At 61.6% G+C, this 56130-nt stretch carries 53 protein-coding genes and 1 pseudogene (1 of these 54 only partly in view); 31 read left to right on the top strand and 23 right to left on the bottom strand.

What is annotated here, in order from left to right; genetic code table 11:
• Window positions 1-206: the 5' portion of a DUF2442 domain-containing protein gene (locus tag F3H58_RS10810; protein ID WP_020808630.1), read on the bottom strand. Its footprint begins 199 nt before the window's first position; the window shows 206 of its 405 coding nt (coding positions 1-206); the start codon lies at window positions 204-206; its stop codon lies off the left edge, out of view.
• Window positions 199-399 (bottom strand): DUF4160 domain-containing protein, encoded by a 201-nt coding sequence (locus F3H58_RS10805; RefSeq protein WP_286169392.1) that lies wholly within the window; start codon window positions 397-399, stop codon window positions 199-201. Before F3H58_RS10805 ends, F3H58_RS10810 begins: the two co-directional genes overlap by 8 nt.
• Before the next feature lie 137 nt (window positions 400-536).
• Here F3H58_RS10805 and F3H58_RS10800 point away from each other — a divergent pair, with 137 nt between their 5' ends.
• The 18 genes from F3H58_RS10800 to F3H58_RS10715 all read left to right on the top strand — a co-directional run bounded on the left by F3H58_RS10800 (window position 537) and on the right by F3H58_RS10715 (window position 19477).
• The gene (locus F3H58_RS10800) at window positions 537-1118 is read left to right on the top strand and encodes a phage tail tape measure protein (RefSeq protein WP_149742350.1); all 582 of its coding nucleotides are present in this window, start codon (window positions 537-539) and stop codon (window positions 1116-1118) included.
• Between the two features lie 56 nt (window positions 1119-1174).
• Window positions 1175-1813, top strand: coding sequence for a TIGR02217 family protein (locus F3H58_RS10795; RefSeq protein ID WP_149742190.1), 639 nt, complete (start codon window positions 1175-1177; stop codon window positions 1811-1813).
• Window positions 1810-2694 carry a phage/gene transfer agent baseplate hub protein gene (locus tag F3H58_RS10790; RefSeq protein ID WP_149742189.1) on the top strand — a complete coding sequence of 295 codons (885 nt, stop codon included), beginning with the start codon at window positions 1810-1812 and terminating at the stop codon, window positions 2692-2694. The genes F3H58_RS10795 and F3H58_RS10790 overlap by 4 nt, the downstream gene beginning before the upstream one ends.
• The gene (locus F3H58_RS10785; RefSeq protein WP_142778920.1) at window positions 2691-3125 is read left to right on the top strand and encodes a C40 family peptidase; all 435 of its coding nucleotides are present in this window, start codon (window positions 2691-2693) and stop codon (window positions 3123-3125) included. Before F3H58_RS10790 ends, F3H58_RS10785 begins: the two co-directional genes overlap by 4 nt.
• A gap of 15 nt (window positions 3126-3140) precedes the next feature.
• Entirely contained in the window at window positions 3141-6941 is a 3801-nt protein-coding gene (locus tag F3H58_RS10780) for a baseplate multidomain protein megatron (RefSeq protein ID WP_149742188.1), read from the top strand.
• 34 nt (window positions 6942-6975) lie between these two features.
• Window positions 6976-7182 carry a hypothetical protein gene (locus tag F3H58_RS10775; RefSeq protein ID WP_035262738.1) on the top strand — a complete coding sequence of 69 codons (207 nt, stop codon included), beginning with the start codon at window positions 6976-6978 and terminating at the stop codon, window positions 7180-7182.
• 137 nt (window positions 7183-7319) lie between these two features.
• Window positions 7320-7574: a hypothetical protein gene (locus F3H58_RS10770; RefSeq protein WP_003497070.1), complete on the top strand. Its 255-nt coding sequence runs from the start codon at window positions 7320-7322 to the stop codon at window positions 7572-7574.
• A gap of 94 nt (window positions 7575-7668) precedes the next feature.
• Complete coding sequence (locus F3H58_RS10765; protein WP_003509815.1) at window positions 7669-8340, top strand: response regulator transcription factor; 672 nt, start codon at window positions 7669-7671, stop codon at window positions 8338-8340.
• Entirely contained in the window at window positions 8330-9730 is a 1401-nt protein-coding gene (locus F3H58_RS10760) for an ATP-binding protein (protein ID WP_003521230.1), read from the top strand. The genes F3H58_RS10765 and F3H58_RS10760 overlap by 11 nt, the downstream gene beginning before the upstream one ends.
• Before the next feature lie 105 nt (window positions 9731-9835).
• Complete coding sequence (locus F3H58_RS10755; protein WP_031233367.1) at window positions 9836-10264, top strand: RT0821/Lpp0805 family surface protein; 429 nt, start codon at window positions 9836-9838, stop codon at window positions 10262-10264.
• A gap of 161 nt (window positions 10265-10425) precedes the next feature.
• Entirely contained in the window at window positions 10426-11589 is a 1164-nt protein-coding gene (gene ccmI, locus F3H58_RS10750; protein ID WP_188128869.1) for a c-type cytochrome biogenesis protein CcmI, read from the top strand.
• Window positions 11586-12098: a cytochrome c maturation protein CcmE gene (gene ccmE / locus F3H58_RS10745; RefSeq protein ID WP_149742186.1), complete on the top strand. Its 513-nt coding sequence runs from the start codon at window positions 11586-11588 to the stop codon at window positions 12096-12098. The genes ccmI and ccmE overlap by 4 nt, the downstream gene beginning before the upstream one ends.
• Window positions 12095-14086 (top strand): heme lyase CcmF/NrfE family subunit, encoded by a 1992-nt coding sequence (locus tag F3H58_RS10740; RefSeq protein WP_149742185.1) that lies wholly within the window; start codon window positions 12095-12097, stop codon window positions 14084-14086. The genes ccmE and F3H58_RS10740 overlap by 4 nt, the downstream gene beginning before the upstream one ends.
• Before the next feature lie 125 nt (window positions 14087-14211).
• Complete coding sequence (locus tag F3H58_RS10735) at window positions 14212-14679, top strand: cytochrome c-type biogenesis protein (protein ID WP_188128868.1); 468 nt, start codon at window positions 14212-14214, stop codon at window positions 14677-14679.
• A 155-nt stretch (window positions 14680-14834) separates the two neighbouring features.
• Window positions 14835-16388 (top strand): Do family serine endopeptidase, encoded by a 1554-nt coding sequence (locus F3H58_RS10730; protein WP_149742183.1) that lies wholly within the window; start codon window positions 14835-14837, stop codon window positions 16386-16388.
• 393 nt (window positions 16389-16781) lie between these two features.
• Window positions 16782-17459 carry a response regulator transcription factor gene (locus tag F3H58_RS10725; protein WP_193559586.1) on the top strand — a complete coding sequence of 226 codons (678 nt, stop codon included), beginning with the start codon at window positions 16782-16784 and terminating at the stop codon, window positions 17457-17459.
• A 9-nt stretch (window positions 17460-17468) separates the two neighbouring features.
• The gene (locus F3H58_RS10720) at window positions 17469-18878 is read left to right on the top strand and encodes a sensor histidine kinase (RefSeq protein ID WP_003521241.1); all 1410 of its coding nucleotides are present in this window, start codon (window positions 17469-17471) and stop codon (window positions 18876-18878) included.
• A gap of 173 nt (window positions 18879-19051) precedes the next feature.
• A complete protein-coding gene (locus F3H58_RS10715; protein WP_149742181.1) occupies window positions 19052-19477 on the top strand; it encodes a thiol-disulfide oxidoreductase DCC family protein in 426 nt (141 codons plus the stop codon).
• A 130-nt stretch (window positions 19478-19607) separates the two neighbouring features.
• Here F3H58_RS10715 and F3H58_RS27510 read toward each other — a convergent pair.
• A pseudogene (locus tag F3H58_RS27510) lies at window positions 19608-19838 on the bottom strand (MipA/OmpV family protein); the annotation flags it as partial.
• Window positions 19839-20217: 379 nt separating this feature from the next.
• On the opposite strand from F3H58_RS27510, the gene F3H58_RS10705 reads away from it, so the two are divergent.
• Entirely contained in the window at window positions 20218-23187 is a 2970-nt protein-coding gene (locus tag F3H58_RS10705) for a bifunctional [glutamine synthetase] adenylyltransferase/[glutamine synthetase]-adenylyl-L-tyrosine phosphorylase (protein WP_149742180.1), read from the top strand.
• Window positions 23188-23407: 220 nt separating this feature from the next.
• On the opposite strand, the gene F3H58_RS10700 is transcribed toward F3H58_RS10705, so the two are convergent.
• The 3 genes from F3H58_RS10700 to pepN all read right to left on the bottom strand — a co-directional run bounded on the left by F3H58_RS10700 (window position 23408) and on the right by pepN (window position 29078).
• Window positions 23408-25744 carry a PAS domain-containing sensor histidine kinase gene (locus F3H58_RS10700; protein WP_149742179.1) on the bottom strand — a complete coding sequence of 779 codons (2337 nt, stop codon included), beginning with the start codon at window positions 25742-25744 and terminating at the stop codon, window positions 23408-23410.
• Window positions 25745-25970: 226 nt separating this feature from the next.
• Window positions 25971-26291, bottom strand: coding sequence for a carboxymuconolactone decarboxylase family protein (locus tag F3H58_RS10695; protein WP_077982644.1), 321 nt, complete (start codon window positions 26289-26291; stop codon window positions 25971-25973).
• A 138-nt stretch (window positions 26292-26429) separates the two neighbouring features.
• Window positions 26430-29078 (bottom strand): aminopeptidase N, encoded by a 2649-nt coding sequence (gene pepN, locus F3H58_RS10690; RefSeq protein WP_149742178.1) that lies wholly within the window; start codon window positions 29076-29078, stop codon window positions 26430-26432.
• A gap of 440 nt (window positions 29079-29518) precedes the next feature.
• Between pepN and F3H58_RS10685 the strand changes: the two genes are divergently transcribed.
• Entirely contained in the window at window positions 29519-30454 is a 936-nt protein-coding gene (locus F3H58_RS10685; protein WP_149742177.1) for a DMT family transporter, read from the top strand.
• Window positions 30455-30751: 297 nt separating this feature from the next.
• Here F3H58_RS10685 and F3H58_RS10680 read toward each other — a convergent pair whose 3' ends face one another.
• From F3H58_RS10680 to F3H58_RS10665, 3 genes are all read right to left on the bottom strand, one after another.
• On the bottom strand, window positions 30752-30943 hold the full coding sequence (locus tag F3H58_RS10680) for a hypothetical protein (RefSeq protein WP_063950983.1): 192 nt from the start codon (window positions 30941-30943) through the stop codon (window positions 30752-30754).
• A 152-nt stretch (window positions 30944-31095) separates the two neighbouring features.
• A complete protein-coding gene (locus F3H58_RS10670; RefSeq protein ID WP_149742175.1) occupies window positions 31096-31995 on the bottom strand; it encodes a uracil-DNA glycosylase in 900 nt (299 codons plus the stop codon).
• A 43-nt stretch (window positions 31996-32038) separates the two neighbouring features.
• On the bottom strand, window positions 32039-33337 hold the full coding sequence (locus F3H58_RS10665) for an Hsp70 family protein (protein WP_149742174.1): 1299 nt from the start codon (window positions 33335-33337) through the stop codon (window positions 32039-32041).
• Between the two features lie 479 nt (window positions 33338-33816).
• Between F3H58_RS10665 and F3H58_RS10660 the strand changes: the two genes are divergently transcribed.
• Complete coding sequence (locus F3H58_RS10660; protein WP_149742349.1) at window positions 33817-34722, top strand: GGDEF domain-containing protein; 906 nt, start codon at window positions 33817-33819, stop codon at window positions 34720-34722.
• A gap of 23 nt (window positions 34723-34745) precedes the next feature.
• On the opposite strand, the gene F3H58_RS10655 is transcribed toward F3H58_RS10660, so the two are convergent.
• The gene (locus F3H58_RS10655; protein WP_149742173.1) at window positions 34746-35534 is read right to left on the bottom strand and encodes an SDR family oxidoreductase; all 789 of its coding nucleotides are present in this window, start codon (window positions 35532-35534) and stop codon (window positions 34746-34748) included.
• A 180-nt stretch (window positions 35535-35714) separates the two neighbouring features.
• Here F3H58_RS10655 and F3H58_RS10650 point away from each other — a divergent pair, with 180 nt between their 5' ends.
• Complete coding sequence (locus F3H58_RS10650) at window positions 35715-36635, top strand: cation diffusion facilitator family transporter (protein ID WP_149742172.1); 921 nt, start codon at window positions 35715-35717, stop codon at window positions 36633-36635.
• A gap of 77 nt (window positions 36636-36712) precedes the next feature.
• Here the strand turns inward: F3H58_RS10650 and F3H58_RS10645 are convergent, their stop codons facing one another.
• Both F3H58_RS10645 and F3H58_RS10640 read right to left on the bottom strand, forming a co-directional pair.
• The gene (locus F3H58_RS10645) at window positions 36713-37459 is read right to left on the bottom strand and encodes an SDR family NAD(P)-dependent oxidoreductase (protein ID WP_149742171.1); all 747 of its coding nucleotides are present in this window, start codon (window positions 37457-37459) and stop codon (window positions 36713-36715) included.
• 19 nt (window positions 37460-37478) lie between these two features.
• Entirely contained in the window at window positions 37479-37877 is a 399-nt protein-coding gene (locus F3H58_RS10640; RefSeq protein ID WP_149742170.1) for a DoxX family protein, read from the bottom strand.
• A 165-nt stretch (window positions 37878-38042) separates the two neighbouring features.
• Here F3H58_RS10640 and F3H58_RS10635 point away from each other — a divergent pair, with 165 nt between their 5' ends.
• The 3 genes from F3H58_RS10635 (at window position 38043) to F3H58_RS10625 (ending at window position 41632) form a co-directional block, all read left to right on the top strand.
• Window positions 38043-38420: a winged helix-turn-helix transcriptional regulator gene (locus F3H58_RS10635; RefSeq protein ID WP_149742169.1), complete on the top strand. Its 378-nt coding sequence runs from the start codon at window positions 38043-38045 to the stop codon at window positions 38418-38420.
• Between the two features lie 351 nt (window positions 38421-38771).
• A complete protein-coding gene (locus F3H58_RS10630; RefSeq protein WP_149742168.1) occupies window positions 38772-40436 on the top strand; it encodes an electron transfer flavoprotein-ubiquinone oxidoreductase in 1665 nt (554 codons plus the stop codon).
• Window positions 40437-40891: 455 nt separating this feature from the next.
• On the top strand, window positions 40892-41632 hold the full coding sequence (locus F3H58_RS10625; protein ID WP_078054240.1) for a pentapeptide repeat-containing protein: 741 nt from the start codon (window positions 40892-40894) through the stop codon (window positions 41630-41632).
• 87 nt (window positions 41633-41719) lie between these two features.
• On the opposite strand, the gene F3H58_RS10620 is transcribed toward F3H58_RS10625, so the two are convergent.
• Complete coding sequence (locus tag F3H58_RS10620; RefSeq protein ID WP_149742167.1) at window positions 41720-42736, bottom strand: zinc-binding alcohol dehydrogenase family protein; 1017 nt, start codon at window positions 42734-42736, stop codon at window positions 41720-41722.
• A 103-nt stretch (window positions 42737-42839) separates the two neighbouring features.
• On the opposite strand from F3H58_RS10620, the gene F3H58_RS10615 reads away from it, so the two are divergent.
• Together F3H58_RS10615 and F3H58_RS10610 are read left to right on the top strand one after the other, a co-directional pair.
• On the top strand, window positions 42840-43229 hold the full coding sequence (locus tag F3H58_RS10615; RefSeq protein WP_149742166.1) for a winged helix-turn-helix transcriptional regulator: 390 nt from the start codon (window positions 42840-42842) through the stop codon (window positions 43227-43229).
• Between the two features lie 120 nt (window positions 43230-43349).
• Window positions 43350-44186 carry an undecaprenyl-diphosphate phosphatase gene (locus F3H58_RS10610; RefSeq protein ID WP_137003171.1) on the top strand — a complete coding sequence of 279 codons (837 nt, stop codon included), beginning with the start codon at window positions 43350-43352 and terminating at the stop codon, window positions 44184-44186.
• Between the two features lie 226 nt (window positions 44187-44412).
• On the opposite strand, the gene mgtE is transcribed toward F3H58_RS10610, so the two are convergent.
• Entirely contained in the window at window positions 44413-45789 is a 1377-nt protein-coding gene (mgtE, locus tag F3H58_RS10605; RefSeq protein WP_149742165.1) for a magnesium transporter, read from the bottom strand.
• Between the two features lie 282 nt (window positions 45790-46071).
• Complete coding sequence (locus tag F3H58_RS10600) at window positions 46072-47316, bottom strand: MFS transporter (protein WP_149742164.1); 1245 nt, start codon at window positions 47314-47316, stop codon at window positions 46072-46074.
• A 235-nt stretch (window positions 47317-47551) separates the two neighbouring features.
• On the opposite strand from F3H58_RS10600, the gene F3H58_RS10595 reads away from it, so the two are divergent.
• The 3 genes from F3H58_RS10595 to F3H58_RS10585 all read left to right on the top strand — a co-directional run bounded on the left by F3H58_RS10595 (window position 47552) and on the right by F3H58_RS10585 (window position 50648).
• Window positions 47552-48460, top strand: a complete 909-nt coding sequence (locus F3H58_RS10595; RefSeq protein ID WP_149742163.1) for a diacylglycerol/lipid kinase family protein — start codon at window positions 47552-47554, stop codon at window positions 48458-48460.
• Window positions 48461-48741: 281 nt separating this feature from the next.
• Window positions 48742-50118 (top strand): aspartate aminotransferase family protein, encoded by a 1377-nt coding sequence (locus tag F3H58_RS10590; RefSeq protein ID WP_188128866.1) that lies wholly within the window; start codon window positions 48742-48744, stop codon window positions 50116-50118.
• Between the two features lie 59 nt (window positions 50119-50177).
• The gene (locus F3H58_RS10585; RefSeq protein WP_149742162.1) at window positions 50178-50648 is read left to right on the top strand and encodes an OsmC family protein; all 471 of its coding nucleotides are present in this window, start codon (window positions 50178-50180) and stop codon (window positions 50646-50648) included.
• Window positions 50649-50651: 3 nt separating this feature from the next.
• On the opposite strand, the gene vapC is transcribed toward F3H58_RS10585, so the two are convergent.
• The 7 genes from vapC to F3H58_RS10555 all read right to left on the bottom strand — a co-directional run bounded on the left by vapC (window position 50652) and on the right by F3H58_RS10555 (window position 54567).
• The gene (gene vapC, locus F3H58_RS10580) at window positions 50652-51041 is read right to left on the bottom strand and encodes a type II toxin-antitoxin system VapC family toxin (protein ID WP_149742161.1); all 390 of its coding nucleotides are present in this window, start codon (window positions 51039-51041) and stop codon (window positions 50652-50654) included.
• Complete coding sequence (locus F3H58_RS10575; protein WP_003524105.1) at window positions 51038-51268, bottom strand: type II toxin-antitoxin system VapB family antitoxin; 231 nt, start codon at window positions 51266-51268, stop codon at window positions 51038-51040. The genes vapC and F3H58_RS10575 overlap by 4 nt, the downstream gene beginning before the upstream one ends.
• A 66-nt stretch (window positions 51269-51334) precedes the next feature.
• The gene (amn, locus tag F3H58_RS10570) at window positions 51335-52840 is read right to left on the bottom strand and encodes an AMP nucleosidase (RefSeq protein ID WP_149742160.1); all 1506 of its coding nucleotides are present in this window, start codon (window positions 52838-52840) and stop codon (window positions 51335-51337) included.
• Between the two features lie 105 nt (window positions 52841-52945).
• Window positions 52946-53119: a hypothetical protein gene (locus F3H58_RS27210; RefSeq protein ID WP_003509979.1), complete on the bottom strand. Its 174-nt coding sequence runs from the start codon at window positions 53117-53119 to the stop codon at window positions 52946-52948.
• Window positions 53120-53129: 10 nt separating this feature from the next.
• A complete protein-coding gene (locus F3H58_RS27205) occupies window positions 53130-53312 on the bottom strand; it encodes a hypothetical protein (RefSeq protein ID WP_020809511.1) in 183 nt (60 codons plus the stop codon).
• A gap of 158 nt (window positions 53313-53470) precedes the next feature.
• Window positions 53471-54067 carry a hypothetical protein gene (locus tag F3H58_RS10560; protein ID WP_149742159.1) on the bottom strand — a complete coding sequence of 199 codons (597 nt, stop codon included), beginning with the start codon at window positions 54065-54067 and terminating at the stop codon, window positions 53471-53473.
• Between the two features lie 161 nt (window positions 54068-54228).
• Window positions 54229-54567: a DUF2147 domain-containing protein gene (locus F3H58_RS10555; protein WP_003524108.1), complete on the bottom strand. Its 339-nt coding sequence runs from the start codon at window positions 54565-54567 to the stop codon at window positions 54229-54231.
• A 599-nt stretch (window positions 54568-55166) separates the two neighbouring features.
• Here F3H58_RS10555 and F3H58_RS10550 point away from each other — a divergent pair.
• Complete coding sequence (locus F3H58_RS10550) at window positions 55167-55430, top strand: SEL1-like repeat protein (protein ID WP_003524109.1); 264 nt, start codon at window positions 55167-55169, stop codon at window positions 55428-55430.
• A gap of 421 nt (window positions 55431-55851) precedes the next feature.
• Here the strand turns inward: F3H58_RS10550 and F3H58_RS10545 are convergent.
• Window positions 55852-56130: transposase (locus tag F3H58_RS10545; RefSeq protein WP_149742158.1), on the bottom strand; the 279-nt coding region annotated here is incomplete at its 5' end.

Below are 56130 nucleotides of genomic sequence, written 5' to 3'. Positions count from 1 at the left end.
ACATCCGCAAGCTGTTCGGCGGTCGCGTCCTGCAAGCCTTCGAGCGCCCGCGCGGGAAACATGAAGCAGGCGCCGTTGGCGAAATCGACGATGACACGGGCCGAGGCCGTTTCGAAACGCACGGAAACCGGAATGGGGCGCTCGGCGCGCTCTTTTTGCCAGCGTTCCTTGGCGGCGGCGAGTTCGGCATCGCTGACCTCAACCATGATGTCGTCTCCAGGTTTCCATAAACAGCTTCCGGTTTTCCTCGATGACGGCGACGGCGCGCCGCACATCCCGGTCCGACATGCCGCCCTGTGTGAGAACGACGAGGCTGACGATGTCGATACGGGCTTCACCCTCTCCATAAACATGGGCATGCGGCGGCTCGTGATCGGCCGTGTAGATGACAAAACGCATGCCATGCTGGCGGAGAACCGTGACTATGAGAACCATAACCCAAGAAGTTGGGTTTTAAAAGAGTGTGGGTTGAAGCAGCGGTTTTGAGAGCTGTTTCAGCACCCTGCATTCCCCAGTTGAATCAGAAAGGCAGCGCGATGGCGGGCGAAGGATTGATGGCGGAGAACCGGGAAGAGGCGGAGGCGCTGTCCGAGGTGATGGGCGATCTTGAGCGCCGGTCCGAGCGGTTCGGTGCGGCCCTGACCTCGGCCCTGCAGGCGGCGACGGCGGGCGGCAGGGGGCTGGACGATGTGTTGCGCGGGTTGGGACAGCGGCTGTCCGGCATCGCACTCTCGGCCGGTCTGAAACCGCTTGAGGGCATGATCGGCAATACTGTCAGCGGGCTGTTGAACGGCGGCGGTTCGCTGTTCGCCTTTGCCGACGGCGGTGTGCCGGGACGCAGCATCACGCCCTTTGCCGGTGGCGGCGTCGTTTCCAGTCCCGCCTTTTTTCCGATGGGCGGCGGACTTGGCCTGATGGGCGAGGCGGGTGCGGAAGCGATCCTGCCGCTGAAGCGCGGTTCGGATGGCGCTCTCGGCGTTGCTGCACCGTCCGGCGGCGGCGGGGCGCAGATCGTTTTTAACGTGACGGCGACGGATGCTGCGAGCTTTCGGAAAAGCGAAGGCCAGATCGCCGCCATGCTGGCACGCAGCGTCGGGCGCGGCCAGCGCGGATTGTGACCCACGCGTCTTCTCCCACGTTTCAAGACCATCGAAAAGAATCCAGGAACAACGACATGGCGGCATTTCATGAAGTGCGGTTTCCGCTGCGGCTCGCGCTCGGGGTGAGCGGCGGGCCGGTGCGGCGGACGGACATCGTCAACCTGTCCAATGGCCGCGAAAGCCGCAACCAGCGCTGGAGGAACGCCAGACGTAGCTATGACGCCGGATCAGGTATCCGCTCCGTCGCCGATCTTTATGAGGTGCTCGCCTTTTTCGAGGCGCGGCGCGGCGAGCTTTACGGCTTTCGTTTTTGCGACCCGGTGGATTTCAAATCATGCCCGCCGGGAGAGACGCCCGCCGCGACCGATCAGAAGATAGGCACCGGCGACGGCGTGACAGCGGGTTTTCAGTTGCGGAAGACCTATGCCGATGCCGGCGGCTCCTTCGTGCGGCGGATCGAGAAACCGGTCGAAGGCTCGGTCATGGTTTCGGTCGAGGGGGTAAAGGTCGAAGCGGCTGATGTGGCGGTCGATCATGTAACCGGAATGATTGTGTTCCGTGTGGGGCGGGTGCCGCCCGCCGGCGCCGCGATCCGCGCCGGTTTCGAATTCGACGTGCCGGTCCGCTTCGGGATCGACCGTATCGACGTGAACCTGACCGCTTTCGAGGCGGGCCGCATTCCCTCCATTCCGCTGATGGAAATACTGCCATGAAAACCATTCCTGCCGCCCTTGCCGGGCATCTCCGGCAAGATGCGACGACCACATGCCATTGCTGGAAGGTGACGCTGAAGGACGGTGCGGTGATCGGTTTTACCGATCATGACGAGGCGATATCACTCGGTGGTCTGTCCTACCTCGCCGCCAGCGGTTTCGCTGCGAGCGATAACGACGGCGAAACGGGGCTGGGTGCCGGCGCCGGGGAGGTGGCGGGCGGTTTTTCGAGCGAGGCGATTGCGGAGGACGATCTGGCTGCCGGGCGTTTCGATGGGGCGAGGGTGGAGCTTTTCCTCGTCAACTGGCAGGCGCCTGACCAGCATGTGCTGCTGAACAGGCGAGAGATTGGCGAGGTGACGCGGGCCGGCGGGGCGTTTCGCGCCGAGCTGCGCAGTCTTGCCCATTGCCTCGGCCAGCCGCAGGGCAGGGTCTATGGGCGGCGCTGCGACGCCGCCCTTGGCGACAGGCGTTGCGGTGTCGATCTGGCCCGCTTTACCGGGCATGGCAGCGTGGCGGCGGTGGATGCCTCGGGCGGCGTGCTCGTCTCCGGGCTCGATGCCTTTGCCGATGGTTTTTTCAGCCGGGGGAAGCTGCGTCTTCTGACCGGCCCGCTCGCCGGCAAGGGGTTTGATCTCGACGGGCAGGAGCGGCGTGACGGCGGGGTGCTTCTGTCCTTCTGGCTGCCGCCGGAACAGCCGCCTTTGCCGGGAGATGCGTTTTCCGTCACCGCCGGCTGCGACAAGAGTTTTTCCACCTGCCGCACGAAATTCGCCAATCATCTGAATTTTCGGGGCTTTCCGCATCTGCCGGGGGCGGATTTCGCCTATTCCTATGCGGCGGGCGGCGAGAGCCATGACGGCGGGGCGCTGTTTTCATGAGCGATCCCGGCGAAAGAGTGCTGGCGCTCGCCGAAGGCTGGATCGGCACGCCCTATCGGCATCAGGCCTCGTTGAAGGGTGTCGGCTGCGATTGCCTCGGCCTCATTCGCGGCATCTGGCGCGACCTTTACGGCCACGAACCGGAATTGCCGCCGCCCTATGCGCCCGATTGGGCCGAACGCGGCGGCGAGGACCGGCTGATGGCGGCGGCAAAACGCCATTTTCCGGCGGTGGCGGGCCTGGAAGAGGCAAGGCCGGGAGACCTGCTGCTGTTCCGCTGGCGGGCCGATGCGGCGGCCAAGCATCTCGGCATTCTGGCCGGTCCGCAGCATTTCATCCACGCCTATGAACAGGCGGCGGTGGTGCGTTCGGCGCTGGTGCCGGGCTGGCGGCGGCGCATTGCCGGCGTCTTCCGTTTTCCCGATCCCTGATTTTTCGAGGCAAGCATGGCGACAATCGTTTTTCAGGCGGCGGGCGCGGCACTCGGCGGCATTTTCGGTCCTTTGGGCGCGGTAATCGGCCGGGCGGCCGGGGCGCTGGCGGGCAATGCCATCGACCGCACGCTGCTTTCGAACGGGCGGACGGTAACGGGCGCGCGGCTCTCGACCGCGCGCATTCCCGGCGCGGATGAGGGAGCGGCGATCAACCGTCTTTACGGCGCAGCACGGATCGGCGGCACGCTGATCTGGGCGACGCGTTTCGAAGAGAGCGTGGAGGTGCAGCGGCGCGGCGGCAAGGGCAATCGCGGCCCGAAAGTGGAGACCTTTCGGTATTTCGCCAGCTTTGCCATCGGCCTGTGCGAGGGCGAGGCGGCAAGGGTGCGGCGCGTCTGGGCCGATGGGCGGGAACTGGACCTGAATGCCGTGGAGATGCGCTTTTATCCCGGCAGCGAGACGCAATTGCCCGACCCGCTGATCGAGGCGAAGCAGGGGGCGGGCAATGCGCCGGCCTTTCGCGGACTGGCCTATGTGGTGTTCGAACGCCTGCCGCTCGACGGCTTCGGCAACCGCATTCCGCTCATGCAGTTCGAAGTGGTGCGGCCGGTCGGCCGGCTGGAAAAATCCATCCGCGCCATCACCGTCATTCCGGGCGCCACCGAGCACGGTTACGCCACCGCGCAGGTTTCCGAAAGGACGGGGATCGGCCAAAGCCGCATCATGAACCGCAACGGCCTGACCGCTTCGACCGACTGGGGTGCTGCGATCGACGAGTTGCTGGATCTGTGCCCCAATCTTGAAAGCGTGGCGCTGGTGGCGAGCTGGTTCGGCACGGATATGCGGGCGGGGGAATGCCGCATTCTGCCGGGCGTGGAAGTGGCCGGCCGGGATGGGGAAACCATGCCATGGTCCGTCGCCGGCCTGTCGCGCGATGAGGCGCATCCTGTCAGCCATCATGGCGGCGGCCCGGCCTATGGCGGCACGCCGAACGACGAAAGCGTGTTGCAGGCGATAGCCGATCTCAGGGCGCGCGGCCTTCGGGTGTGCCTTTACCCCTTCGTAATGATGGATGTTCCCATCGGCAATGGTCTGCCGGACCCCTATGGCAAAAGCGAGCAGGACGCCTATGCCTGGCGCGGGCGCATCACCTGCTTTCCCGCCCCCGGCAGGGCCGGCTCTGCGGATCGCAGCGCGGGCGCAAGGGCGCAGGTTTCCGCCTTCTGCAACCGTGACGAAGGCTATCGCCGTATGGTGCTGCATTATGCGGCGCTGGCGGCCCGGGCTGGCGGGGTGGATGCTTTCCTGATCGGCTCGGAGCTGCGCGGGCTGACGGCGCTGAGAGACGAGAATGATGCCTTTCCCTTTGTCGAGGAACTGGTGCGGCTGGTTGGCGATGTGCGGGCGATATTGGGGCCGGCGGTGAAGCTGACCTATGCGGCGGACTGGAGCGAATATTTCGGTCACCAGCCGGCGGACGGTTCGGGCGACGTGTTCTTCCATCTCGATCCGCTCTGGGCGAGCCCGAATATCGACGCCGTCGGTATCGACAATTACATGCCGCTGTCCGACTGGCGCGATGAGGATGCCGCAAAGGGCAATCCGGATGGCATGACCGGCCCGGACGATGTGAGCGCCTTCCGCCGCGCCATTACCGCAGGGGAAGGCTTTGACTGGTTTTATGCCAGCGATGCGGACCGCGCCGCGCGGCGGCGCACGACGATTACCGACGGGCTGAAGGGCAAGCCGTGGGTGTTCCGTTACAAGGACCTGCGCAACTGGTGGGGAAATCTCCACTACGACCGGGTGCGGGGTCTGGAGAAAACAACGCCGACGGCATGGGCGCCGCGCTCGAAGCCCATCTGGTTCACCGAACTCGGCTGCCCGGCGGTGGACAAGAGCGCGACGCGCCCCAATGTCTTTCCCGATCCGAAATCGGCGGAAAACGCTTTTCCCTATTTTTCCCGCCGCAACCGCGCCGACAGCCAGCAGCGACGGTTTCTGGAGGCGCATCTCGAACATTGGGGAAAGGGCGATGCGGCGATGGTCGATTCAAGCCGGGTCTATCTGTGGACCTGGGATGCACGGCCCTTTCCGGCCTTTCCGCAGAATAGCGCGGCCTGGAGCGATGGGGCGAACTGGCGCACCGGCCACTGGCTGAACGGGAGGCTGGGCACGGCAACGCTCGCCGATGCCATCGCCGCCATCCTCACCGATCACGGCTTTTCAGACTTCGATGTTTCCGCCGTCAGCGGCGATCTGGGAGGTTATGTGCAGGGCGACGTAACCTCGGCCCGCAACCTCTTGGAGCCGCTGATGGCGGCGTTTCAGGTGGACGTGACGGAAGATGGCGGAACCCTGCGCTTCCGCTCCCGCAATACGGCGGTCTTACCGGTGCGGGATATTGCCGTGCTGGCCGATCTGGAGGACGAGCCGCTCTGGTCGGAAAATCGCGGCCATGACAGCGATTTCGCCGCTGAAGCCGTGCTGACGTCTTTCAACCCGGCGCTGGACTACGAGCAGGCAAGTGTACGGTCCCGCCGCATCGACAATGCCGGCAGCCGGGTGATGCGGCTTGATCTTAACGCTGCCCTGCCTGCGGAAACGGCGGAAGCCGCCGTCGAGGCGTTGTTGCGCGACAACCGGCAGGCGCGGCGCAGCCTGCGCTTTGCTCTGCCGCCTTGCGATATCTCGCTTGAACCGGGTGATTGTATCCGCCTGCCGGAAGGGGCTTTTCCGCAGGTGCCGGCAGGGCGGTTTCTGGTCAGCCGGATCGAGGACGGCGCGGTGCGGCAGGTGGAGGCGCGGGCCTTTTCCGCTGCCTTTCCGGGCTTTGCCGGCGGCGCGGAGGAACGGCGCAGCAGCGGGACAAGCGGGGCCGAAGGTTTCGCTCCGGAAGTGCTGTTTCTCGATCTGCCCTACCATGATGGCACCGCGCCGGAGGATTCGGCGCGGATTGCGGCGCTTGCAAAGCCCTGGCGGCCAATCATCATTTCCGCGTCGCCGGGCAGGGAAGGTTACCGGCAGCGCGTGCTGCTGGACCGGCCGGCGATGATCGGCGCGCTGGCAATGCCGCTGACATCAGGCCCTTTCGGCCGCTTCGACCGAAAAAACACCCTTGTCGTCGATCTGCCCTTCGGCGAGGTATCGTCGGCCGGGGAGCTTTCGGTGCTGAACGGCGAGAACCGTCTCGCCGTCAGGGCGGCGAACGGCGTGTGGGAGATCGTCGCTTTCGCAAAAACCGAGGAAATCGCACCCGCGCGCTGGCGGCTCTCCTCTCTCCTGCGGGGACTGGCCGGCACGGAAGACGCGCTCGCCGCAGGCGCGCCGAAAGGTGCGCCGGTGGTGGTGCTGGATGCGGCGGTGCAGCCGCTCGGTCTTGCCGCGAGCGAGCGCGGGCGACGCCTGAACTGGATTGCGGAAGCCGCCGGAATGGCGGGCGCGCCGAGCGGTCCTTTTGCCTTCGAGGGCGGCCTGCGGGCGCTGACACCGCTCGCGCCGGTGCATCTTGCCGCCGAGCGCCGCGGCGACGGCGTTTTCATCAGGTGGAAACGACGGGGCCGGGTGGAGGCCGATGGCTGGGATGCGAGCGACATTCCGCTGGACGAGCCCTTCGAGCTTTATCGCATCGAGGTGCTGGACGGCGAGACCGTGCGGCGCATGGCGGAGGTTTCGCAACCCTTCTGGTTTTACCCCGCAGCGGACGAACTCACAGATTTCCCGGCATTGCGGGATCACATTTCCGTGCGTGTCCGAATGCTCGGCCGCGCGGTGCCCTCGGGCGTGATGGCTGAGGCCACCCTCCCGATCTGACATGTGCCTGAAAAACAACGCAAAGGATGAGACTATGGACAGTACCAAAGCATGGTATCAATCGCGCACGATCTGGGGCGCCCTGGTTGCGGTTTTCGCACCGCTTTTCAGCATCGCCGGCCTTGATCTGCCCGCCGGTCTGCAAGGAGAACTTGCGGACGGGCTGGTGACGGTTGCGGGCGGAATCGGTGGCCTGGTCGCACTTTACGGCCGTCTTTCGGCGACCAGCGCCATTCGCTGACAGCGCCCGCCACGACGCCGTTCCCGCCTGGCGCCCACGCGGCGGGGGCGGCATTCATTTGCCATTCAGACGCTTTGCGCTACATATTCGGTCACAATACGGTTCGAGACGCACCCGGTTTTTTGGAAGTTTGTAGAATGGCATCACCTCTCATCATCGCGACGCTTGCAGCCGGGCTTTCCGGTTTCACGGCGCCCGAGGCTGATCTGCAGGGCCATTACATTCTGGCGGCGAGCGATTGCGGCGCAGCCGTCGCTCGCGTCGTGCGCGAAACCGGCGGTCAGCTGCTTTCGGTCTATCCTTCCGGTGATGGTCAGTCCTGTGTCGTCACCGTTCTCGTCCAGGGCAATGGCGAACGCCCGCGCAAGGTGACGATGCGCGTGCCGATGTAGCTTGCCCGCATCGCCGAAATATCGGAAAACAATCCGACACATTTAGCATGACCGGCGGCGCGCCTGCGGGCCGGGATACAGGAAAGGGCGGACAATGCGTATTCTCGTTGTTGAGGACGATGCCAATCTCAATCGTCAGCTGACCGATGCGCTGAAAGAAGCCGGTTATGTTGTCGATCAGGCATTCGACGGCGAGGAAGGCCATTATCTCGGCGATACCGAGCCCTATGACGCCATCGTCCTCGATATCGGCCTGCCGCAGCTCGATGGCATCACCGTCGTTGAGAAATGGCGTGCGGCCGGCAAGGCCATGCCGGTGCTCATCCTCACCGCCCGCGACCGCTGGAGCGACAAGGTCGCCGGCATCGACGCCGGCGCCGATGACTATGTGACGAAGCCTTTCCATGTGGAAGAAGTGCTTGCCCGCGTGCGCGCGCTCATCCGCCGCGCCGCCGGCCATGCTTCTTCCGAACTGGTGTGCGGCCCGGTCCGGCTCGACACCAAATCTTCCAAGGCCACCGTCAACGGCACGACGCTGAAGCTCACCTCGCACGAGTTCCGGCTGCTATCGTATCTGATGCACCACATGGGTGAGGTCGTCTCGCGCACGGAGCTGGTCGAACACATGTACGATCAGGATTTCGACCGCGATTCCAATACCATCGAGGTGTTTGTCGGCCGTCTGCGCAAGAAGCTCGGGGTTGATCTGATCGAGACGATCCGCGGTCTCGGTTACCGGATGCAAGCGCCGGCAGATGCGAAGTAATTCCCTCACCGCCCGCGTTCTGCTGCTCGCCTCGCTCTGGTCGGTGCTGGCGCTGGTGGTGATCGCCGTCGTGATCTCGACGCTTTACCGGCAGGGGGTGGAGCGCAGCTTCACCGATCTTCTGAGGGCGCAGCTTTATAACGTCATCAATTCCGTGACGATTTCCAATGAGAACACGCTGGCCGGCAGCCCGCAGCTCGGCGATCTGCGCTTTTCGCAGCCCGATACCGGCTGGTACTGGGTTGTCGAGCCGCTCGGCAATTTCCAGACCGCGCCGCTGGTGTCGTCGTCGCTCGGCGTCTCCACCCTGCCGGTGCCGAGCATTCTCGATGCGCCCTTCGACAACCGCTATGAGCGCTTTTATGCCGTCACCGACGAGGCCGGCAATCAGGTGCGCGTGGCGGAAACGGAAGTGGTGCTGGATGGCGAGGGGCGCGCCGCGCGTTTCCGTGTCTCCGGCAATCTGAACGTCGTGGAAGACGATGTGCGCGATTTCTCCAACAGCCTTTATCTGGCGCTCGCCGTTTTCGGTGTCGGCAGTCTCGTCGTCAACGGCCTTGCCATTCTCTACAGTCTGCGACCGCTTGATCAGGCTCGCGTGGCGCTCGGCAAGATCAGGGGCGGGGAGGCGGAAAGCCTCGAAGGTGAATTCCCGCGTGAAATCCAGCCGCTTGCCAATGAGGTCAATGCGCTGATCGACAGCAATCGCCGCCTCGTGGAGCGCGCCCGTATGCAGGTCGGCAATCTCGCGCATTCGCTGAAGACGCCGATCGCCGTTCTTCTGAACGAGGCCCGCACGCTGGAGCCGCAGCATGGCGATCTGGTGCGGGCGCAGGCGGACGCCATGCAGGCGCAGGTGCAATCCTATCTCTCCCGCGCCCGCATCGCCGCCCAGCGCGGCTCGATCCTCGCCCGCGTGGAAGCGGAGCCGGCGCTGGAACGGCTGGTGCGCGTGATGCGCCGCCTGAACCCCGACAAGCAGTTCGTGCTGAATTTCGAGCAACCCGGTGCGGTGCTCGGCATGGAGCAGCAGGATCTGGAAGAGGTCGTCGGCAATCTTCTGGAAAATGCCGCGCGTTTTGCGCAGACGCGCGTGGTCATCACGCTTGCGACCGGCACGCACCCATCCTCCGATGCGGAAATCGCCCGTCGCTCCTGGGTGGAGCTGACGGTGGAGGACGACGGGCCGGGGCTTGAGCCGGAACAGATCAGCGAAGCGATGAAGCGCGGGCGGCGGCTGGACGAAAGCCGGCCGGGCACGGGCCTCGGATTGTCGATCGTTTCCGAGGTGGTGTCAGAGTACCATGGCCGCTTTTCACTGTCGCGCAGCGCCATAGGTGGGCTGAAAGCCGATCTGATTTTGCCGGGCCTTTCGAAAGAGCTTGCGTGAGGCAAGAAAAAAGGCAAGAAATTCAATGGCACTATATTAGGTGCGATGCGGTAAAAAAGAGGACAGGGTTTGGTTGACGTGTATGATGGCTGCCGCTCCGTGACAATGCGTTCGCTGGTATCACGCCCGGCACTTCTCTCGATCCTGTGCGTATCGATGCTGAGCGCCTGCACCACCACGGGCACCCGCCCGGCAGGTGGCGGTCTGTTCGGCCGCTCTGCGCAGCCTTCGACGCCGTTCCTTGCCAATCTGGAAGGCGGCATTGTCGGGAGAAGCGGCGTGCAGCTCGACAGGGGTGACCAGACCAAGGCGCTGGAGGCCGAATATAAGGCGCTGGAAACAGCCCCCGTCGGCACGCCTGTGTCGTGGACCGGCGATGACGCCAAGGGGCAGGTGGTCGCCAATGCGCCCTATCAGGTCGGTAATCAGAATTGCCGGCAATATTCCCACACCCTGACCGTCGACGGACGCGAAACCAGGGCGCGCGGCGCAGCCTGCCGCAATGCCGATGGAAGCTGGTCGCCGCTGACTTGAAATAGTTTGACGTAAATCAAGGTCATGGGCCTTTTGCGATGACAAGAAGAGGCATGGCGGTGCAGCCGGGAGATGGCCTGCGGTGCGGCGTGATGTCTCAAATTCACGTCATCCCCGCGCTTCATGTTTCCATGTGCCGCGCATTCGAGTAATTGAGCCTTATGTTCTGGATTGTCGTTGCGATATTGACGGCGGCTGTCGCCATCGTCCTGATGTACCCGCTGATGCGGAAGACCGAGGCGCCGCAGACGCGCCGCGACGGTGAGGTCGCCGTTTATCGCGATCAGCTGGCCGAACTGGATCGCGAACGTGCCGCCGGTCTGATCGGCGACACCGAGGCGGATTATGCCCGCGCCGAAATCGGCCGCCGGCTTCTCACCGCCGCCGAAGCGGAAGAGCAATCCGGCAAAGAAACCCGGCCGCGCCGGCACAATCTCGCCGCCAGCCTCATCACCGTTCTGCTGCCCGCGCTCGGTCTCTGTCTTTACATCTGGAACGGCAGTCCGGAGGTGCCGGACATGCCGCTCGAGGCGCGTCTTGAAAAGCCCGGCAACGACATGAACCTGCTGGTCGCTAGGGCGGAACGGCATCTGGCGCAGAACCCGGAGGACGGCGCCGGCTGGGATATCCTCGCGCCGATCTATTTCAAGACATTGCGGCTTGGCGATGCCGAGCTTGCCTATCGCAATGCGCTTCGTATTCTGGGACCGAGCCCGGAACGGCTGACGGGCCTTGGCGAAACGCTGGTGGCCGGCAATGACGGCATCGTCATCGAAGCTGCACGTGCTGCTTTTGCTGAGGCCGAAGAGCTGAAGCCCGGCAATCCGCGCGCCCGCTTTTATCTGGCGCTGTCGCTGGAACAGGCCGGCAAGGCCGAGGAAGCACGCGCCGCCTTCACCGCACTGGCGGCGGATGCGCCCGCCGGTGCGCCGTGGCTGCCGCTGGTTCAAGAGCATATCGCCCGCACCGGCGGCGCGGCGACCCCCGCCGCACCCGGCCCGACGGCGCAGGACATGGCGGCGGCAAAAGACATGACGGCGACGGACCGGCAGGCGATGATCGAGGGCATGGTGTCGAGCCTCGACGCCAAGCTCAAGGAAAACCCGGCCGATTTTGAAGGCTGGATGCGGCTTGTCCGTGCCTATTCCGTGCTGAAGAACGAAGCCAAGGCCGGAGAGGCTCTGCGGGCGGGGCTGAAGGCTTTCCCGCCGGAGGGCGAGCAGGGCCGCCAACTGCTGGCGCTGGCTAAGGAGCTGGGCGTTTCCGCCGGACCGATCCGCATGAACGGGCAGCAGGATGCCGCGCCGCAGGGAGTGACGCAATGACCCGCAAACAGAAACGCCTGGCGATCATCGGCGGCGGCGTGAGCTTCATCGTTGCAGCCGTGCTGCTGGTCATGTTCGCCTTCGGCCAGTCCATTGCCTATTTCTACATGCCCGCCGATCTGGAAAAGACGCCGGTCAACCCCGGCACCCGCATCCGTCTCGGCGGTCTGGTGGCGGAAGGCTCGATCAAGCGCGGCGAAGGCCGCACGGTCAGCTTCACGGTGACCGATGGCGAGGCGACCGTGCCGGTCAGCTATACCGGCATCCTGCCCGATCTTTTCCGCGAAGGGCAGGGCGTGGTGACCGAAGGCATGTTCGATGCCGCCACCCATGGTTTCGTGGCCGACAGCGTGCTGGCCAAACATGACGAGAACTATATGCCGAAGGAAGTGGCCGACCGGCTGAAGGATAAGGGCCTGTGGCAGCACACGGGGGAAGGCGAAGAACCAGCCGCCGCAACGCCAGCGACCAGCGCAGCTTCTTCCAACAAGACCGGAGCGACCAGATGATCAACGAGATCGGCCATTATGTTCTGGTTCTGGCGCTCGGTGTGGGGCTGATCGTCTCGACGCTGCCTGTCATCGGCGCGCGCCGCAACGACCGGGCGCTGATGGATGTCGCCTCGCTCGGCTCGGTCCTGATGTTCCTGCTGGTCGCCTTCTCCTTCGCTGCGCTGACGCGGGCTTATGCCGTCTCGGATTTTTCCGTGCGCAATGTCTGGGAAAACTCCCATTCGCTAATGCCGATGATCTACAAGCTGACCGGCGTTTGGGGCAACCACGAAGGCTCCATGCTGTTGTGGCTGCTCATTCTGGTGTTTTTCAGCGCGCTCGTCGCCGCCTTCGGCCGCAACCTGCCGGAAACCCTCAAAGCCAATGTTCTTGCGGTGCAGGCATGGATTTCGGTCGCCTTCCTGCTGTTCATCCTGCTCACCTCCAATCCGTTCCTGCGGCTGGAGCCGGTGCCGGCCGAGGGGCAGGACCTCAATCCCATTCTTCAAGATTTCGGCCTCGCCATCCATCCGCCGCTGCTTTACCTCGGTTATGTCGGCTTTTCCGTCTGCTTCTCCTTTGCCGTCGCAGCACTTCTGGAGGGCCGTATCGATGCCGCCTGGGCGCGCTGGGTGCGGCCATGGACACTCGCCGCTTGGACCTTCCTGACCGCCGGCATCTCCATGGGCTCCTACTGGGCCTATTATGAGCTCGGCTGGGGCGGCTGGTGGTTCTGGGATCCGGTGGAAAACGCTTCCTTCATGCCGTGGCTTGCCGGCACCGCGCTGCTGCATTCGGCGCTCGTCATGGAAAAGCGCGAGGCGCTGAAGATCTGGACCGTGCTTCTGGCGATCATGACCTTTTCGCTCTCGCTGCTCGGCACCTTCCTCGTCCGCTCCGGCGTGCTCACCTCGGTCCACGCTTTCGCTACCGATCCGAGCCGCGGCATCTTCATTCTCGGCATCCTGACCGTCTTCATCGGCGGCGCCTTCGCGCTCTTTGCATGGCGTGCACCTTCCCTGAAGGCCGGCGGCCTGTTTGCGCCCATCTCGCGCGAAGGGTCGCTCGTCCTCAACAACCTCATCCTGACGGTCTCGACCGCGACCGTGCTGATCGGCACGCTTTACCCGCTCATTCTGGAAACGCTGACGGGCGAAAAAATCTCGGTCGGCGCGCCTTTCTTCAACCTCACCTTCGGTCTGCTGATGATCCCGATCCTGATCGTCACGCCTTTTGGACCGATGCTCGCCTGGAAACGCGGCGATCTTCTCGGAGCCTTCCAGCGGCTTTATGTGGCGGCAGCGCTTGCGGCGCTTGGCGGGCTGACGCTCTGGTATATCGAAAATGGCGGTCCGGTGCTGGCCGCACTCGGCATCGCCGCCGGTTTCTGGCTGATCTTCGGCGCTTTCGCCGATCTCTGGTATCGCGCCAATTTCGGCAAGCTCGCCTTCGGTATTGCGTTTCGCCGCCTGAAGGGCCTGCCGCGTTCGGCCTTCGGCACGGCGCTGGCGCATATGGGGCTCGGCATCACCGTGCTCGGCATCGTCATCGTCACCACTTTCGAGACCGAGACGGTCCTGGAAATGAAAGAGGGCATGGCGGCGGAAGCGGGCGGTTACAGCCTGACCTTCGATGGCGTCCGCCACGCCGTCGGCCCGAATTTCACCGAGGATCGCGGCCATTTCACCGTGCGCAAGGCGGGGGTGGAGGTGGCCGATGTCTGGTCGTCCAAGCGGCTCTATACCGCGCGGCGCATGCCGACGACGGAAGCCGGCATCCTGACCTTCGGCCTCAGCCAGCTTTATGTCTCGCTGGGTGACCCCATGGCCGATGGCGGCATGGTGGTGCGCATCTGGTGGAAACCCTTCATCCTGTCCATCTGGGGCGGCACGCTGTTCATGATGGCGGGCGGTTTCATCTCGCTCTCGGACAGGCGTTTGCGGGTCGGAGCGCCGAATCGCAAGGCGAAGCCGGTGCGGGCTGCAATGCCGGAGGCGGCGGAATGAGTGTGGTCTTGCTCCCCTCATTCCTGTGCTTGTTACAGGAATCCAGCCGACGCGCGTCTGCGCGGCGAAGGGCTCCTCTCAGCCCAAAGACTTGGGCTGGCTGGATTCCTGTGACAAGCACAGGAATGAGGGAGAGAGTGGCAAGGCTCGCTCTTCTTCTCACCCTCATCTTCGCAGCAGCCTCTCCGGCCTTCGCCTTCAACCCGGACGAAGTCCTCAAAGACCCCGTGCTGGAGCAGCGCGCCCGTAACCTCACGTCTCAGCTCCGCTGCATGGTCTGCCAGAACCAGTCCATCGATGACAGCAATGCGGAGCTCGCGCGTGACCTGCGGGTTCTGGTGCGCGAACGGCTGGTCGAGGGCGACAGCGACAAGGCCGTCATCGATTATGTCGTGTCGCGTTACGGCGAGTTCGTGCTCCTGAAACCGCGCCTCAGCCTGCGCACCGTGCTTTTGTGGGGCGCGCCCATCGGTCTCACCCTTGCGGGAATTTTCGCCGTCTTCGTGTTTTCGCGCCGTCGAACAAGCCAGGAACAGCCGCAGAAACTGAGCGCGGACGAAGAGATGAGAATTCGCAATCTCATTGAAAAATAACCGTTTTTCATTTTTCCCCACGGTTCTTTTTCAACATTACGGATTTTTCATTCGTCAGACACTTCGCCGTAAGGTGTCGCCTCCTATATCTTCATCATCCACCGCTTCTCCCCGGTCAAACGGGCTCCAGTCTGAATGAAGAAAGAAGGTACACCATGTCTCATTCGCAAAACGGCCATTTCTCGCTGAAGACGGCTTTGAAGGCCACGACCGTTGGCGGCCTTGCGGCGCTGATGCTTTCCACCGGCATCGCCGCACCGATCCTCCATTCGTTTGCCGCCCCCGTCGAGGTGACTGCGCCGCAGGTTCCGAGTTTCGCCAATGTGGTCGATGCGGTGTCGCCCGCCGTCGTCTCTGTTCGAGTGCAGTCGAACGTACAGCCCGCTTCCGATGATAGCAGCAATTTCTCCTTCAATTTCGGCGGCCGTGGCCTCGACCAGCTGCCGGACGACCATCCGCTGAAGCGTTTCTTCAAGGAATTCGGCGGCCCCAACCAGGATCGCTCCGACCGTGGCCCGAACCGCCACCGTGACGGCAAGGGTCCGCTGCGCCCCGTCGCTCAGGGCTCCGGCTTCTTCATTTCCGAAGACGGTTACATCGTCACCAACAACCACGTCGTCGATGACGGCTCCGCCTATACGATCGTGATGAATGACGGCACCGAACTCGATGCCAAGCTCGTCGGCCGCGATCCGCGCACCGATCTGGCACTGCTGAAGGTCGATGTGAACCGCAAGTTCACCTATGTCCAGTTTGCCGATGACAGCAAGATCCGCGTTGGTGACTGGGTCGTCGCCGTCGGCAACCCCTTCGGCCTCGGCGGTACGGTGACATCCGGCATTATCTCGGCCCGTGGCCGCGATATCGGCTCCGGCCCCTATGACGACTACCTGCAGATCGACGCCGCCGTGAACCGCGGTAACTCTGGCGGTCCCGCCTTCAACCTCAACGGCGAAGTCGTCGGCATCAACACCGCCATCTTCTCGCCCTCCGGCGGCAATGTCGGCATCGCCTTCGCCATTCCGGCATCGGTCGCCAAGGACGTGATCGCCGACCTGCAGAAGGACGGCAAGGTTGAGCGCGGCTGGCTCGGCGTGCAGATTCAGCCCGTCAGCAAGGATATCGCCGAATCGCTCGGCCTTTCCGAAGCCAGCGGCGCGCTCGTCGTTTCGCCGCAGGCCGGCTCGCCGGGCGACAAGGCCGGTATCAAGCAGGGCGACATCATCACCGCCGTCAATGGCGAGCCCGTCAAGGATGCCCGCGACCTGTCGCGCCGCATCGGCGGCATGGCGCCCAACACCAAGGTTGAAATCTCGCTGTGGCGCGGCGGCAAGTCGCAGCCTGTCACGGTGACGCTCGGCGATCTTGCCAGCGACGATGCTTCCAAGGCGACACCGAGCCAGAACGACGACAAGGGTAGCCAGTCCTCCAGCGAGAAGGTGCTCTCCAGCCTCGGCCTGACGGTTTCGCCCGCCGATGACGGCAACGGCCTTGCCATCACCGATGTCGATCCCGACAGCGATGCTGCCGCCCGTGGCCTGAAGACGGGTGAGAAGATCACCTCGGTCAACAACCAGCAGGTCGCTTCCGCCGCCGATATTGAGAAGATCCTCGAACAGGCCAAGAAGGACGGACGCTCCAAGGCGCTGTTCCAGATCCAGACGGACGATGGCAGCCGCTTCATCGCGCTGGATATCGACCAGGGTTGACAGGCTGAAAGGCGATGCCGGTTCTTTCGGGAGCCGGCGTCGCTACGGAACATGTCTCGCTATAGGAACGAGACAAGGAATGTGGAGCGAGTGCGCACCGCTTGTTTCTTCTCCCCGCCGGGGAGAAGTCCGCGGCAGCGGGATGAGGGGGCGAGGGTAGAGATATTCGGCAACGTTACCCCCTCATCCGACCCTTCGGGCCACCTTCTCCCCGGCGGGGAGAAGAAACCCAGCCGCACCCGCCCAATCCATAGACGATTGCCCATCTTGACGTGTGATGGTGCCAAAGGCCAGGTCTTCGGAGGAAACCTCATGGAAAACAAGGTTCAGGAAATGTCTGTCGCATCTGTTTCCGGTTGTGTGGAAAAGGGCGAGGGCGCTATTGTCCCGCACATGAAGATTCTTGTCATTGAAGACGACCTCGAGGCTGCGGCCTATATGACCAAGGCGTTCCGCGAAGCCGGGATCGTCGCCGACCATGCGAGCGATGGTGAGAGCGGCCTGTTCATGGGCTGCGAGAACGCTTACGACGTGATGGTGATCGACCGCATGTTGCCGCGCCGCGACGGGCTTTCCGTCATCAGCGAGCTGCGCCGCCGCGGCATCGAGACGCCGGTTCTGATCCTTTCCGCGCTGGGGCAGGTGGATGACCGCGTCACCGGCCTGCGCGCCGGCGGTGATGATTATCTGCCGAAACCCTATGCCTTTTCCGAATTGCTCGCCCGCATCGAGGTGCTGGGCCGCCGCAAGGGCAAGCCCGAGCAGGACATGATCTACCGGGTCGGCGATCTCGAACTCGACCGGCTCTCCCACGATGTCCGCCGCAACGGCAAGGAAATCCTGCTGCAGCCGCGCGAATTCCGCCTGCTCGAATATCTGATGAAGAATGCCGGTCAGGTGGTCACCCGCACCATGCTTCTCGAAAACGTCTGGGACTATCATTTCGACCCGCAAACCAATGTCATCGACGTGCATGTGTCCCGCCTGCGCTCGAAGATCGAGAAGGACTTCGAGAAGCCGCTGCTGAAGACCATTCGCGGCGCGGGCTACATGATGAAGGACGAGGGCTGATTGGCGAAAATGGCCCGCCTCAGAATAGTGTTCCGGTCGACAGCGGTGCGCCTTTCGGCGCTCTATATTTTGCTGTTTGCGCTCTGCGCCGCCTTCCTGGTCTTCTATGTCACCGCCCTTTCCGAACGGCTGCTGAACCAGCAGACGCGTGACGCCGTGCTTCAGGAAGTCTCGGATGTGCAGCGCATCTATAATCGCGGCGGCATCAACCCGCTGCTGCGGATGATGGAACGCCGCGCCCGCCAGCCGGGGGCGAGCCTTTACGTCATCGCCGGGCCGAATGGCGAAATCCTTGCCGGCAACGTCGCTTCGGTGCAGCCGGGCGTTTTCGACAAGGAAGGCTGGACCGGTTTTCCTTTCCGTTACGAGCGTTACTCCGAAAGCGGCGACAGCGTGCAGCATCTGGCCACCGCCAATGTCTTCATGCTGGACAATGGCCTGCGCATCCTGATCGGCCGCGACCTTGGCGAACCCACCAAGTTCCGGGCGCTGGTGCGCAACGCGCTGATGGTGGCGCTCGCCATCATGGGCGGCGGCGCGCTGCTCATCTGGTTCGGCATCGGCCGCAACGCCCTGAAACGCATCGACCGCATGTCAGCGGCGACCAAGAAGATCATGGCCGGCGACCTTTCGCAGCGCCTGCCGCAGGGTCGCTCCGGCGATGAATTCGACCGCCTGTCCGGCTCGCTCAACGCCATGCTCGGCCGCATCGAAAAGCTGAATGAAGGCCTGCGGCAGGTCTCCGACAATATCGCCCATGATCTGAAGACGCCGCTGACGCGGCTGCGCAACAAGGCGGCCGCAGCGCTTGACGACAATGACGAGACAAAACGGCGCGCAGCGCTTGAAGGCATCATCGCCGAATCCGACCAGCTTATCCGCACCTTCAACGCGCTGTTAATGATATCCCGCGTCGAGGCCGGCTCAATTGCAGCAGAAATGACCGATGTGGACGTCTCAGCGATTGCCGCCGACAGCGCCGAACTCTACGAGCCGGTGGCCGAGGATGCCGGGCTTGTGCTGGAGGCCGAAATAGAGGCTGACCTTTCGGTAAAGGGCAACCGCGAGCTGATCGGCCAGGCACTCTCCAACCTCATCGACAACGCCATGAAATATGCCTGCGAGGGCGAAGGCGATAAAAAACTCGTTGTGCGTCTGGCAAGGGAACCGGAGGCCATCGTGCTCTCCGTCGCCGATAACGGCCCCGGCATTCCCGCCGACAAACGCGGCGAGGTGCTGAAACGCTTCGTCAGGCTGGATGAAAGCCGCTCGAAACCCGGAACCGGGCTCGGCCTGTCGCTGGTGGAGGCCGTGATGGAGCTGCATGGCGGATCGCTGATGCTGTCGGACACGGATGCCACGAATACCGCCTGTCCGGGGCTGACCGTTTCGATGGTTTTCCCGGTCTCTAAGGCTTAGGCATCCTGGCTTGTGATGCCGTTCACCGGGATTTGTGCGCAAAGTCTTCGCCATCCGGAAAATGACTGTTTTTCAAGATTGTATTGCAAGATGATCTGAAGAATAGTCCGATTGATTGACTGCAATGGCTCTGTTCGGAAATCGCGCGCGATGGACGAAAGGATGTGTGACGGGTGGCAGCTACGGTTCCCTTAACCGACGATGGGCACGGCCCGATCATTTTGTTCGATGCGGAATGTGTGCTGTGCTCCGTGAATGCGCAATTCGTACTGCGGCATGACAGGGCCGGACATTTCCGTCTGGCATCCATGCAGGGCGATATCGGCGCGGAAATCTACCGACGTTGCGGCATGGACCCGAAAGATCCGGTCAGCATGCTGGTCGTGGAGGGCGGCAGGGTGCGGCAGGACAGCGATGCCGTGTTGAGCATATATGAAGCGCTGGGCCTACCCTGGCGGCTGGTCACCGTACTACGCATCGTTCCCGCATTCCTGCGCGATCCCGTTTATCGCTTTGTCGCCCGCAATCGCTACCGCTGGTTCGGAAAACGCGAAGAATGCTGGGTAGCGCCGCCAGAGTACCGGAAGAGGATACTCTAAACATCGCGGCCCCGGTGAAACGCCCTGCGGCGCTTCACCGGGTGAGGAGGCGTGAGGGCAGGGACGCCTTTCCTCATTGGGGACGTGCCGGAGCGCGCATCCGTGGCCGCGCGGTTCTCCTTCTCGCGGTTCAGAACGTGTAAGCGACGCCCACCATCGCAAACGGCTGAATATCCTTCTTCGACAGGGGGCTGTCCTTGGCATCGCCCAGCAGGAAGCCGACGCCGCCCGTGCCGGTGATAGACCAGTTCCCGGTCATAAGGTAAATGACGGAGGCGCTGGCGTCGACGCGTTTGAAGCCCGATTTCGCGTCGAAGCGGCGCAGGCCCGAGCGGGCGGACTGGGCCGAGGTGACGCCGAGACGGCCTGCGCCATGGGCAGTGCCGTCAGGCAAAGGGCCATCGCGCGCAGGTTCTTTTGCAATTTCACCGTTAAAGTCTGTTTCATGATCATATCCGTTGCAACACCGAGCGTTGGAAAACCGGGGAGTCGGGTTTCGTTGAGGCTGACGCTACGCGGGCACAATTGCGGAGACATTACGGGGTGCGGCGCTTTGGAAAACATCGCCATCGGCGGTTTTATGATCGCAAAGCGGCCTGCATTTGTTACAACGCCACATGCATGCGCCGGGAGGAACCCGAGAGGTGCGGCGGCAGGGACGTTTCGGGTGCGGCGCATCCGGTCCTGAAAGCCGCATGTCGGGGAGCGGCGAGAGGATAGTCGGAAGAGGGAGAGACACAGTGACGAAACGGGAAACCGCTGAAAGGCGGCTGAGCGAGGTTCTGCCGGGCGTGATCCGCCCCTATACGCAGACGGAACTGAAATCCGTTCTTTCGACGCTGAAGGATATCGGCAAAAGCGAGCCGGCGATGGCCGCGCTGCTTGCCGGGGAAAGTCCGCTGAAGGATTTTATCGCTGCGGCCTTCACGCTGTCCCCCTATCTGCGTGACATGGCGTCGGCGGATGAGGGGCTTTTGTCGCTGGCGATGTCGAAACCACTCGAGCCGCTGCTGGCGGGTCTCGTCCATGAGGCGCGCGATTGCTGGAAGCCGGGCGAAGAAGGCGGGGTGCCGAGCGAAAATGAGGTGATGTCGCGGCTGAGGGTAGCCAAGCGGCGGCTCTCTTTCATCGCAGCACTTGCCGATCTGGCGCGCATCTTTACCGCGCGCGATACGACACGCTGGCTGAGCGACATGGCGGATGCATCGCTTTCCGCCGCCATCGATCACCTGCTGCTCGCCGCCCATGAGAGCGGCAAGCTGAAGCTGAAGAATGTCGCAGCCCCCAGCGACGGGTCGGGCCTCATCGTTCTCGGCATGGGCAAGCTCGGCGCCCGCGAACTGAACTATTCTTCCGATATCGACGCCGTGGTGTTCTTCGAACCCTCAGCCGGCATCATGGACGATCCCTATGATGCGACGGAGAATTTCGGCCGGATGATGCGCCGTCTGGTCCGCATCATGCAGGAGCGCACGGCCGATGGTTACGTCTTCCGCACCGATCTTAGGCTGCGGCCCGATCCCGGCTCGACACCGCTCGCCATCCCCGTGGAAGCGGCGCTGCTTTATTATGAGGGCAGGGGCCAGAACTGGGAACGCGCCGCCTATATCAAGGCGCGGCCGGTGGCCGGCGATATCAGGGCGGGTGAGAACTTCCTGCGCGAGCTGACGCCTTTCATCTTCCGCAAATATCTCGATTATGCGGCGATTGCCGATATCCACTCCATCAAGCGGCAGATCCACGCCCATAAGGGCCATGGCGCCATTGCGGTGAAGGGCCACAATGTCAAACTCGGGCGCGGCGGCATCCGCGAGATCGAATTCTTTGCGCAGACCCAGCAGCTTATCGCCGGCGGCCGCATGCCGGCGCTCAGGGTGCGCGCAACGCAGGACGCGCTTGCTGCGCTAACCGAGGCGAAATGGATCGACGCCGAAACGCGTGACAGCCTGACAGACGCCTATTGGTTCCTGCGTGAGGTGGAGCACCGCATCCAGATGGTGCGCGACGAGCAGACCCATGTGCTGCCCGATAGCGAAGCGGAACTGAAGCGCATCGCCTTCATGCTCGGTTTCGAGGACACCAAGGCCTTTTCGGAAAAGCTGGAACAGGTGCTGCGGCTGGTGGAGCGGCGTTATTCGGCGCTGTTCGAGCAGGAGGTGAAGCTGTCAGGCGAGGCCGGCAATCTGGTCTTCACGGGCCAGAAGGACGATCCCGATACGTTAAAGACGCTCTCCGCCCTCGGCTTCGAGCGGCCGGAGGATATTTCCCGCGTCATCCGCACCTGGCACAATGGCCGTTACCGGGCGACGCAATCGGTGGAGGCGCGCGAACGGCTGACGGAGCTGACGCCTGATTTGCTGCGCGCCTTCGGTGAAAGCAAACGCGCCGATGAGGCGCTGCTGCGTTTCGACAATTTCCTCTCCGGTCTGCCGGCCGGCATCCAGCTCTTTTCGCTGCTCGGAAACAACCCGGCGCTGCTTGACCTGCTGGTGACGATCATGTCGTCCGCACCGCGGCTTGCCGAAATCATCGCCGCCCGTCCGCATGTCTTCGACGGCATGCTGGACCCGGCATTGATGAGCGACGTGCCGACGCGCGATTATCTCGCCCACCGCATGGGAAGCTTTCTCTCCAACGCCCGGCATTATGAGGATATTCTCGACCGGCTGCGCATTTTCGCCGCCGAACAGCGGTTCCTCATCGGCGTTCGGCTGCTGACCGGCGCAATCCGCGGCGAGGTTGCCGCCCGCGCCTTCACCCACCTTGCCGATCTTGTCATCGAGGCGGCGCTGAATGCGGTTCTTTCGGAAATGGAGGCGGCGCATGGGCCTTATCCCGGCGGGCGCGTGGCTGTCATGGGCATGGGCAAGCTCGGCTCCTTCGAGCTGACGGCCGGTTCGGATGTCGATCTCATTCTGCTTTACGATTATGACGATGCCGCCCATGAATCGACCGGCGCAAAGCCGCTGGACGTTGTGCGTTATTTCACCCGCGTCACCCAGCGGCTGATCGCAGCCCTCTCGGCCCCGACGGCGGAGGGCGTGCTTTACGAGGTGGACATGCGGCTTCGTCCCTCCGGCAACAAGGGCCCGGTGGCGACGCGAATTTCCGCCTTTGAGAAATACCAGCGCGAGGAAGCCTGGACCTGGGAGCACATGGCGCTCTCCCGCGCCCGCCTGATCTGCGGCGATGCCTCGCTGATGGAGGATGCGCGCCGCATCATCGCCTCCATCCTGTCGCAAAAGCGCGATGTGGCCAAGGTCTCGGCCGATGTGCTGGAGATGCGTAGCCTGATCGAGCAGGAAAAGCCGCCGGAAAACAACTGGGACTTCAAGCTCATCAATGGCGGGCTGATCGACCTCGAATTCATCGCCCAATATCTGGCGCTGGTGGGGCCGGTGAAGGGGCTTGTCGCGCATGAACCGGGGCGCAATACGGCCGAGGCGCTGCAGGCGCTCGCCGGCCCTGTCATGGAGCCGGAGGCTTTCGATGACTGCATGGCGGCGATGGCGCTCTACACTGAAATCTCGCAGATCGTGCGGCTGTGCATCGATGGCGCCTTCAATCCGAAGGAGGCGCCGGCCGGATTGATCGATCTTGTGTGCCGGGCCGGGGATTGCCCTGATATTCCGACGCTGGAGGGAGAGGTTAAGCGGTTGTCGAAGGCGGTGCGGAAGGCGTTTGTCGCGGTGGTGAAGAATGGCGGGTAGCTCGGCGGGTGCGGCTTCACCCCCCTCTGCCCTGCCGGGCATCTCCCCCTCAAGGGGGGAGATTAGCTAGAGGCTAGCGCTCACCCATTCGCAACGTAAGAGATGGCCGAGAGGCCGCCCCATGTCGATCTCCCCCCTTGAGGGGGAGATGCCCGGCAGGGCAGAGGGGGGTAAACCGCACTCGCCAACGCAAAGGTGCGCAAACCACACCCACCAAGCTTCAATGCACCGTCCCACACACACCCGCCGCATGCGGAATAATGATCGTCACCACTGTCCCACGCCCCTCACACGAGCGGATTTTCATCGTGCCGCCATGCAGCTTGACGAGTGAGCGGGAAATCGCAAGCCCGAGGCCGGAGCCGCCCTGGCTCTTGGCATACTGGCTCTGCACCTGTTCAAAGGGCTGACCGATCTTTTCCAGTGCCTGGGTGGGAATGCCGATGCCGGTATCGGCGATGGTGAGGATCATCGCTGCCTCATGCACATGGGTGCGCAGCGCGATGCGGCCGCCATCGCCGGTGAATTTCACGGCGTTTGAAAGAATGTTGAGCATGATCTGCTTCATGGCGCGGCGGTCGCCCTGCATGGTCAGCCCAGCGCAGACCTTCTGCTGCACGGTGATGTTCTTCTGCTCGGCCTGAATGGCCGTCAGCCGCAGGGTTTCCTCGATCAGCGGTGCGAGATCGATGGTCTCGCGGTTGATGCGCATATGGCCCGCCTCGATCTTCGACATGTCGAGAATGTCGTTGATGACGTTCAAGAGGTGTTTGCCGCTATCATGGATATCACGGGCATATTCGGAATATTTCGGCGAGCCGACCGGCCCGAACATCTCGTTTTGCAGGATTTCGGAAAAGCCGAGAATGGCGTTGAGCGGCGTGCGCAGCTCATGGCTCATATTGGCGAGGAATTCCGACTTCGCCCGGTTGGCGGCCTGGGCACGCTCTTTTTCGGCGAGGTAATTGGCGTTGGCGTCGGAAAGCTCGGTCTTCTGGCGCTCCAGCTTGTGCTGCGAGGCGGAAAGATCGCCGATGGTGGCCATCAGCCGGCGCTCGGAATCGCGCAGCCGCTCCTGATGGCGCTTCAGTAGCGTGATATCGGTGCCGACGGAAACGAGGCCGCCATCACGCGTGCGGCGTTCGTTGATCTGCAGCCAGCGCTCGTCGGCAAGCTGGACTTCCGTGGTGCGTGACAGGCCCGACTGGTCGGCATCTGCAACGCGGCGTTCGACGACGGGGCGGGCGGCTGCGGCATAAACCGTGCTTTTTTCCGTGCCAGCCACCAGCACGCTGTCCGGTAGGCCATAGGCCTTCTGGTAATGGGTGTTGCACATCACCAGACGGTCGTTCTTGTCCCACAGCACGAAGGCTTCCGAGGTGGATTCGATGGCGTCGGCAAGGCGCTGGTCGGCCTCGGCGTAGCGTTGCGCGAGGCGATGCTGTTCGGTGACATCCATGGCGATGCCGATGACGCGTGGACCGTTATTGGTGCGGATGACCTGGGCGCGGGCGCGCAGCCAGACATAGTGACCTTTGGAGTGGCGCATGCGGAAAATCTGGTCGATCTGGCGCAGGTTGCCGCAGCCGACGGCGCGGGCAAGCTCATAGAGATTGCCGTCTTCGGAATGCATCATGCGGGCGGCGTCGGAGAAGGAGAGCGGCGCGGCCTTCGGCGGCAGCCCGAGAATTTCGTAGAGCGAACCCGACCAGAACATGCGCCGGCTGGAAAGATCAAAATCCCACAGGCCGCAACGACCGCGTGACAGGGCCGTTTCTACCCGCAGGTTGGATTCGGCGAAGATGTCGTCGGCGTCGCGGGCGCGCTTCACCTGCATGTAATAGGCATAGAGCACGACCAGCAGGATCGAGGAGATGCCGGCGAACAGCGTCACGTTCATGGCGATTTCACTGCGCCAGAAGGAACGGATCGGCTGCAGCGAGCGGGCCGCGATCACCATCGCGCCATCGTCGCCGAAGGGGATCATCGTCGCATAGTGCTGCTGGCCGTCAATATTGGTCTCGATGGTGCCGGGCGCGCCGGGGAAACGCTGCACGATGGCGATTTCAGGAAGCAAAGCCGGAAGCGACGTGCCGATATAAAGCATCGCTTCCTTGCCGGCGCCCGCGAAGATGCGGCCATTGCTGCCGGAGAGCAGCACCATGGTGCCATCGGCAAGGCTGCCCGACGGTAAAGCGGCAACAAGGTTCGCCTCGGCGCGGGTGCGATCCTGCGCGGTGAAGATCGTATCATTGTTGAGGAGTGCCGCTTTGGCGGTGAGCGCCGTCAGCGCGGTCGAGTGGCGGGCGGCCTCTTCCATGCGGCCATATTCTGCGGCGATGCCCAGCATGCGCGAGGCCGCGACAACGACGAGAAAGGCGAGGATGAGAATGGGGATCAGGCGTTTCAGCAGGGTCTCGACCTGCGGCATCGGGCGGTCGGAGCCATTCATCAAACCCATCAGGTCGCTGGAAAGCCTTTCGCCCCAGGCCGCAAGATCAGAAAATTTGGCATACGGCCGCTCATCGCCCGCAGTCGCCCGCCGCACGTTCGTCATTGTCCCGCCTTCAAGATGTCCCCAGTGATTCGAAGCGCTGCCGCTCGAATATCCCTAATGAATCAAATGCGATTCGCCCTGTCCAGAGGCAAAAGTTAAAAGAATTTTAACCCCTTGAACCGACTCCGTATTTTTTCGGGACGGTTTGATGCCGCTCAGGAAAAAGCGGGTTTTGTCAAAAAAATCAGTGAGCCGGAACCTCAATTCCGGCGGTGCAGGGATGTGCTCAAACGCCGTCGAAAGCATCCAGTGCAGGCCCGAGCGCACCGATCACGCCATTGCCGGCGGCGGGGAGGCCGGTCAGCACCGCGCTGATGATATCGTCGCGGCTTGCACCGCGCGCCTTGGCTTCCATGACATGAAAACCGATGCCGCTTTCCAGGCGCAGTGCGGCCAGAATGCCGATATAGATCAGGCTCTGCGTCTTCACATCCAGCGTCGAGGCCGCACCCAGACCCTGCACGGCCTGAAACCATGCCGCCTTGTGGGCCGGGGCATCGGTCATGAAGCGCTGAAACGAGGCGCTCGTCTTCGACATGTCCGTCATCTGCCATTCCTTTCTGATCCCGGGCCTGCTTCGGCCCCTTGTGCAGCATGATGCCGCCCAATGCATGACGCCGCCTTGATGGAAATCAAGACGGCGTCATGACATGGATCAGGGTGGCGGTGCAGCCTCGGCGGAAGTTCAGCCCTTCAGGATGCGCCCGACAATATCGCTCACATCCGTCGAGAGGCCCTTTGCCTCGGCGATCGTCGAAAGCGCCGCCTTGGCGTGTTCGGCACGGCTTGCCTCCAGCGACCGCCAGGAGCGCATGGATGTGAGAATGCGGGCGGCAAGCTGCGGATTGCGCTTGTCGATGGCGATGATCTGCTCGGCCAGGAACCGGTAAGCGGCGCCATCGGCACGGTGGAAGCCGGTAGGGTTGGCGAAGGCCAGCGTGCCGACGAGCGAGCGTACCCGGTTCGGATTGGTGGCGATGAAATGTTTCGATTTCATCAGCGCCTTGATCCGGTCGAGCGCGCCATCGCCCGGAATGGCTGCCTGCAGCGAGAACCACTTGTCGAGCACCAGCGCATTGTCGGCAAAGCGCTTTTCGAAGGCGGCAAGCGCTTCCTTTGTCTCGGTGCTTTCCGGGAAACGCTGGGTCAGCACGCTGAGCGCATGGGCGAGATCGGTCATGTTGGTGGCGTCGGCATAGGCCTTCGCCGCCCGCTCCGGTGTTCCCTCGGCATAGGCGAGGAAACTCAGGGCGCCGTTTCGCAACGAACGGCGTCCGGCGCTGTCGGCGTCGGGGCTGTAGGCCGCGCCATCGGCAGCGCTATCGGCAAGGCGTCTCAGCGTTTCGACGCCGGCCGTGGCAATCGCCGTGATTGTGGCATTGCGCGCCTTGTGAATGGCGTCGGGATCGGTGTTGCCGCCGAGTTCACGGGCGATATCCGTTTCGCTCGGCAGGGCCAGAGCCTGCGCCCGGAACGCCGGCTCCAGCGCGTCGTTACCGATGATCTCGATAAGCGTGGCCGACAGAGCCGCATCCGTGCGGATTTCTTCGCCATTCTGCACCGCTCTGGTGGCAGCAATCAGCGCCGGCAGGGCGAGATCGGTCAGCGCCTGGAAACGGGCGAACATGTCGGTTTCATGCCGGGCGATCTGCACCAGATCATCGGCATTCTGTTCGAAATCCAGATTGATCGGTGCCGAAAAACTGCGGTTGATCGACAGCACCGGGCGCGACGAAATGCCGGAGAAGGAGAAGGTCTGGTTGCGCTCAGTCAGATGCAGCACACCATCGCGATACTCGCCGCCTTCGACGGCCTGCGGTTCGGCGATCTGGCCGTTGTCGAGGATCAGCGCCAGCGAGAGCGGAATGTGGCGCGGCTGCTTCACCGACTGGCCGGGCGTTGGTGCCACGGTCTGTTCCAGCGTCAGGCTGAAAGTGGCCTTGCCGGCATCGTAAGCGGACGACACGGAGACCAGCGGCGTGCCGGCCTCGGTGTACCATAGCGAAAACTGCGAGAGATCGCGACCGCTGGCATCGGCAAAGCTCTTGACGAAATCCTCGACGGTTGCCGCTTCGCCATCATGGCGCTCGAAATAGAGGTCCATGCCCTTCTTGAAGTCTTCAGCGCCAAGAATGGTGGCGATCATGCGGGTGACTTCGGCACCCTTCTCATAAACGGTCGTCGTGTAGAAATTGTTGATTTCGCGATAGGTATCCGGGCGCGGCGGATGCGCCAGCGGACCGGAATCCTCCGGGAACTGCTCCGACTTCAGGTGGCGCACATCGGCGATGCGCTTGACCGGACGCGAGCGCATGTCGGCGGAAAACTCCTGATCGCGATAGACCGTCAGGCCCTCCTTCAGGCACAGCTGGAACCAGTCGCGGCAGGTGATGCGGTTGCCCGTCCAGTTGTGGAAATATTCATGCGCAATGATGCGCTCGATATTGGCGTAATCCGCGTCGGAGGCGGTTTCCGGATCGGCCAGCACGAATTTGTCGTTGAAGACGTTGAGACCCTTGTTCTCCATCGCGCCCATGTTGAAATCGGACACGGCGACGATCATGAAGATATCGAGGTCGTATTCGCGCCCGAAGCGCTCTTCGTCCCATTTCATCGAACGCTTCAGCGCGTCCATGGCATAGGCCGCGCGCGGCTCCTTGCCATGCTCGACGTAAATCTTCAGCGCCACATCGCGGCCGGACATGGTGGTGAAGGTGTCTTCGACCACGCCGAGATCGCCGGCGACGAGTGCGAAAAGATAGCTGGGCTTCGGATGCGGATCGAACCAGGCCGCGAAGTGACGGCCTTCATCGTAATTGCCGCCGCCGAGGAAATTGCCGTTCGAAAGCAGCAGCGGATTGCCTTCCTTTGCCGCGATGATCGTCACCGTATAGGGCGCCAGAACATCGGGACGGTCGGGGAAATAGGTGATGCGGCGGAAACCTTCCGCCTCGCATTGGGTGCAATAGACGCCATTGGTGCGATAAAGCCCCATCAGCTGCGTATTGACCTGCGGATTGATGTAGTTGGTGACGCAGATTTCGAAGGGCGCCTCCGCCGGCAGGTCGCGGATGGTCAGGCTCTCCGGCGTCGCCTCATATTGACCGGCGGGAAGTTCCACCTGGTCGAGCAGCAGGCTGGAAAGCTTCAGCTCGTCGCCATCGAGAACCAGTGGCGCCTCACGCTCAGCACCTTCGCGCCGATGAAAGATCAGACGGGCTTCGACCTTGGTATTCTTGGGGTCGAGTTCGAAGGTGAGATCCACCCGCTCCAGAACGAAATCGGTGGGGCGGTAATCTGCCAGGTGAACGATCTGGCCCGTATCTGTTCGCATGACTATCCCTGAATAACTTGGCGTGGTCTTCCCGGCATCATGTCGTCATAAGGCCCGGATGTAAAATAGGTGGAGTATTCGTCACGTTCATGTGCGCATCGGAGGACATTCTGTCCCGCCATGGAAGGCGTCTTCGGCCCTGCAGACGATCCTCCCGCCGCCGGACTTCAGGACCATCGCAGCAAATGTTGAACGATTGCTGAAATTATATTTTATTTTCTTCAAATTTTAGCGCGTGCGACTTTTGGTCTGCGGCCATCCCGCCAGCCGGACAAACGAAGCTTCCCCAGATCAACCGAATTCATGGGTAAATAGCATTTTTTGCTGTAAAGCCCCGGAAGAATGCTCTAGCCTTGGGGCATCCACTTCTCCTGCGTCGTCCTTTCCCGCATGAAAATCTCCAGATGGCGTGTTTGCGCAGCCGATATGAGTAACTGCCAATGAACGCCGAACCGATGAATCCCTTTCGTGGGATTAGCATGAAGCTGATTTCGGTCGGCTTCTTTCTTGTCATGCAGACCTGTATCAAGGCCGCAGGCGATGTGCCGGCCGGCCAGATCACCTTCTTCCGCTCCGCCTTCGCCATTCTGCCCATCGTCGTTTATCTCGCCTGGCTGCATGCGCTGGCAAGCGCGCTGCACACCAACAATCTTCTGGGCCATTTCAAACGCGGTTTTCTCGGCATTCTTTCGATGGTCTGCGGCTTTTACGGGCTGACCATGCTGCCGCTACCGGAATTCATCGCCATCGGTTATGCCTCACCGCTGCTCGCGGTCGTTTTTGCCGCCTTCATTCTGCATGAAAAGGTGCGCATCTATCGCTGGAGCGCGGTCTTTGTCGGCATGACGGGCGTGCTGGTGATTCTCTGGCCGAAGATGACGCTTCTGAGGGAAGGCGGTTTTGCCGCGGGTGAGGGGCTGGGGGCCATTGCCGTATTGTGCGGTGCGGCGCTCGGCGGTCTGGCGATGATCCAGGTGCGGCAACTGGTGGAGACTGAAAAGACGCCGACCATCGTGCTTTATTTTTCGCTCACCGCCACGCTGCTGTCGCTCGTCAGCGTGCCATTCGGCTGGAGTGCGCTGAGCATGACGCAGGCCATGCTACTGATCACCAGCGGCATCTGCGGTGGGGTTGCGCAAATCTTCCTGACGGAGAGTTACCGGCACGCCGAAGTCTCCGTCATCGCGCCCTTCGAATACAGCTCCATCATCTTCGGCATCGCGGTCTCCTACATTCTGTTCGGAGATATTCCCACGGTGACGATGCTGATCGGCACGGCGATCGTTATCCTCGCCGGCATCTTCATCATCTTTCGCGAGCATCAGCTGGGCCTGGCAAGACGGGCGGCCCGCAAGGCCTCGACGCCGCAGGGGTGAGGGATGTTGCCACTCCCGCGGTATGCTTGCGTCGTATTCCCCGAAGTTAATGACGAAGGGCAGATATTTCCCGGCGTCGTCCTTGGGCTTGTCCCAAGGATCTAAACACGCCACCAAAATCGATCCGTTGCAGATCCTCGGGACAAGCCCGAGGATGACGTCGGAGGGTTTGGCGCGGTCCATCGTTATGCGGCCCGCTCTCGCAAACACACGCAAAAGCAAAAGGCGCCTTCCCGAAGAAAGACGCCAGCGCGCAATCATATCTGTGGACCAGCGCTAGACTGGCCTGAGTGCTTCTCAGCGCTCGCGGAAATCCGCAAAGACGGCCGAGGGACGCGTCACGCGGACCTGCTGCATGGCAGCGCGTGCGGTCATCTGTTCGTTTGCGGCAGCGCCGAAACGGTGGTAGCCCTGACTGGAGCGGGCGCCGAGGCCTGCCAGGCGGAGCGTTTCAAAGCCGGAATGTACCGGACGGAAGCGAGTGGTCATTGCCTTGGTTCCTTTAACCGAATTCCTCCCAAGACATGGTCGCTATATCGCAGCGCAGCATGGATTCGGCAAGCTGGCCAAATGCGCCGCTGTTATGCGTAATCCGCATGGCTTTCTTCATAAATCATTTACATTGAACAGTAATGAGGCAGTCAGCCTTTGGCCACTTTCGCTTGAAAGGCCAATAAATCCTGCCATGCCAATGACTTGCTGGCTGGCGCGTTCAGCAGTTCCTGCGGATGCAGGCTGGCGAGCGCCGGCAGAATCAGGTGGCCGGCTGCGACATCACGCCACTGTCCGCGCATGGTATGGATGGTGCCGGTGCCGCCGAAGAAGAAACGTGCGGTGAAGTTGCCGAGAAGCAACAGGTGTTTCGGCTCCGCAAGCGCAATCTGACGCTCGATGAAGGGGCGGCAGATATCCATTTCGGCCTGAGTCGGCGGGCGGTTGCCAGGTGGCCGCCAGGGAACGACGTTGCCGAGCATGATGGTGCTGCGCTCGAGACCGATGGCCGCGAGCATGCGATCCAGCAGCAGGCCGGCCTTGCCGGCAAAAGGCAGGCCCTCGCGGTCGTCATCGGCGTCAGGCATCGGGCCGAGCACCATGATACCGGAGGCGGGATCGCCTTGACTGAAAATCGTATTGCGCGCGCTGTTCTTGAGATTGCAGCCGCTGAAACCCTCGAGCGCGGTTTTTAGCTCCCCAAGCGATCGAGCGCTTTCCGCCGCAAAACGTGCGGCCGCCACGGCCTGCTCGTCCGGCATGGCGACATTCTGCTGAATGGCGGGGGCTGCCGGTGCGCCGCGCGCAGGAGCGCTTCGGCCTGGCGGCTGGCGGTTAGGCGCATCAGCACGGCGATCGGCCGGGCTTTCCACTTGCCGCGCCGATGCGGCCGTATCCTGCCCCGGCATCGACCGGGCAGGGCGGGCGGCGGCAAATTCGGCGAAACGGTCGACCGGGGTCTCTTCCAGCAACCAGTCGACGCCTGCATCCGCATGGAAATGCAGAAGGGCGGCAAGTTCGGCCGGGGAGAGGTCTTGGGCGGCGATCATGGGCGGAAACTACCGCATGTTCCCCGCCCGGGGAACCCGCAAATCACGCTGTCCAGCGCTGAATATCGCCGCTTTCGCCGATCATGGCGAGACCATGGGCAATCGAAAGCAACTCGCCGCCGCTTTCGATCCGGTCGGCGTCGAAACGGCGGGTGAAAAGCTCCCGAACCGCCGGCACGAAGGAGGTGCCGCCGGTCAGGAACACCTTGTCGATGGCTTCGGGCGCGACTTTCGTTTTTTCCAGAACCTCGTCGAGCGCTTCTTCTATCTTGGCGAGATCTTCGGCGATCCAGTTGTTGAAATCGCTGCGCTTCACCATCTTGCGGCCGGCCTTGCCCAATGGTGCAAAGTTGAATTCCGCTTCTTCCGCCGAGGAGAGCGCCATCTTGGTGGCGGAAATCGCCTGATAGAGCGGATAACCCTCGTCATGTTCGACCAGATCGATGAAGAGTTCGAGCTTTTCCGGCTCCAGCGCCGAGCGCACCAGCGACTTCAGGTCGGTGAATTCCTTCGAGGTCTTGAAGATCGACAGCTGGTTCCAGCGGCCGAAATTCACGTAGTAGCCGAAGGGCACGTCCAGCACCTTGTCGAAGCTCTTGAACTTGCTGCCCTTGCCGATTTCCGGCGAGACCAGATTGTCGATCATGCGGAAGTCGAAATGATCGCCCGCCACGCCGACGCCGGAATGGCCGATGGGGGTGGCGGAGAGCTTGCCGGCATGGGTTTCGAAACGGATCAGCGAATAGTCCGTCGTGCCGCCGCCGAAATCCGCCACCAGCACATTGGCATCCTTCTTCAGGCTCTGGGCGAAATAATAGGCGGCTGCCACCGGCTCGTAGACATAGTGGATTTCCGGGAAACCGGCGCGGGTGAGCGCCTCGTTGTAACGGGCGAGCGCCAGCGTTTCATCCGGATTGCTGCCGGCGAAACGCACCGGCCGGCCGGCGATGACGGTGGAGACATCCCCCGGCCATTCCTCGCCCGCATAGGTCTTCAGCTTGCGCAGGAACACGTCCATCAGATCCTCGAAGCTCTGGCGCTTGGCGAAGATCAGCGTGCCCTGAAACAGCGGCGAGGCCGCAAATGTCTTGATCGATTGCAGGAAACGGCAGTCGCCGGCATTGTCGATGAATTGCCGGATGGCGGCATGGCCGGCTTCCACATGCAGGGCGGCCGCACCAAGGCCGGCATCCTTCATGAAGGAGAGCGCCGTGCGCATGCTGTCATCCGTGCCCGCGCTGCTGGTGAAGCGCATGGAACGGCTGGCGCCGCCCGTGTCGGAAAGAGCCATGACCGTGTTGGTCGTGCCGAAATCGAGGCCGAGAGCCCGCTTTTGCGTCATCGCCATATTCCTTGTGCCGATAGAAGAACCCGCCCGGCCCTTGGGCGGCCCGGCGTGAGGATAAGGGATGCCTTTGGCACCCCGATGTCAGAGGAGGGCGGTTGATTGCACAAGGCCGACGGAATGGCAAGCGCCGCCTATTGTTTTTGAGCCATGCGCCTCGTCGCATGAGCTCTCACATACGGACAGCTACGGCGCATGGTGAACAGGATGTTTATGCCGGAATGAAAGAACGGTGTAGTTTTCGGAAATACTTTTAGGATTTTGCTGTTAGGTAGGGCTGGAGCGTAAAATGTACTTCAGTCGATACGACGTTATTTTGGAATATGAATATTTTATCAAAAAAGAAATGGTGTCGTACCATTGCCGTCCGTATGGTTCCATCTTGTCGTAGTCTTGGAAATTCGATGTCTCACCAGATCAGCCAACACGCCGTGAATGACGCGCTACCCGGGCATATCGGTCTCATTCAAGGTGATATGGACGTTTTCATCCAACAGCTCATGAGCCTCATGGAAGCATCGCAGCAGGGCTATGCGCTGTTTGACGGGCATGACGAGATGCGTTTTGCCAACAGTGCCTTCCGCACCGCGCTCGGCGTCGGCCCGAATGTGTTTCCGAGCTGGGTGGACCTGATGCGCAGCGGTTACCAAACCGCAACTGGCACGGCCATAGAGACGTCGGATTTCGAATTGTGGCTGCGCTCGGCAAAGACGCGGCGTGGCAAACTGCCTTTTCGGACCATCGAAACCAGCCTCAAGGACGGCCGGTGGATGCTGACGACCGAAACGACGTTGTCGGGCGGCTGGATGCTTTGCGTCATAACCGATGTATCCGAACTCGGCGTCGAATTGCGCGATCTGCGCCAGGAGCGGGACCGGGCGCTGAAATCCGCCTTGAGCGATGAGCTGACCGGCCTCGGCAACCGCCGTTACGCCATGGACACTCTCAACCACCTGCTCGGCCCGAACAAGGCGCAGGCGCTCGCCGTCATCATCATGGATATCGACCATTTCAAGAGCGTCAACGACCGCTTCGGCCATGCCTGTGGCGATCTCGTGCTGAAGGATTTCGCGGCGCGGCTGTCTTCAACTGCCGGCCGTGACGACCTTCTCGGGAGAATTGGTGGCGAAGAGTTTCTGCTGGTGCTCAGCGGCGCGCGCATGCACAGCGCCGAAACGCTGATGCGTCAGCTTCAGTTGTCTCTGGCCGATGCCGCGCCGCTGCCCGACAGGCCCGAATTTCGCTACAGCTGTTCGGCCGGCATTGCCTATGCCAATCCCGGTGAAAGCGCCAGCGATGTGCTGCGCCACGCCGATACAGCACTTTATGAGGCGAAGAATACCGGACGGAACCGTTACGTCGTTTATGGAACGGCTCCGTAACGCCGCTTAAGGCGGCCGGCCCCTCAGTTCGACTTCGCCGCGCCGCCATCCACCCGCAGCATTGTGCCGGTAATATAGCTTGCCGGCACCGAGCACAGGAAAGCACCGGCGGCGGCGAATTCTTCCACCGTGCCGAGACGGCCGGCGGGAATGCCCTTGACCGAAGCCTCGCGGATTTCCTCAATGCTCTTGCCAAGACGCTTGGCATTGGCGCCATCGAGTTCATCAATACGGTCGGTGTGGATGCGGCCGGGCAGCAGCAGGTTGGAGGTGATGCCGAAGGAGGCGACTTCCGAGGACAGAGTCTTGCTCCAGCCGACGAGCGCGCCGCGCAGCGTGTTGGAAAGGGCGAGATTGGGGATCGGTTCGAACACGCCTGACGAGGCGACGGTGAGGATGCGGCCGAACCCCTGTTCTTTCATCTGCGGCAACAGCGCATTGGTCAGCGTGATGACCCGCAGCACCATGGACTGGAAAAAAGTGTCGAGCTTGTCGACCGTCATGTCCTGTGCGAGGCCGGGCGTTGGACCACCGGTATTGTTGACGAGAATATCGATGCCGCCGAGCTTGTCGTTGACGGCCTGAACCATGGCTTCGACGAAATTATCCTCGGCAAGATCGCCCCACACCCAGTCGGCCTTGCCCTTGCCAAGCGCATTGATCGCCTTGCAATTTTCCGCCAGCTTTTCACCGCTTCGGCCAACCAGAAGGACGTTTGCGCCTTCTTTCGCCAGCGCGGTCGCAATGCCCAGCCCAAGGCCGCGAGAGGAGGCGAGAACGAGGGCGCGTTTGCCGGAAATGCCGAAATCCATGGAGTTTGTCCTGTCTTGTGAGTGCCGTATGTGGTGTTTATAGAGCATTTCCAGGAAAAGTGGACCCCGGTTTTCCGTCCGGAAATGCAACAAAACAAAGAGTTAGAGATTTTTCGCCACTCGCAGAAAAGCGAAAACCTCTATAAGGCGGCGTCCGCCTTTGAAGGTCGAATACACGTCATGACAGAACAATCCCTGCTGAAATTCTCCATTGCCGTCACGGTTCTGCTGGCGCTGTTCGGCATTGGCGCGGGCATGTTTTCCGGCTCTTTCGCGGTTGTTTTCGACGGCGTTTATGCGCTGACCGATGCTTTCATGACGGTGCTGGCGCTGCTTGTCGCGCGGCTGATCGCCGCTTCCGCCGCGCCCAAACCCGGCGGCCGGCTGGTGGAGCGTTTCACCATGGGCTTCTGGCATCTGGAGCCGATGGTGCTCGGGCTTAACGGCACGCTCCTGATGGGGGCGGCGATCTACGCCCTCATCAATGCCGTCGACAGCCTGATGGATGGCGGCAGATCGATCGAGTTCGATTACGCCATTGTCGTCACCTTCGTCAGCTTCGCCGTCTCGCTCGCCATGGCATGGTTGGTCAAACGGCAGAACCGCCGGCTGAAATCCGCCTTCGTGGCGCTGGACGCCAAAAGCTGGCTGATGAGCGCGCTTCTAAGCATGGCGCTCTTCGCCGCCTTCGCCGTGGGTTACGGGCTCACGGGAACGGCGCAGGCATGGCTGGCACCCTATATCGACCCGGCCGTGCTGGCGCTGGTCTGCCTCGTCATCATCCCCATGCCGCTCGGCAATGTGAAACAGGCGCTGGCGGATATTCTTCTGGTGACCCCGCTGGAATTCAAGCAGCATGTGGACCGGGTGGCCGCCGAGACGGTGGAGAAATTCGGCTTTTCCTCGCACTATTCCTATGTCGCCCGCGTCGGCCGCGGCCGTCAGATCGAACTCTTTTTCATCGTCCCGAAAAACTGGCCGCCCCGGCGTCTGGAGGAATGGGACGCGATCCGCGACGAGATCGGCGATGCGCTGGGCGGCGAGGGGAGCGATCGCTGGCTGACGATCGTGTTCACGACGAATGAGGAATGGGCGGTTTGATCCCATCCGAGGTGCCGCTGCAACGAAACACCTGAAAGCGTCGCCTCCCAAGGGGAAGCAACGCGATCTCACCGTTCTCAGCGGCCGGCATCGATGATCATGCCGCCGTCTGGCGTCAGGCTGTACCCCGTAATGAACTGCGCATCCTTGCTGGCAAGGAACAGCACCACGGGAGCGATGTCGTCTTCGGGGGAGCCATGCCGGGTAAGGGCATTCGCCGGGGCAGGAATATTGGCTGCCGCCGCACCCCAGGTATCGGCAACTGGCAGGACGTTGTTAACAGTTATATTGTCAGCGCCCCATTCGCGGGCTGCAACCCGCGTCAGGGCACGTATGGCCTCCTTTGCCATGTTGTACGGCGCATATGGCACCAGACCCGTGACACCGGCCATCGATCCGAAGTTGATGATACGTCCTTCGCCGCTGGCTTTCAGATGAGGATAGGCGGCCTGCATCGTCCGCAGGAAGGCGATGGGACCGGTATCGAAATTGCGCTGCAGTTGTTCCACCGCCAGATTGAGAACGGAGGATTGCACCACTGAACGGTCAAAAGCATTGTTCACGAGGATATCGATGCCGCCCCAGGCCGCGACAACGGTGTCGATCGCAGGCTTGATCGCATTGGCATCGCTGACGTCAATCGCAATGCCCAGAGCGGTCCCGCCTGCCGCTTTTATATCGGCCACGACGGCATCGACATTCGCGGGCGTGAGCGAGAGGACCGCGACTTTAGCCCCTTCGGTCGCGAGGAGTTTGGCGGTGGCGCGGCCAATCCCGCGGCCAGCCCCTGTGACGATCGCAACCTTGCCTTCTAATCTTTTCATGGGTTTTCCTTTTTAGGATTTACTGGTGAGCCGCTGCTTCAAAAGCATAAGGCGAGGGAACATCGCGAACATGGTTCTGCGTCGCGAAGGATGTGGCCAGCAGAATGAGGCCAAGGGCAGCGGGCATCGCACCCTTGACGCTGCGGACGCCAAGATGCGCCATTCCCGACAGGATCAAGTGATAGAAAATGCCCGCATAAGCGAGATCGCTGAGCGGCAGGGAGAGGCGTGTCAGGATCGCAAGGGGTCCGAATATCTTCACGACGATCATGAACGGCACCAGATGGGCCGCACGATAGCCGAGATCGGCCTGGGCTTTTTCGACGAAGTCCCTCTTGCTCAAGTATAGCGCCGCCGAAGACAGATACAGCGCCGACAGGAGCGCGGTGCTGATCCAGTAGGTGTAAGTTATAGTCATGGAATATCCCTCTCGCCGGGCGTCCCGGCGAAATTGAGCATTGATCTGGCGCTTTTCGGATGACGCGTTGCATCGGCTACGAAGAGCTCGTAGAGTATTTGTAGGCTATAATGAATTTTCGCAAGTAGGATGAATTTATGACACTAGGTATGGGAATACATACCAATGACTGAAGCCGGCTTTACGATGCAGGACGAGATGCGCCGTGCCTTCGCGATGCTCTCGGGAAAATGGAAGCTGGAAATCATGTGGCTGCTTCATCATCGGGTCCACCGCTTTGGTGAATTACGAAAAGCGATCCCGGGAATTACCCAGCACATGTTGTCGGCGCAGCTTCGCGAATTGGAGGCGGACGGTCTCATCTCCCGCACCGTTTTTGCTGAGGTGCCGCCGCGCGTCGAATATGAGATGACGGAAAAGGCCAGGGGTCTTGGTCCGACGATGCAGGCACTGGCCGCTTGGTGGGAAGAACATGGCAAGACCGTCCCAGCAAAACCGAACCCGCGCGGCCGCAAGCCCAACAGCAGGGCCGCAGGAGACTGAGACCCTCGCCCCTTTCAATGGGGAGTAATGAGGTCCGCTTCCGGCGCGGCGCGGAATATCGGCCGCCGTTAAACCGTTACGGCTCTTGACGCCCTAATAGGTCGTCTCTATTTTGCATCTTACGTTCACGTAAAAGTAATAAAGCAATCATCAGGTTGTCTGACAATTGACTGGCGTGCGACATGTTTTGCCGCTATAGAAGCTCGACAAAGGCGTCCTGCTTTGCGAAGACAGGCGCTGGTGGATGCGGTGTCGCGGATGGTTTTTTGACTGGCGCGGGCGATGCGCCGGGAATGCCGGAAAGCGGATATAACAACAGCCGGATGGGACCGGCGATGCGGAGAGGATGAGATGACGGAAGCGATGGAACTGCCCGAACGCGAAGCGATGGAATTCGACGTTGTGATCGTTGGCGCGGGTCCTGCGGGCCTTGCCGCCGCGATCCGGCTGAAGCAGGTGGAGCCGGAGCTTTCGGTCGTCGTTCTCGAAAAGGGTGCCGAAGTCGGCGCGCATATTCTCTCCGGCGCGGTTGTCGATCCGATCGGCGTCGACCGGCTTTTGCCCGGCTGGCGCGAAGAGGAGGGGCATCCCTTCAAGACCGAGGTGAAGGACGACCAGTTCCTGTTTCTCGGCCCGGCCGGCTCCATTCGCCTGCCGAATTTCATGATGCCGCCGCTGATGAACAATCACGGCAATTACATCGTCTCGCTCGGGCTGGTCTGTCGCTGGCTGGCGGAAAAGGCGGAAGGGCTCGGCGTCGAGATCTATCCGGGCTTTGCCGCAACCGAGGTGCTCTATAACGATGAGGGTGCGGTGATCGGTGTCGCCACGGGTGATATGGGCATCGAGAAGAACGGTGAGCCGGGCCCGAACTTCACCCGAGGCATGGAGCTGCATGGCAAATATGTGCTGATCGGCGAGGGCGTGCGCGGTTCGCTCGCCAAGCAGCTGATTTCCAAATTCGATTTGTCCCGGGATCGCGAGCCGCAGAAATTCGGCATCGGCATCAAGGAACTCTGGCAGGTCAAGCCGGAACACCACAGACAGGGCCTCGTGCAGCATTCCTTCGGCTGGCCGCTCGGTTTCAAGACCGGCGGCGGTTCCTTCCTCTATCATCTCGAGGATAACCTCGTCGCCGTCGGCTTCGTGGTGCACCTCAACTACAAGAACCCCTATCTTTACCCCTTCGAGGAATTCCAGCGCTTCAAGACGCATCCGGCCATCCGCGAGACCTTCGAGGGCGGCAAGCGCATTTCCTATGGTGCGCGCGCCATTACCGAAGGCGGCTACCAGTCGGTGCCGAAGCTGACCTTCCCCGGTGGCGCGCTGATCGGCTGTTCCGCCGGTTTCGTCAATGTGCCGCGCATCAAGGGCAGCCATAATGCGGTGCTTTCGGGCATGCTGGCGGCAGAAAAGATCGCTGCGGCCCTCTCAGCCGGCCGCGCCCATGACGAGGTGGCCGAGATCGAGGCCGAATGGCGCGACGGCGATATCGGCAAGGACCTGAAACGCGTGCGCAACGTCAAGCCGCTCTGGTCGAAATTCGGCACGCTTGTTGGCGTCGGCCTCGGCGGTTTGGACATGTGGACGAACCAGCTGTTCGGCTTCTCCTTCTTCGGCACGCTGAAGCATGGCAAGACGGATGCCGAGAGCCTCGAGCCGGCCGCAAAGCACAAGCCGATTGCCTATCCGAAACCGGATGGCGTGTTGACCTTCGACCGGCTGTCCTCGGTGTTCCTGTCCTCCACCAACCATGAGGAAGACCAGCCGGTGCATCTTCAGGTGAAGGACATGGCGCTGCAGAAATCGTCCGAGCACGACGTCTTTGCCGGCCCTTCGACGCGTTATTGTCCGGCCGGTGTTTACGAATGGGTGGAGAAGGACGGCGAAGAAGTCTACGTCATCAACGCGCAGAACTGCGTGCACTGCAAGACCTGCGACATCAAGGACCCGAACCAGAACATCAACTGGGTACCGCCACAGGGCGGCGAGGGGCCGGTTTACGCCAATATGTGATGGCGATTACGGGCTGAGCCTTCTCTTCCGTCATGCTCGGGCCTGTCCCGAGCATCTGCAACGGATTGATTTTACGATACGTGGATAGATCCTCGGGACAGGCCCGAGGATGACGTCGAGCGTGGCAAGACCGCTCGCAAGCACTCTGAGCCATTGTGTCATGCGGCCGAGAGTGACGGCATTTGCGGAACGGGGCAGACCTCTGATCGAAGGACTCATTTCCCACGATGCAGACGCCGTGACTGGATGCCGGATTTAGTCCGGCATGGCGGAAGAGCAGCGTCCACCGTCCGTCTCCCCGTCAGTATTTGTGGATTGCTCTTCGATTTCTTACATATAGGATGTTGGGGTGTTGCATGGTCGCGTGGCCCGTGGATTGTGGTTCAGCGATGCGGTAACGCCTTGAACGTGCATATGGTCCTAGGTGTCGTCGCCCGACGACAGGGAGTGAAAGAATGTCCGGCTTTCAAAGGCTGAATATCGTGCGGAAGACAGGGTTCGTTGCCGGTGTGGCGGCGCTTGCGATGATTGCCGTTTCTTTCAGCGGCGGTCCGCTGGTGGCCGCAAGCTGCCGTACCGACGCCATGGCCGGCATCGACTGGCGCGAATGCAACAAGCGTCTGCTGATGCTGGGCGGCAGCAATCTCGATTCGGCAATGCTTTACGGCACGGATTTCACCTATACCGACCTGCGCGGTTCTTCGCTGAAGGGCGCCAATCTCGAGAAGGCGAAGCTCATCCGCACGGCCCTTGGCGAGGCGAACCTGCAGGGCGCCAATTTGACCAAGGTGGAAGCCTATCGCAGCGATTTTTCCGCCGCTGACGCCACCAACGCCAAATTCGTCAATGCTGAAATGCAGCGGACCAAATTCGAAAACACCAAGCTGGACGGCACGGATTTCACCAAGGCCGAACTCGGCCGCGCCGATTTCGAGGGCGCGACGCTGAACGGCTCGAAATTCTCGCTCACCAATCTGTCACGCGCCCGTTTCGGCGGCGCCAAGCTCGGCGGTCCGGTGGATTTCACCAGCGCATTCCTGCTGCTGACGAGGATCGAAGGGGTCGATCTTTCCGCTGCCACCGGCCTTGATCAGAAGCAGATCGACATTGCCTGTGGCGACGCCAAGACCAAATTGCCGAACGGCCTCACCGCGCCGGCCTCCTGGCCGTGCCCGGAAGATCCGGACGACGACTGACAGGAATAGCCGCGCGGTCTTGCGCTCGGCCCAAACATCTCCATAAGCGGAAGAGAAGCGTCCGCGATGCGGACGCCTCACCTTCAATCAGAAGCCCGAAAGCACGATCTTGCCCTTGGCCTTGTTGCTCTCGATCAGCGCATGCGCCTTGATGAGATTTGCGGCATTGATGGTGCCGAAAACCTCGGTCAGCGTCGTCTTGATCTTGCCGGCATCGACAAGCCCGGCCACATGGTTCAGCAGCTTATGCTGTTCGATCATGTCAGGCGTCTGGAAGACGGCGCGGGCGAACATCATTTCCCAATGGATCGATACGCATTTGCGCTTGAAGGCCATGACGTCGAAACCGCCGGCCGGATCGTCGATCAGCGCGAAGCGGCCCTGCGGCGCAATGGTCGCCACGCTGTCGGCGGCATGAATGTCGCTATGGGTGGTGGAGAAGACAAAGCCCGGCGCACCGAGACCGAGCGCCTCCACCTGCGGGGCGATCGGCTTGCTGTGATCGATGACGTGATGCGCGCCGAGTTCCTTCACCCACGCAACAGTCTCGGGCCGTGAAGCGGTGGCAATGACGGTGAGGTCGGTCAGCGCCCGCAGAAGCTGGACGGCGATGGAGCCGACGCCGCCCGCGCCGCCGATGACCAGAATGGCGTTGGCCGCGCCCGGAACCGGCTCCTTCACCCGCAGCCGGTCGAACAGCGTCTCGTAAGCGGTGATGGCGGTGAGCGGCAGCGCGGCAGCCTCCTCGAAATTCAGGGACTTCGGCTTTGCGCCGACGATACGCTCGTCCACCAGATGGAACTCGCTGTTGGAGCCGGGGCGGTTGATGACACCGGCGTAAAACACCTCGTTGCCCGGCTTGAACAGCGAGACCTTGTCGCCGACGGCTTTCACCACGCCCGCCGCATCGAAGCCCAGCACGCGCGGTTCGCCGTTTTCCGGCGACTGATTGCGGCGCACCTTGGTATCGACGGGGTTCACCGAAACGGCCTTCACTTCCACCAGAATATCATGCCCCTTCGCTTCCGGCTGGGGCAGGTCGATATCGACGAGGGCGTCTTTCGCGGTGATGGGCTGGCTGGTCCTGTAACCGATGGCGCGCATGAACAGTCTCCTTTGCTTGTTTGCGTGCCTCTTACTTGATACATATGAACATCGATCGCAAGAATGCACATTTTGTGATGATACATACAAAAAGGATACTGTGATGTCGCGACCCCGCGCCAAGCTTACCGGCAACTTTCCCGGCTGCCCGGTGGAATCGGCCTTGAGTTTCCTCGATGGCAAATGGAAGGGCGGGATCCTCTATCACCTCATCAACGAGGGCACGTTGCGCTTCAACGAGTTGCGCCGCCATATTCCGAGCGTCACCCAGCGCATGCTGACGAAGCAGCTGCGCGAACTGGAAGAGGCCGGCCTGATTTCCCGCACCGTCTTTCCGGTGGTGCCGCCGCGCGTGGATTATGCGCTGACGCCGCTCGGCGAGACGATGATACCGGTGATTTCGGCGCTGAAAAGCTGGGGCGACGCCCATGTCGTGTGCAGGAACGGCGCGAAATATACCCGCCTTCCCGAGGCGAAGGAAAAGGCCGCCTGAAAAATCACGGGTAAAAGCGCACCCCTCCGCGCGCTTTTTTCATGGTGCGATGCAACATGCATTTGCCCCGATTGATGCATAATGCTGCGATCTCGATTCGCAGCAGGGACATCAGGACACATGAGCATCGGTTGGTTGGAGGCCGCATTTCTCGGCTTTTTGCAAGGGCTTACGGAATTTCTTCCGATTTCTTCAAGCGCGCATCTGAGGATCGCCGGGGAGTTCCTGCCCTCCGGCGCGGATCCGGGAGCCGCCTTCACCGCGATTACGCAGATCGGCACCGAAGCGGCCGTGCTGGTTTATTTCTGGTCGGATATCATGCGCATTGCCATCGCCTGGCTCCGGCAGAACTTTCGCCTTGGCGAGTATAACAAGGCCGATGCCCGGCTCGGCTGGCTCATCATCATCGGTTCCGTGCCGATCGTCTTTCTTGGCCTGTTCTTCAAGGATGCCATCGAGCACTCGCTGCGCAACCTTTACATCACCGCCGTGATGCTGATCGTCTTCGGCATCGTTCTCGGCGTCGCCGATAAAATCGGTGAGAAGCGTTACAAGCTGAACCAGCTTATCTGGCGCGATGGCATCCTGTTCGGTTTCGCGCAGGCCATGGCGCTCATCCCCGGCGTCTCGCGCTCGGGCGGCACCATCAGCGCCGGCCTGCTTTTAGGCTATACCCGCGAGGCGGCAGCGCGTTATTCCTTCCTGCTCGCCGTTCCCGCCGTCTTCGGTTCCGGTTTTTACCAGCTCTTCAAGAGCATCGGCGAGGACAATCCAGTAGGCTGGGGTCCGACGGGGCTCGCGACACTGATCGCCTTCGTGGTCGGTTATGCGGTGATCGTCGTCTTCCTCAAACTGGTCTCCACCAAGAGCTACATGCCCTTCGTCTGGTACCGTGTGGTCATTGGCGTCATTCTTTTGGGGCTGCTGGGAACGGGCGTCATCAGCGCCGGCGGGTGAGGGGCTTTCCAGGAACCATGCTTTTGGCAAAGTTGCATCATCCGCACGCCGTCACCCCGGACTAGATCCGGGGTCCAGCGCGATCAAGTCCTTGATCGCAAAGACTCTTCTCACGGCGCAGACGCGCCGTGGCTGGATGCCGGATCAAGTCCGGCATGACGGAGGAGAGATTATGACGTGCCGCGAAATGTAGAAGGCCCGCTCTTTCGAACGGGCCTTTCGTCTTTCAAAGCAACGTGCCGCTGAGGATCACCAGCGCCACAGAGAAATAGATGACGAGGCCACTGACATCCACCAGTGTCGCGACGAAGGGGGCAGAGGCGCTGGCGGGATCGAGCCGCAGGCGCTGCAGCACGAAGGGCAGCATGGAACCGGCGAGCGAACCGAATGTGACGATGCCGACGAGGGCCGCGAAAACGGTGGCGCCCACCAGCAGCCAGTGCTCGCCGTAGTCGTAGAAACCGGCTTGCTGCCAGAGGCTCAGGCGCAGGAAGCCGATGGCGCCCAGAATGCAGCCGAGCGTCAGGCCCGTCGGGATTTCCCGCAGCAGCACCCGCCACCAGTCGGAAAGCTTGAGTTCGCCGAGCGCCAGCGCCCGAATGATGAGCGAGGTGGCCTGCGAACCGGAGTTGCCGCCCGACGACATGATGAGCGGAATGAACAGCGTCAGCACCACGGCCTTTTCCAGCTCGCCCTCGAAATGCTGCATGGCGCTGGCCGTCAGCATTTCACCGAGGAAGAGTGCTGCGAGCCAGCCGGCGCGCTTGCGGATCATGTCCGGAAAGCCGATCGTCATATAGGGCTTGCCGAGCGCCTCCATACCACCAAACTTGTGGGCATCTTCCGTCGTGTCGGCGATCATGGTGTCGATCACGTCGTCAACGGTGACGATGCCGAGAATATGCGAGCGGTCATCGACGACGGGCAGGGCCAGCAGGTCGTGCTTGCGGATCAGCCGGGCGACATCCTCCTGCGACATCAGGGGGCTGGCGCAGACGATGCCTTCCTTCGATGCGACGGAGAGGATGGAGGCGCCGGCTTCGCCGGTCAAAAGGCGGCGCAGCGTCACGACGGTGGAAAGCGTTCCGTCCTCAGCCAGCACATAGATGGCATAGACCGTTTCACGCGACCGCTCGACGACGCGGATGTGCGAAAGGGTCTGTTCCACCGTCCAATTGTCCGGCACGCTGACGAATTCCGTGGTCATGATCGAGCCGGCGGTACGCGGCGGATAACCCATCAGGTGCTGGATGGAGAGCGCCGTCGTGCGGTCCAGCCGGGAAAACAGCTTTGCGCGCGGCTCTTCGGCCATTTCCGCCATGACGTCGGCCACGCGGTCGTCAGACATCAGGTTGACGAGGCGGGCGGCCTGTTCGACCGGAATATGGGCGATGATGGCGGCGGCGCCATGCAGTTCCGGCCGGTCGAGAATGGCGACGGCCTTTGCCTGCGGCATGGCGAGGAGGGCGGTTACGGCCTCGGCTACATCCAGCGTGTTGAGGTGCTCGACGCGTTCGGCGATGGTGGTGGAGGAACCGGCGTTTCCGCTACGAAGAAGACGTGCGGCCTTGCTGGCCCTCTGGGAGAGATTGTGGAAGTTCATGATTGCTCACCTTTCCGTCGATTCGCCGATCACGGCGAACGCGGTGGTGAGCCGACAGCGGTCGGATCAGTTCACGTTCGCCGGTCTCGGCAAAGGCAATCGACTGCTACTGTCGCTAGACATCCAATGATGCTCCGTTGAAATCCGCGCCGTGCCGGTCGGCATGCGCGTAAGGCCGTGTTGCGCCTGAAACCGAAAAGAGTCAAGCACCCGATCATGAAATTTCCGCAAGGTTGTGCGCCGCGGCGAGGGGCGGCGGTGCAGGCTGTAAAAAAGGCGGCTTCAAGCCGCCTTTTCGCGCCGTTCGACGGTGACGGAAACAAGGAAAACGCCAAGCCCGAGAAGGGAAAGAACCGCGCCGACATAACCGGTGGAGGCGTAACCGAAACCCACGGCGATGACGAGGCCGCCGAGCCAGGCGCCGAGCGCATTGGCGATGTTGAAGGCCGAATGGTTGGAGGCGGCGGCCAGCGTCTGCGCATCCTGCGCCACATCCATCAGCCGCGTCTGCACGGCCGGACAGGCGGCGAAACCGCAGCCGATCAGGAAGACGCAGAGGCAGAGCATGAAAGGATTGTCCGCCGTCATGCCGAACACGGTCATGACAAGCACGTTGAAGGCGAGCATGCCGCCAATCGTGCCGTTGAGCGAGATATCGGCCAGCCGCGAGCCGACCACATTGCCGACATTCATGCCGATGCCGAACAGCGCCAGCACCATGGAGACGGTGGAAACCGGCATCATCGCCACGTCGGTGGTGGTCTTGGCGATATAGCTGAAGACCGAGAACATGCCGCCGAAACCGACGGCGGCAATGGCGAGCGTCAGCCACACCTGCACGCGGCGGAAAGCGCCGAGTTCGCGCCACACGCTGGCACCTTCCTCCACCCGATCACGCGGCTGGAAGAACCAGAGCAGAGCCACCGTCAAAAGCGCGATGCCGCCGACCAGCATGAAGGCCGCGCGCCAGGAAAGCAGCTGGCCGAAGAAGGTGGCGAGCGGCGTGCCGAGCAGGGTGGCGATGGTGAGGCCGAGCATGACGCGGCCAACGGCGCGGGCGCGCTTGTGGATCGGCGCCATGGAGGCCGCCACCAGCGCCGCAACCCCGAAATAAGCCCCATGCGGCAGGCCGGTGATGAAGCGCAGAACGGTGAAGCTCAGGAAATCCGGCGCGACGGCGCTCAAGATATTACCGGCCGCAAAAAGCCCCATCAGGCCGAGAAGCAGGGTGCGGCGCGTCATGCGCGCGGCGAGAACCGCGATGATCGGCGCGCCGATGACGACGCCGAGCGCATAGGCCGTGATGACATAACCCGCCTGCGGAACGGTGACACCATAGGTGGTGGCAACATCGGGAAGCAGGCCCATGATGGCGAATTCGCCGGTGCCGATGCCGAAGCCGCCGGCGGCAAGCGCCAGTTCGATGAGTGCAATGGCAAGCGGGGAGACGGCCACGGCAGGAGCGGCCGTGTAAACGGTTTCATTCTCCGCGCCAGGGCGGGCTTCGGACATATTAGACTGGCTCATCGTGACCTGAAAAGCGGGAAGGGCCCACAGAAAAAAGGGCAAGACCGTATGGGAGCGGTCTGCCCTGACTGGAGATGCGCGGTCATGAAAATGACCTTAAGTGATCCCTAACATGAAATGATGCGTTGCGGTAGAGCGATTCTCGGCAAAAGAGCATCTTCACGCGATGGTGTTCGGAACCCTATATAGGGTCAGGCATTTACGCGCGGCTGCCTCAATGGATCGGGTTGGAAACATGAAGCTCATTGCAATTTTCAATCGTGACGGCGGCACTTTTCGCACCACCGATATGGAGGCCTATTGCGACCATGCCCGCGAGGTATTCACCCGCGCCGGCCACGCCATCGATTGCCGTCTGGTCTCGGGAAAGGATATCGTCGAGGAAATGGAGCGCGCCGCCGATGAGCCGGGCATTGAAGGCATCATTGCCGGCGGCGGTGACGGCACGATTTCCGCAGCAGCCGCCATCGCCTGGAAACACGGCATCGCGCTCGGCATCGTTCCGGCCGGCACCATGAACCTCTTCGCCCGCTCGCTGAAGCTGCCGCTCGATATTCGCCAGGTGCTGGAGACGCTGGCGAATGGCGAGATTGCCAGTGTCGACATCGCCAGCGCCAATGGCCGCCTCTTCGTCCACCAGTTTTCCGCGGGCCTGCATTCGCGCATGGTGCGCTATCGCAACAATCTTGCTTTTGCCTCCCGCCTCGGCAAGATCAAGGCAAGCGTCCGCGCCGCCATCAGCGTCATCCTCAATCCGCCGGTCTTCGAAGTGGAATATACCGTCAACAGCAAAACGCAGCATCGCAAGGTCTCGGCCATTTCCGTCTCCAACAATGAATTCGGCCAGAACTCGCTGCTGGTGGCGGATAATGTCTCGGGCGGCCATCTCGGCTTTTATCTCACCGATCCGTTGCGTCCTTCCGGTGTCGCGAAACTCGCTTTCGACATTCTGCGCGGCAGGCTGAAGGAAAACGCCGCCGTGACCGCCATGACGGTGACGGATGTGGAACTGCATTTTCCGAAGAAACGCCATGACCTGCGCTGCGTCATCGATGGCGAATTGCTGCCGATGGAGCGGGATGTGGCGCTCGAAGTCCATGCCGGCGAATTGAAGGTGCTGGTGGGTCGGTCGTTCTTCGCATAGCGTGACCGCCTTTGGGCGGTTGCCGCTTGTTTCTTCTCCCCGAGGGGGAGAAGTCCGCGGCAGCGGGATGAGGGGGCAAGCTCTCGGTTTATCTCTGCTGTCGCCCCCTCATCCGACCCTTCGGGCCACCTTCTCCCCGGCGGGGAGAAGAAACCCAGCCGCACCCGCTCGTCCAAGCCGCCCCCTAAAAAACGCCAGCCTTGCCAAATCGAAGCCGCCCGGCCATGTTCGGCGGGCGCGGTGGCGTGAGCGCCGTTGCCTTTATGGGAGTGCGATCTGTCATGAATGAAATCTCCAAGCCGATGTCCAATCTCGCCGCCATCGATGCCGCCCATCACCTCCACCCCTTTTCCGACATGGGCAAGCTCAACGCCGCCGGCACCCGCATCATCGAGCGTGCCGAAGGGGTGTTCATCTATGACAGCACCGGCAAGAAATACCTCGACGCCTTTGCCGGCCTCTGGTGCGTGAATATCGGTTACGGACGCCGCGAGATCGCCGATGTCGTGCAGCGCCAGATGAACGAACTGCCCTATTACAACGCGTTTTTCGGCACCACCACGCCGCCTGCGACGCTGCTGGCGCAGAAGATCGCCTCGCGCGCCGGGCCGAAGATGAACCATGTCTTCTTCACCAATTCCGGTTCGGAAGCGACCGATACCTGGTTCCGCATGGCGCGGGTCTACTGGAAGGCGCTCGGCCATCCGACGAAGACGAAGGTTATTGCCCGCCGCAACGGCTATCACGGCTCGACGGTGGCGGGCGCTTCGCTCGGCGGCATGAAATGGATGCACGAGCAGGGCAACCTGCCGATCGAGGGCGTCGCCCATATCGGCCAGCCCTATTGGTATGCCGAAGGTGGCGATCTTTCACTGGCCGAATTTGGCCTGAAGGTGGCGCGCGAACTGGAAGCGAAGATCGATGAACTCGGCGAGGAAAATGTCGCCGCTTTTGTGGCCGAACCTATTCAGGGCGCCGGCGGTGTTATCGTGCCGCCGGAAACCTACTGGCCGGAAATCGCCCGCATCTGCAAGGCGCGCAACATCCTGCTCGTATCGGATGAGGTGATCTGCGGTTTCGGCCGTCTCGGTTCCTGGTTCGGTTATCAGCATTTCGGCGTGGAGCCGGATTTTGCACCCGTCGCCAAGGGGCTGTCTTCCGGTTACCTGCCGATTGGCGGCGTCATCGTCTCGGATCGGGTGGCGGAGGTGATGTTGTCTGAGGTCGGTGACTTCAACCACGGTTTCACCTATTCCGGCCATCCCGTCTGCGCCGCCGCCGCCCTGGAAAACCTCCGCATCATCGAGGAGGAGGGACTGGTGGAACGGGTACGCGACGATATCGGCCCTTATTTTTCCGAGGGCTGGAAAAGCCTGACGGATCACGAGTTGGTCGGCGAGGCGGTGAATGTCGGCCTGATGGGCGGCCTGCAGATTACCGCCGACAAGGCGGCGCGCCGGCGTTTCGCCAAGCCGGACGACATCGGAACCGCCGTGCGCAACCATTGTCTGGCAAACGGCCTCGTCATGCGCGCCACCGGCGACCGCATGCTGGCCTCACCGGCGCTGACGATCAGCCGCTCGGAAGTGGACCAGATTATAGAAACGCTGCGCAAGGGGCTCGACCACCTGCGCGATACGCGGGAGCATTTCCAGTAAAAGGGCGTAGCGGTTTTACGTCCGGAAAATGCGACGAAAAACTCTTAGGGAGGACTAACATGGCAGGACAGGAACATCATTACGCCGTTCAGGTGAAATGGACGGGCAATCGCGGCAAGGGGACCTCGGGCTATCGCGACTATGAACGCGACTATACGATTTCCACTTCGGGAAAAGCTGATATCGCCGGCTCTTCCGACCCCGCCTTTCGCGGCGATCCCTCCCGCTGGAACCCGGAAGACCTGCTGGTTGCCTCTCTCTCGGCCTGCCACAAGCTGTGGTATCTGCATTTCTGCTCGGTCAATGGCATCATCGTCGAAGACTATGTCGACAATGCCGAAGGCACGCTGGTGATGGAAAAGGATGGCGCGGGGCAATTCAGCGAAGTGGTGCTGAAGCCGGTCATCACCATTTCAAAGGGGGATGCCGCCCGGGCGGATGAGCTGCACCATGATGCGCATGACAAATGCTTCATTGCGCGCTCGGTGAATTTTCCGGTGCGTGTGGAAGGGACGGTGAAGGTGGTTTGAGGCTCACGCCAGTCGCAGACCGAGATGATCGGCCATCGGCTGAAAGTCTCGGTCATTTTGCAATAGCTTGTGCCCGTGCTCGATACAGTAGGTACCGATAATGAGGTCGTTGCTTTTTCTGATCGTATAGCCGCGCTCCCGCAGGAAGCGGTAGTTGGCGGCGGCCTTGATGGCGAGCTGGGGCGACATCATCGCGACGCAGGGAAATTCGCCCAGCATCTGCTCAAGTCGGCGCGCATGATGACCGTCACGCGTGCCTCTAAGCATCTCAAGAAGAATGATATCGCCGATCAGAATTTCGCCCTGCGCCATTACGGCGCGAAACTTGGCGGAGAGGGTAGGCGCGTCTTTTCGAATAAGTGAAATCCAGGCAGAGCTATCTGCTACGATCATTTGGCGTTCTTCACATCCCAGTCCGTCTCAGCATCCCAATCCGTCCGCATCTCGTCCAGATCACCTTCCCAGCCCATGCCCTCCAACGCATCGAGGGCGCGCATCTGACGATGAATGCGTACCAGATCGCGCAACGCCTTTTCCACCGTTGCCTTTTTTGTCGAAAGGCCGGTGATTTCCATCGCCTCGGCGAGCAAGGCGTCATCGAGTTCAATGTTGGTGCGCATCGAAAACTCCTTGGTGTATCGATTTTCGAAACGATACACCAACGACGCTTTCCGCGATATCTGTTTTTACTGGAACGCCGTCTCGTAAAAGCTTCTGAGCTTGCGCGAATGCAGCGTTTCCGTCGGCATGGCGGCAAGCTTCTGCACGGCGCGGATGCCGATCTGCAGATGCTGGGCGACCTGGGTGCGGTAAAACTCCGTCGCCATGCCGGGCAGTTTCAATTCGCCATGCAGCGGCTTGTCGGAGACGCAGAGCAGGGTGCCGTAGGGCACGCGGAAGCGGAAGCCGTTGGCGGCGATGGTGGCCGATTCCATGTCGAGTGCTATGGCGCGCGACTGCGACAGGCGCTTGACGGGGCCTGCCTGGTCGCGAAGCTCCCAGTTGCGGTTGTCGATGGTGGCGACGGTGCCGGTGCGCATGATGCGCTTCAGCTCGAAGCCCTCGTAGCCGGTGACTTCCGCAACAGCACCTTCCAGCGCCAGCTGCACTTCGGCAAGCGCCGGGATCGGCACCCAGACCGGCAGGTCGTCATCCAGAACGTGGTCCTCACGCACATAGGCATGCGCCAGAACATAATCGCCAAGCCGCTGGCTGTTGCGCAGGCCAGCGCAGTGGCCAACCATCAGCCAGGCATGCGGGCGCAGCACGGCGATGTGGTCGGTGATTGTCTTGGCGTTGGAGGGGCCGACGCCGATATTGACCAGCGTGATGCCGGCATGGCCCTTTTTCTTCAGGTGATAGGCGGGCATCTGCGGCAGGCGCGCGAGCACGGCATCCGTTTCCGGCTTGTCGCAACCGGCAGGGGTGACGATATTGCCCGGCTCCACGAAAGCCGTGTAACCCTCGCCGCCATTCTTCATCAACTGACGCGCCCATGCGGCGAATTCATCGATATAGAACTGGTAGTTGGTAAACAGCACGAAGTTCTGGAAATGGCTGGCGCTGGTTGCCGTATAGTGGCTGAGGCGGGCCAGCGAATAATCGATGCGCTGCGCGGTAAAGGGGGCGAGCGGCGCGGGTTCGCCCGGCACCTGATCGTATTCGCCATTGGCGATGAGGTCGTCGGTATTGTTGAGGTCGGGCGTATCGAACAGATCGCGCAGCGGCACGTCGGACAGCGAGGAGGCCGCCGCCGCCTCGACATAGGCGCCTTCGCCGAAGGCGAAATGCAGCGGAATGGGCGTGGCCGATTCCGACACCGTGACCGGAACGCCGTGGTTCTTCATCAGAAGCCCCAGCTGTTCCTTGAGGTAATGGCGGAAAAGCTCCGGCCGGGTAATCGTCGTCGTGTAAACGCCGGGGGCGGTGACATGGCCGTAGGAGAGACGCGAATCGACATGGCCGAAGGTGGCGGTCTCGAGGCTCACCTGCGGATAGCAGGCGCGGTAGCGCCCGGCAATCGGCGCGCCCTTGGCAAGCTCGGTAAAGGAATTGATCAGGAACGCCGTATTGCGTTCGTAAAGCGCGGTCAAAGCCGCCACAGCTTCTTTCGGGTCCGTGAAGGACTGCGGCGCGAAAGGCTCGGGGCTGATGAAGGTGAGGGGCGGAATCGTTCGTTTTGCTATTGTCATGGCCCATTATAAGAGGCCAATTTCGACAGGCAAGCGACAGAAATACGAAGAAACTGAAAAGAAACGCAAAAAGGCAGTTCGAATAACAGCGGGTCGGCGGAAATTTCAGCCGAGCGCGCCGCGCTGCAGGCTCATCAAAAGCACGAAGCCGGCGCCCTTCGAGGCGGGGCGGGGATCGGCCTTGTAAACCGCAAGTCCGGCGACCGGACCGAGAAAGATCGAGGCCATCAGCACCAGCCGCAGCGCGGAAAACAGGCCGTTGGAAAAACTTGTCGTCATCGGCCGGTCCTCAAAGTACGACGGGGCAATTGGCGGCGGGCGACGGGCTGTGCTGGCAGGCGATTGCCGCGCCTGCATTCACCCGCTGGAAACTGCGGTTCGGATTAACGACGAGCGAGGCGAAGGACATGGCGAAGATCGCCATGAGAAACGCGAAGATTGCCAGTCGGCTGATCAGCTTTGCCATGTCCATTCCCCTTATTGGAGTTGATGGACAGAGTTTTGCCACACTCGGACTGAACGGACCCTGAGACCCCGGTTCATATGGCATTCAGGGATGTTAACAGGCGGTGACATGGCAGATTGATGCCGCAATGGCGCCGGGCATCTCGCGGGCCACCCGATTTTCGATCAGGACAGCGGGGCTTCCGCACGTGCAGCAAGATCGGTCACCAGGGTTTCGAATGCCTGAGGCTGCGTCACATCGACAACCGGCACGCGGTGCTCCTGCGCGGATGCCAGCATGTCCGTGTTTTCCCGCAACGAACGCTCGATGAAGGCGTCGACGATCCGCCGCTTCTCAGCCGTTGCATCTTCATAGCGGGCGTGTGAGCGCATTCTCTCGAGAAGAAAATCATTGCCGGCATGAAGAAAGACACCGTCGACCTCGCCGCCAAGCAGGGGCGAGATGAATTCCGGCCGCAACGCCGCGCCCTCGAAGATCGTGCGAGTGCCGGTGTCTGGCCTGCTATCGATCATCGTGCGGATCAGCGGCCAGATGTTCTGATGATGTATCTTCAGGAACCAGTGGATTGTTTCCGCCGAGAGCCGTGCATAATATTCTTCCACCGGTGCCGGAATGCCCGGCCATGGCCTGCCCGGATGGCGGGCGAGACTGTCGGTCGATATTGCCTCGCAGCGCAGCCTTTCGCTCAGCAGGCCGGCAAGGGTGCTTTTGCCGACATGCGAGGTGCCCCCAATCAGGATTGTCGAAAGGGTGGGGCGCATGCGTCGCTCTCGTTGGTGTTGGGCGCAACGATACATCAACGAATATATGGCTTCCATGCGGCGTGCGCCCGCCGTCTCAGGTGAAATCCTTGGCAGCGCACCGTACCGTCAGGCGTGGGACCGCAGGCGGCAGGACAGAAGCCCGCCCGCCGCCCTGTCGATTACAGCCGCGTCCAGGTCTGCGATTTGCACAGAACCTTCAGCACGCAGCCCTTCATGCTCAGCGAGTTGCCGGAAACGGTGCCGGAGCCGCTATAGGTCTTGTCATTGGCGGGATCGGTGATTTCACCCGAATAGCTGTTTCCCTTGCCGGAAAGCTTGCCGATCTGTTTTCCGGCGTGTTTGCCGGTCTTCAGCGTCACGCAGAAGGCGCCGCCGCAGGGGCCGATCACGGCGGTTTCGCCACTGGCGGTCTTCCAGTTGCCTTCGATTGCCTCGGCGGCAAAGGCAAGGTTGCCGCTCAGCATGAGGGCGGCGGCAATCGTCATTATACGCTTCATAAAATTCCTCCCGAAATTCGCGCAGGCTTTCTCGAACCGGCGGCCCAAAGACGCGATGCGCAGATCAAACCCTTTTGGCATGCGAATGCGCCATCTCTGGCCCAAGCCGCCTGCGACGCAACGATTGCTCCTTGCACCGCGCTATCCTGTGCCCGTTTCATCCTCATGACGGGCAGGGCGGATAGTATTTGACGTTCACGTAAAAGAAAACAGAAATTTGCGGCCTTGGCGCGGCATTTGCAGCGGCGGCAGGAGCGAAAGAGGGAGAATTCGAAAATCGCTGTTTTGATCGTGGTGAAGGAAGGGTTTAAATCCAATTCTAAACTTTTCGTAAAATTCGCCGCAAAGTCCTTAATTTCCGCGGCTCGTGATATTTAACGAAAACCCAATTTTACCAATCGTTTGCAGTTTGTTTGCGGCCCATTAATCATGCCTTTTAAGCGACCGTTGAAGGCCCCGTGGCATAGTGAACTCATCAAAAGCGCAGGGAAAACCTGCCGGACGAAAGGACAAAAAAGCCGCAAAAGACGGCAGGTCCGGACGATGGCCTCGACAAGAAGGCGAATGATGAAACAGGCAGAAGGACAGGGATTAAAACAATGGCACGCTTTGAAATTCGCGATATCGAAATGGCTGCCGGTGGCGAAACCCGCGCCGACACTCTTTGCAATCTCGGCTTGGTCTATGCGACCGGCCGGGGCTGCAAGGTGGACCTGATCGCCGCCCATAAATGGCTCAACATCGCCGCGATCCGCGGATCGGAAAGAGCCGCTTCGCTGCGCGCCGATCTCGCCCGCAACATGACGAAATCGGAACTGGCCGAAGCGCTGCGCGCCGCCCGCGACTGGATGACGATGCACTGATTTACCCAAGCTCTTATTGAGATTGCCGGCCCGGTTCCCTCCAGTCCCGATGACCGGCGCAAAGGAAAGTAAACCCGAAGGGGAACGCGGCGAGGCCTTTGAAAAGGGCTTTTGCGCTGACACATCAAACCGCGACCGGCAGGAACAAGGCCGGCGCGGTTTTCTTATTTGGCGATGTCTCTTCGCCGGAAAACGATTCGCGGGCAGGGGCTTGCGGGCGGATGTTGAATCGCATTCGCATCACCCTGTCATGAGGATGAAACCGTTACGGCAGGCATGACAAATGCGGTTTTGGAATCGCTTCCTTCTTCCGTCATGCCGGACCTGATCCGGCATCCAGCCAAGCCACGTCTGCGGCGTGAAAGGGGTTTTCGCGATCAAGGACTTGATCGCGCTGGCAACTGTATTGATGCATGTTGTTTCAAGCTGCTTGGAATGTGGTTTTATCCCTGAGCATGGCGTTTGCGATGACGAGCAGTTTGCGGGCGATGGCAATGATCATGACCTTGAACGGTTTGCCTTTGGCCTGCATGGCCTGAACCATGCGGGCGAATGGCGACTTTAACCGGTAGGCCACCAGCGCCGCCATGTAGAGGGCATCGCGAACGCGCTTTCGTCCGCCGCGGATATGGCGCTGGCCGCGGTGAATGCCGCTATCGGCATTGAAGGGGGCAAGGCCTGCAAGCGCCGCCATGCCGCC

The sequence above is a fragment of the Rhizobium sp. NFACC06-2 genome, from assembly GCF_900101425.1.
GTDB classification, from domain to species: Bacteria; Pseudomonadota; Alphaproteobacteria; order Rhizobiales; family Rhizobiaceae; genus Agrobacterium; species Agrobacterium leguminum.
The sequence above is the reverse complement of the archived record's forward strand: the minus strand, read 5'-3'. Positions and strand labels throughout refer to the sequence as shown.

Coding starts and splice junctions, on each gene's coding strand:
- F3H58_RS10765 (WP_003509815.1), top strand. CDS start 7,669: ATGCGTATTCTCGTTGTTGAGGACGATGCCAATCTCAATCGTCAGCTG.
- F3H58_RS10615 (WP_149742166.1), top strand. CDS start 42,840: ATGTCGCGACCCCGCGCCAAGCTTACCGGCAACTTTCCCGGCTGCCCG.
- amn (WP_149742160.1), bottom strand. CDS start 52,840: ATGACAATAGCAAAACGAACGATTCCGCCCCTCACCTTCATCAGCCCC.
- F3H58_RS10680 (WP_063950983.1), bottom strand. CDS start 30,943: ATGACCACTCGCTTCCGTCCGGTACATTCCGGCTTTGAAACGCTCCGC.
- F3H58_RS10785 (WP_142778920.1), top strand. CDS start 2,691: ATGAGCGATCCCGGCGAAAGAGTGCTGGCGCTCGCCGAAGGCTGGATC.
- F3H58_RS27210 (WP_003509979.1), bottom strand. CDS start 53,119: ATGACGACAAGTTTTTCCAACGGCCTGTTTTCCGCGCTGCGGCTGGTG.
- F3H58_RS10740 (WP_149742185.1), top strand. CDS start 12,095: ATGATCAACGAGATCGGCCATTATGTTCTGGTTCTGGCGCTCGGTGTG.
- F3H58_RS10560 (WP_149742159.1), bottom strand. CDS start 54,067: ATGCGCCCCACCCTTTCGACAATCCTGATTGGGGGCACCTCGCATGTC.
- F3H58_RS10655 (WP_149742173.1), bottom strand. CDS start 35,534: ATGGATTTCGGCATTTCCGGCAAACGCGCCCTCGTTCTCGCCTCCTCT.
- ccmE (WP_149742186.1), top strand. CDS start 11,586: ATGACCCGCAAACAGAAACGCCTGGCGATCATCGGCGGCGGCGTGAGC.
- F3H58_RS10760 (WP_003521230.1), top strand. CDS start 8,330: ATGCGAAGTAATTCCCTCACCGCCCGCGTTCTGCTGCTCGCCTCGCTC.
- F3H58_RS10735 (WP_188128868.1), top strand. CDS start 14,212: ATGAGGGAGAGAGTGGCAAGGCTCGCTCTTCTTCTCACCCTCATCTTC.
- ccmI (WP_188128869.1), top strand. CDS start 10,426: ATGTTCTGGATTGTCGTTGCGATATTGACGGCGGCTGTCGCCATCGTC.
- F3H58_RS10575 (WP_003524105.1), bottom strand. CDS start 51,268: ATGCGCACCAACATTGAACTCGATGACGCCTTGCTCGCCGAGGCGATG.
- F3H58_RS10555 (WP_003524108.1), bottom strand. CDS start 54,567: ATGAAGCGTATAATGACGATTGCCGCCGCCCTCATGCTGAGCGGCAAC.
- F3H58_RS10730 (WP_149742183.1), top strand. CDS start 14,835: ATGTCTCATTCGCAAAACGGCCATTTCTCGCTGAAGACGGCTTTGAAG.
- F3H58_RS10595 (WP_149742163.1), top strand. CDS start 47,552: ATGAAGCTCATTGCAATTTTCAATCGTGACGGCGGCACTTTTCGCACC.
- F3H58_RS10685 (WP_149742177.1), top strand. CDS start 29,519: ATGAACGCCGAACCGATGAATCCCTTTCGTGGGATTAGCATGAAGCTG.
- F3H58_RS10630 (WP_149742168.1), top strand. CDS start 38,772: ATGACGGAAGCGATGGAACTGCCCGAACGCGAAGCGATGGAATTCGAC.
- F3H58_RS10775 (WP_035262738.1), top strand. CDS start 6,976: ATGGACAGTACCAAAGCATGGTATCAATCGCGCACGATCTGGGGCGCC.
- pepN (WP_149742178.1), bottom strand. CDS start 29,078: ATGCGAACAGATACGGGCCAGATCGTTCACCTGGCAGATTACCGCCCC.
- F3H58_RS10805 (WP_286169392.1), bottom strand. CDS start 399: ATGCGTTTTGTCATCTACACGGCCGATCACGAGCCGCCGCATGCCCAT.
- F3H58_RS10800 (WP_149742350.1), top strand. CDS start 537: ATGGCGGGCGAAGGATTGATGGCGGAGAACCGGGAAGAGGCGGAGGCG.
- F3H58_RS10780 (WP_149742188.1), top strand. CDS start 3,141: ATGGCGACAATCGTTTTTCAGGCGGCGGGCGCGGCACTCGGCGGCATT.
- F3H58_RS10660 (WP_149742349.1), top strand. CDS start 33,817: ATGGACGTTTTCATCCAACAGCTCATGAGCCTCATGGAAGCATCGCAG.
- F3H58_RS10650 (WP_149742172.1), top strand. CDS start 35,715: ATGACAGAACAATCCCTGCTGAAATTCTCCATTGCCGTCACGGTTCTG.
- F3H58_RS10645 (WP_149742171.1), bottom strand. CDS start 37,459: ATGAAAAGATTAGAAGGCAAGGTTGCGATCGTCACAGGGGCTGGCCGC.
- F3H58_RS10610 (WP_137003171.1), top strand. CDS start 43,350: ATGAGCATCGGTTGGTTGGAGGCCGCATTTCTCGGCTTTTTGCAAGGG.
- F3H58_RS10755 (WP_031233367.1), top strand. CDS start 9,836: ATGCGTTCGCTGGTATCACGCCCGGCACTTCTCTCGATCCTGTGCGTA.
- F3H58_RS10550 (WP_003524109.1), top strand. CDS start 55,167: ATGGCACGCTTTGAAATTCGCGATATCGAAATGGCTGCCGGTGGCGAA.
- F3H58_RS10720 (WP_003521241.1), top strand. CDS start 17,469: ATGGCCCGCCTCAGAATAGTGTTCCGGTCGACAGCGGTGCGCCTTTCG.
- F3H58_RS10640 (WP_149742170.1), bottom strand. CDS start 37,877: ATGACTATAACTTACACCTACTGGATCAGCACCGCGCTCCTGTCGGCG.
- F3H58_RS10790 (WP_149742189.1), top strand. CDS start 1,810: ATGAAAACCATTCCTGCCGCCCTTGCCGGGCATCTCCGGCAAGATGCG.
- F3H58_RS10770 (WP_003497070.1), top strand. CDS start 7,320: ATGGCATCACCTCTCATCATCGCGACGCTTGCAGCCGGGCTTTCCGGT.
- F3H58_RS10590 (WP_188128866.1), top strand. CDS start 48,742: ATGAATGAAATCTCCAAGCCGATGTCCAATCTCGCCGCCATCGATGCC.
- F3H58_RS10635 (WP_149742169.1), top strand. CDS start 38,043: ATGACTGAAGCCGGCTTTACGATGCAGGACGAGATGCGCCGTGCCTTC.
- F3H58_RS10585 (WP_149742162.1), top strand. CDS start 50,178: ATGGCAGGACAGGAACATCATTACGCCGTTCAGGTGAAATGGACGGGC.
- F3H58_RS10725 (WP_193559586.1), top strand. CDS start 16,782: ATGAAGATTCTTGTCATTGAAGACGACCTCGAGGCTGCGGCCTATATG.
- F3H58_RS10665 (WP_149742174.1), bottom strand. CDS start 33,337: ATGACGCAAAAGCGGGCTCTCGGCCTCGATTTCGGCACGACCAACACG.
- F3H58_RS10795 (WP_149742190.1), top strand. CDS start 1,175: ATGGCGGCATTTCATGAAGTGCGGTTTCCGCTGCGGCTCGCGCTCGGG.
- F3H58_RS10620 (WP_149742167.1), bottom strand. CDS start 42,736: ATGCGCGCCATCGGTTACAGGACCAGCCAGCCCATCACCGCGAAAGAC.
- F3H58_RS10625 (WP_078054240.1), top strand. CDS start 40,892: ATGTCCGGCTTTCAAAGGCTGAATATCGTGCGGAAGACAGGGTTCGTT.
- F3H58_RS10670 (WP_149742175.1), bottom strand. CDS start 31,995: ATGATCGCCGCCCAAGACCTCTCCCCGGCCGAACTTGCCGCCCTTCTG.
- F3H58_RS10600 (WP_149742164.1), bottom strand. CDS start 47,316: ATGAGCCAGTCTAATATGTCCGAAGCCCGCCCTGGCGCGGAGAATGAA.
- mgtE (WP_149742165.1), bottom strand. CDS start 45,789: ATGAACTTCCACAATCTCTCCCAGAGGGCCAGCAAGGCCGCACGTCTT.
- F3H58_RS10695 (WP_077982644.1), bottom strand. CDS start 26,291: ATGACGGACATGTCGAAGACGAGCGCCTCGTTTCAGCGCTTCATGACC.
- F3H58_RS10700 (WP_149742179.1), bottom strand. CDS start 25,744: ATGACGAACGTGCGGCGGGCGACTGCGGGCGATGAGCGGCCGTATGCC.
- vapC (WP_149742161.1), bottom strand. CDS start 51,041: ATGATCGTAGCAGATAGCTCTGCCTGGATTTCACTTATTCGAAAAGAC.
- F3H58_RS27205 (WP_020809511.1), bottom strand. CDS start 53,312: ATGGACATGGCAAAGCTGATCAGCCGACTGGCAATCTTCGCGTTTCTC.